Below are 57671 nucleotides of genomic sequence, written 5' to 3'. Positions count from 1 at the left end.
GATGAATGACCTGACCATCCACACGTCCGCTTTGAGCAGCCATTAAGAACACATTCTTCAACTTATCCGCCCTGCGAGCAATGTCTCGGAGCTGTCGTACCCAAGAATGTTCACTTGACACCAAGGTCTCTGCGAAGCAGGAGTAAGCATAACGGGAACCTGCTAGAAATTTGAACGCATGAGAATGACAGTCGTACAGCTTCGTCCATTCTGGGAAGAATTCCGGCTCCGGCTGATTCACCGTCCGGCAGATCATGTCATAGAACGTTGCATCGTCATGAAGCCCTCGCTGCCGCTCTAGGAAACGCTCCATGATCTGCCCCTTACCCGCTGGGTCATTCCGCTCGGGCCGACGTACAAGGAATACCTGTCTATCTTCTAGATGTACATACGGACTATCTACCATTCGACGGAAATCAGTCTCAGATACGAATCCTTCGAATTCGGGATAAGTATCACGCACCCAGTAACCTGCCCCGGCTGTGCAATCGGCCAGCTCAGAGTCTAGGCTAGACGTGCTGGATAGACCCTGAACCCACACCGAATGCACCGATTCTGGATGCCCGTAGAATCCTGGCTTCACATATGGCGACTCACCGCATACGATCCAGAGAAAGGCCGCTTGTTCTGAATAGTCGACGTCTTGCAAAATGGTATCAGCATCTTCATATGTCGCATACTGCACTTCATCATAGGCGACTCCGATTAGCCCCAGTTCAGACGGAACAAGGCACGGGGATTCATACAGCCATGGAAGCTTCTTATTTACATATAAGTGCTCATAAACCGAGCGCGTGCTCTCCCACGCATTGTAATACAGCAGCTCAACAGGAACTCCCCACTCCTGAAGCGCAATCGATACTTGAACATTCCGACAATCGAGAAAGCCTTGTTCATAGCGCTGTCTTTCTTTCACTTGCATCTGTGCCTGTGCCCGTTCTTGTTCTTGTTCAGACATTCGAATTCACCATCCTTCAGTACCTCCGTCCCTTATGTCCTCCCTACCCTCCATATAATTCCTTTCCTCATCTAGCTTCCAGCGCTGCTATATCCAACTACAGCTCGCTTCCAGCACCATCTCGTTATGAGAAGCAGCAGGACCGGTGCTGCAATAGCCCACACAATATCCCATGCGGCCAGCTCATGAAGCACAAACTTCGGAGCATAGTTACTAATTAGAAAAATCGGAATCACGTACACGCCGATACGCTGCAGCCACCGTGGGAAAATATCTAAAGGCATATTGTTCGCGTCCCAAATCGAATGGGCAATCTCGGTCACTGCACCAGTCTGAACGAAACGAAATGCAAGCAGCGCAGGCAGCAGCATGATGCCATACGTGACAAGCAGCGCAGATAACAGCAAGCCGAAGAAGCCGAAGATATTGCCATCCAGCGGCAGACCCGCGCGATGCCAGCCGATGCCGATCATAACCGCCCCAGCGATGACATTCGGGATAGGCAGACCAATATCGACATAGCGCAGCGATACAAGAAATTGCAGCGATATCGGCTTCGTCAACATCAGATCAAGCGTCCCGTCACGCACATATTGCTGCAGTCGAATGAAATTCACATAGAACAGTCCCATGTAGAGCCCTGTCATCATCGTATAAGTGCCAATGAACAGCAGAATATGATCTGGCGTCAAGCTTCCGATATGCAGATCGGTCTGATACACAATTAGGATATATAAGGCCTTGGCACAGAGGAAGGCGATCTCCACGGCAATGCCCATCCAGAAGTTGAACCGATATTCCATGCTTGCAGCGAGGCAATTTTTCACGAACACGCCGTATAAACGCAAGTAACTTCTCACACCGTCAGCCCAAGAACGACACCAAGATAACGAGTCCCACTTTGTTCTCATCCCATCTTCAACCTCCCAGCCCGATGTACCGCTTAAGCCCGGCTCGCCAAGCGAGATGTGCTGCTCCTGCAAGCAGAGCGATCCAGCCGCATTGGATAAGCAGTCCCGTTAACGCTTCTCCCTCGCTCAATCGACCGTTCAGCACATTGACCGGGAAGTAAATGGTGTACTTGAACGGGAGCAAATTGAACCATCCATTAAGCGTATCGCCGAATACCTCAAGCGGTACGATGCCGCCGCTTAGAATTTGTACAAGAAGACCTGTGATCACGAAGAAGTACGAGATCTCTGCAAGACGAAACGCTAAGGCGCATATGGCGTAGGAGAGTAGAAACTGTACGGCTGCCGCAAGCAAAAGCGCAGCAGCAAATAAAGCGATGCGGCTTGAAGACAGCACAGCGTGGCCATAACGGGAAGCGGCGAACAGTACGGCTGCAACTAAGCCGAGCAGGATGCTGTCCGTCACAACGCGGCTCCCTGCATAAGCTGATACCCGATACCAGAAGTAACTAATGGGGCGAATTAAATAAGCGTTCAGACCGCCGCTCTTAATGTCTTCGGCGATTGTGTGTTCCAGCTGTGTCATGACGAACTTCGCAATAAGACCGGATAGAATCGTATACAGGATCATTTGTCCGTAGTCATATCCGTAAAGTGTATGCTGCTCCGAATTGCGGTACACCGCGCTCCATATCAGGGACTGAATGCCGATCGGAAAGAAGAGACTGATGAGTCCAATGATGAACTGGAACCTGTATTCGAGGGAAGATTGAAATCCGATCCCGAAGGCGGCAGCATACTTGCCGCCCTTCCGCCGATTGGATGTTGATTCCGCCCTATCGTCGCCCCGTTGATTAGGGCCATCCTCATTAGGTTTATCCTGACTATGTTCATCCTGATTACGGTTATCCTTCTGCTGCATGTCTTTCTGCTCCGGAAGCTTCCCCATCCGTCTCTTCCCCTTCTCGTTCTGCACATTTTGCTTCATATAGTTGTTCGATGACTTCCTCTATTGGAACGTCCTCGACCGTCCAGTCTTCAACGAGATCATGATCCAGCAGCAATCGTGCCAGCGGCTTCACCTCATCCGCTGCCACTTCCAATTCAGCCGACATTCCTTGATGCTCCCGCACCTCGGCAAGAAGACGAACAAGGTCTTGCAGCTGCTCAGGCGGAACGAATGCAGTAAATCGTACTTTCATTCGCTTGCGCCGTCCGAATGACCCGCTCATCCGCGCAAGCTCCCCATCATAGGCAATTTCTCCGCTATGGATCACGAGCGCCCTGCTGCATACATGCTCGATGTCACGCATGTAATGGCTTGTTAAGAGGATTGTCGCTTTCTTCTCCTCCTTGTAGGCCTTTAGGAACTGGCGAACATTTTGCTGCGCGGCAAAATCGAGGCCGAGCGTAGGTTCGTCAAGAAACAGCAATTGGGGGCGATGAATAAGCGCCGCAATCATCTCCATCTTCATCCGTTCACCTAGCGATAATCGCCGCACCTGCACTCCCAGCAAATGCGTAACGTCTAGCATTTCAGCAAGCTCATCCAGCGTTTTGCGGTACTCCAGATCGTCAACGCCATAGATGCATTTGTTCAAATAGATCGATTCATTCGCCGGCAAATCCCACCACAGCTGACTCTTCTGCCCCATGACAATCGCGAAGCGGCGTTTGAACGCTTGCTGGCGCTCCCACGGCACGTAGCCGAGTACACGTGCTTCCCCATCCGATGGGTGCAGAATACCGGACAACATCTTCAGCGTGGTGGTCTTGCCCGCCCCATTCGGACCAATGAATCCGACCGCTTCCCCCTGCTCAATCTCAAATGAAATAGAAGAAACGGCATGACGATACAACTGTTCCCGATGAAATAGATTCCGAATGGAATGTGTTAGGCCGCTCTGCTTGTGGTAATAGGCGAATGTCTTGCTTAACCCTCTAACCGTAATCGCACTCATGGGAGCCCTTCTCCTTTCCGTCAGCGTTTAAGCGCCATTATTGTACAGAAGCACGCACTTCGAACATACCGGCGTTAATCCGCAGGACAATACTTCGCGCTGCTTGTTGTAGCTCTCTCCGTGGAAGACTTCTTTCAAACTGGAATCACGCAAATCCGCAATTGTGAATTCCGGGAAGAACTTGCATGGATTCACTTTGCCGTTAGGCAATACATCCATGCGCGTAGATAAGGCCAGACATTCCTTCCGGCGCATGCCCGGACGCTCAGTGCCGATAATGAACTCTCGTACCTCGTCAGCTTCTAATGCAGGTTGAAAACGAATGCGATTATTCCAGACGCGAGAACGCAATTTCTCCATCTCCGCAAGCAGCGGCTCTAAGTTCTCTGGTGACAAATGATATGTGAACGAATGCCAGCTCTTCTTCATCGGATCGTGGGCCGCTTCCAGCCACCCGAAATGCTCAGCAAAGTACGTATCCATTCGCTCAGCGACAGCCTCTGGAATATACCATGGGAAGACGAAATAGACAGAATTGACTCCCACTTCTTCGAAATATTCCATGAACTCGTACAGGCGAGTTACCATCGCGTCATTGATCGTCAGGCTGATCGATATATCCCCCTTGAACTCACCCGAACGCTTCTTATCCAGCAACAGCTGTATGGCCGCCATTACCTTCTGGAAGATCCCTCGTCCGCGAATCGCATCATTCTCCTCCTCGAACCCTTCCAGACTAGCCAGCAGCGTGACACCCTCCGGCAGTTTGAGCAGCGAATCCAGCTTCTGCTCGACCAGCACTGCATTCGTGCAGATTGTCGCAATGCGAGGATCTGCCGCCAGCAGCTCGCACAGTTCATCCAGTTTCGAGTACATGAGCGGCTCTCCGCCCCACAGGAACATGCGGGAGCGGTAAGGTTTCGTTTCTTCGAATATTTTCTCGATTAACGAGAATTCAATTTCTCTTCGGGCTTCCTGACGCTCGAATTCATGATGGTAACCGTCGGGATTCCACTCGAAGCAGTGCTTGCAGCGTAAATTGCAGCCATTGTTCAATTTAATGCCAATATCCCCTGGCAGATCAAAGGCGAAGGAAGGATCCTCCTTCAGGCCTCGGCTCCCCGTGCTCATATTATGAAGCGTCTGCTTCAAGGAACGGAACTCTGTCCGCGTTAACGTCGCACTTGTCTTCGGTTGCATCATGCATACATCCCTCCGAAATCAGATAGTGAAAGCGTTTTGCTTTTTAAATGAAGGTGCAGCTCATGCAGCATTTTCCAAGAACAATCCGCCTCTAGCCAGCGTTCATAAGAAATGCCGAAGCCGAGCTGTTCCCATAGCTCTGCATTTGCCCGTTCGTGTTCGCCGAATGGCTCAAGGTAAATCAGCGGGGTTGCCGATGACAGTGAATCGATGAGTGTTCCGCCACCGGGCTTGCTGACGATGGCCAAGCTGTTTCGAATCACCTCGTACAGCAGCGGCCCGTTCGTCCCCCGTTCATAGGCTAGCGGTTCATTCCGTTTCCATTCGGCCATTGGCGGATAAGCAGTATCAATTTGATTGGTTTGATTGGTTTGATTGGTTTGATTAGTCCGATCATACGACAGTGATTCCTCCAGCCACGGGTGCCAATTCGGATCGGTCATATAGATTTGGTCGCATGGCAGCGCATCTTGCACTTCCTCCGAATGATATGCCACGATGGCAAGTGAGTAATAGCGCTGGAGATTCGCAATCTTGCTCCGATAAGTACCGATCCCCCAGCCACCTCCGTGAACGACAATCCGTCTCTCGCGTTCTAGATAGGGAACGAATTCTGTATCCGACATGATCAACTTGGCATGAAGTTCGCTTGTACCCTCTCTCCCCAGTCGGTACAGCCAATGATGGCGATAGCGGGGATATACATCTTCATATGGACGATAGGATGGCGTATCGACTGCATCCAGCCGTAAGAACTCTACACGTATTGGCTCAGGATGCATCATCTTCTCATATCGCTGCAGAACAGGTATCCAGAACCCTGTCACAGCAAGGAAGGCTGACCTTCCCTCATCCCTCCATCGCTGAAGCAGATTGGCTACGGCCGTCTCATCCAGCGTCAGACCAATATCTCGCGCCATCCGGGTTCCCATCTTGGCTGCCTCGAAGCTATTATGAAATAGCTGCTTCGTGCGAATCATGTTGTGGCGTGTCTCCTCCGGGAATAGACGCTCCAGCACTTCGGCTTCTGCTGGAATCCCGCGCCGCCTAAGCTGTTCTACAAGCCGAATGCCCGGTACATAAGCGCCAAGCGAATTTCCCGAGGTCAGAATGGTAATGGCAGAGGTATTTAGCAGTGTGAACACCTACCTTACGATCGATGCTGTTCCATCTTATCTATGAATAAATCCGGTAACCGAATGACAAAAGCGCTTGATGAAGCTGACTGCCTAACGACTCACTCTCGGCAGCGTTATCCGCAACTAGTGACACATACCAGCGTCCTGAGCGGTTATGAACGGTTGGTGAGAAGAGAGTGTTTGCAGATAATGGCATCACGCCCGTACGACGTTCCGGCGTGTATAACAGTTCTAGTTCATCCAACTGCGTCAACAATTGCTCGAATTGAGCGCTGGAGCTAGACAAATCATGATTGGAAAAGGTTGCGGCTTCTTCTACCATGCTCGCAGGCCGCATTGTCGATTGCTGTTCCGGTTCTGGGAGCCCAAGCTGAAGACATGTCAAGAAGCTGCGCTGCCCCCATCGTTCCAAGTGGGCGTCTAAGCAATGGTTCAGCATCCCCATGGAATGTCGGGCGTTAATCTCCACTACTGGATACACTTCACCGTTGTCCAGCAGCATAGAGTCGATGCATACGGGCCCGAAATAGCCGTCAATATACATCTGAGCGGCCAACCGTTCCATTTGTTCGAAGTAACCCGCTTCTGCCAGTCGGTTCACTAGATATGCATCCGCTGCATATGAACCGCCATAATTCAGCTGTCTATTCACCATTCGCTGTACGCCCAGCAGCTCCGTCCATCCATTCGAAGCGATATACAATTGGCAGGAGAAGTCCACCTGCTTATTCAGCCAGGGCTCAGCGATCAATTGTACCTGCTTGCCTGCCCGCTCCTGTGCACGTAGATAATCAGTGAGGCGAGTAAGAAGTGCCGGAGCGTCGACGACTAGATTTCCGCTGCCTGATACCCCGTAGGGATCCTTCAAGATGAGCTTGCCGTGACGATTGAGCAATTCAGTGCCAATCTGCTGCACGGCATCCGTTCCCTCCGCAAGCCTGCCTGGAGGGTTCATATCTAATTGCTGCGCGAGACGAAGCGAATACGCCTTCGAATTCACCTGTTTAACGGCTTCCGCATCAGGAATTGCGCTGTCAAGGCCATACTTCTGGACAAGCTCCTCCACAGAAGGAATGACCGCATAAGCTGCAAGAGAGAGTTCCTGCATCAATCTCTTCCATTTCGGCTCTGTGCATTGATCCGATACGAGTTGGAATACATCCTTATTCCTCTGCTCGTTCCCGTTCGTCTGAGCGTTGCTGCATGTCAACGAACGGAAATGAAATCCTGAATCATGCAAATAGGCTGCTTGCGCCGCATTCCGTGGATGACGGGTCACGGCGATGCCATTTTCCCCGCACAATGGGAACAGAAGCTCGTCCATATAATCGACAGCAGCGTGTTCTTGTACTGGCCGAAGCGATGGCAGCTTCGCCAGCTCGGAAGGGCGCCAATAGGCTTCCGCATCGAACATACCCATGACAAGGCGCGGCCCTTCGTAGAGTGGCATCGTTCTGAGCAGCAGTTCCTCCGGCAGAGGACTACGCATGCAGCTGCACCTCGGCGCCGAGTGATTCGAGAAACCCTAAGAACGCTCGAGTCGTCTGCAAATGCTCGTAATCGAATCGTTCAAAATCCATTTGAACGTTGAACTGCTCCTCCACCTTCAACATGAGCTGAATCAGTTGAAGCGAATCGAGGCCCACCTCATCAATCAGGTTCGTCTCGAGAGTAAGCTTCAGCTCCCAAGAAGCATCTTCCTTCACTTCGCCCACCATGCGTGCCAACTTGTTGATCGCCTGCACATAACCACTCCTATTCTATATAACTAGATATCTAAAATCATAATCATTATAAGAGGAAGCATTGTAAAAATATAACTCTTTTTCTCTTAATTTTTTGTAAATTTTTAGATTCGCACGCATTTATATCAATTCTCATCTGTACGCTATGTTCAGAATTTATAAGCATGTTGAAATGTATTTTTCTAATTGATAAGCTCAACTGCACCTTGACTTAGAGCCCCATATATATTCGCGATTGCTCGAGCCTGTTGGGTTACTTACATAATTCAATTGAAATAGCAGCCCGATATTTACTACAACCGTTTAATAGTACGATTCATCAATAAAAAAGCACCTTCTTAGTTTCTTATAGTAAAAGTTTTATAAGCGTTTACTAGGCCCACTAAAAAGATGCTCATTTCTTCTATTTACTTGTTGTTAACTTCTTATCTATAACGCTTAATAAATTCCACGGCCTTGCGGATGTCTACTTCAGGTGTTTCGCCTGCTTCACGCTCAATCGTCAAATAGCCTTTGTAGCCGATATCAACGAGCGCTTGGAAGTAAGCGTCGAAGTCTACCTTGCCTTCGCCAAGCGGAAGCTCTTCAAATGGACCGCTCGTTGCCATTTCCGCAATCTTCTCATGCGACATTGGCTCGAAGCCCAGCATGCCGTATACGGTACGCGGGTCAACCTCACGCAATCTCACGCCATCCTTCACGTGTGTGTGGACGATGTAATCCTTCAGCGTATGTACGCCTTGAACCGGATCATCCCCTGTAACCATGACCATATTCGCAGGGTCGAAGTTGACAGCTACTCCTTTGCCGGACAATGTATCGAGGAAAGACTTCAAATGTGCCGCAGGCTCTGGCCCCGTCTCAATAGCGAAGTGCGCGCCAAGGCTGTTCGCGTATTGGCTCAACTCCTCGCAAGACTGCTGCATCGCTTCGAAAATATAATTCTGCTCATGCGGCACGATACCGATATGCGTCGTTACCACATTCGTCCCCAGATCAAGTGCCAAGTCCAGAATGCGCTTGGATCTCTCCACCTTAGCCGCATTCGCTTCTTTATCTTGGAATCCGTGTCCACCCAAGTCACCACACAGTGCAGATACGTGCAGACCGAGTGATTCGATATAGCTGCGCATTTCTTTGCGCGCTTGAGGCGATAGGTTTGCCGGATCCATTTCTCCGCTAACCGCATAGATTTGGACACCGTCTGCGCCCACTTCCTTAGCTTTCACCAACGCTTCCCGCACAGGAATGCGGAAGCTGTCTGTAATGACTCCGATAGGGTTCGTAATTATCGTCATGAAATTTCACTCCTTCAATTATAGTGGTAGTGCATATTGTCTTTCCGTGACATCTATGATTCAGGTTCATACTTGAACTTGGTTCAGACATAAATCATGCATTGCCTAACACGGATAGCCTCAACTGAGAACTAACGCAACACCAAGCTCTGGATCCATTCATGCATCGATAGAAGCTTCAATTAGGAATAAACAACTTCTGTCCCTTTGGTGCTAGACTCGTAAATGCCGCACAAAATCTTCATCATTTCAACGCCATCTTCTGCAGGGCAGATCGTCTCTGTGCGACCTTGCACACAGTCGATGAAGTGATCGACTTCGCCTTGGAATCCATTGTTGAAATCAAAAGTCAGATGATCAATTTGCGGCGTCATGTTCAAGATCGTGTTATGCTTTTCGCCAATGATCTTCAGCTCAGGCTCTACTTCAGCGCCACCCTTGTCGCCAAATAATTTCACATACATATCATCCTTCTGCACATGAAGCGAGAAGCTGCAATCAACCGCGAGCGATGCGCCGTTCTCGAAGCGGATAAGCGCATTCGCCATATCCTCAACCGTATTCACTTTGCCACCATCATAATCCGCTGCCTTATAGAAGTCCAGGTGCTCGATATGGTTGCGATTTCCAAGCTTATAATACGCATTGCCGCTTACCGATTTCACCTTCGGCTTGCCCATCAAGTACCAGCACAGGTCGATTACGTGAACGCCGATATCGATCAATGGGCCGCCGCCGGAACGTTCCTTATCGCTGAACCAGCCGCCTGGGTTGCCAAGACGGCGAATGCAGGATGCCTTCGCATAATAAATCTCGCCAAGTTCGCCTTCGTCAATGAATTTTTTCAATACACGTGTATTCGTGCCATAACGACGCACATAACCGATTTGCAGCTTCTTGCCGCTCTTCTTCTGTGCTTCTTGTACCGCAAGCGCTTCCTCAACTGTCATGCAAAGCGGCTTCTCTACAAGTACATGCTTGCCTGCTTCGAGCGCTGCAATCGCAATTGGTGCGTGGGAATTATTCCATGTACAGATGCTTACTGCATCAATATCTGGATTTTGAAGCAATTCATGATAATCCGTATATACGATCGCATCTGGAGCTTCGTACTTGACTGCCTTCTCCTTCGCGCGTTCCGCATTCAAATCGCACACAGCAATAATTTCCGCTTCACTATTGTTCTTATAGCCATTAAAGTGCATTTCCGAGATCGAACCTGTACCAATAACCGCAACTTTTACTTTACTCATCGATTAGTCCTCCTAATTTTGATCTGTATGTTTCATCCAGAATGATCTGTCGAATTTATACTTCTTCCCAAATGCGGCGGGCATTGTCCATCGCAATCTTCGTGCCTTTAAGGCAGTCTTCCATCCCTTCGAATTCGATGCTGACATAGCCGTCAAATCCAGATGCCTTCACCGCGCGAACGATATCGTAGATTGGCAAGTCTCCTTGACCCACGATTGCACCGCGCAAATAATTGCCATGCAGAGAGCGGAACCAGCCTTGACCAGGATTGCGATCCGCTGGACGGATATAGAAGTCCTTGAAGTGCACCATCGACGCCAATTCAAGGTTGTTCTTCACCGCAATGAGTGGATTCTCGTCTACACATACGAAGTTGCCTACATCAATGGTCGTTCTGTAGTTGTCGCGATCTACGGCAAGCACGAGACGCTTCACACGCTCGCTAGCTTGCGTATAGAATCCGTGATTCTCCACGCTTGTGACAATGTCATACTGGGCGGCATAATCTGCAATTTCCCGGCATGCTTCGACAAGCTGAGGAAAATCCTGCTCGAAATAAGCAGCACCTGTCTGTTCAAGCGGACGCGATGCCACATCATGACGCATGAACTTCACACCAAGGCGATTCGCAACATCAACATGCGACTTCACACGCTCGATTTCACGCTTCAATCCCTCTTCGTCATGACCTGCAAAGTTCGCGCCAATGCAATAATTGGACAATTCAAGCCCAACCCGTTCTGCTGTTGTACGAATCTCTTCTACACGCTCTGGATGGTTGACCAGATCCAAATCCAAATCCACGATTTCTGCGTGATCTGCGCCATTCTCCTTCATCCATTCCAATGCTCCGGATATACTTAGACGTTTGTCCTGCAATGCAGCATACAAACTATAAATGCTAACTCCTAATTTCACAGCAGCCCACTCCATTTCATCGTTGTCTTCGGTTAAATTTTCAATTCTCTGCTTATTTGCAAGCGGTTACAACGAATACTAACTGTCTCCACTACATTATAAAAAAGTTTGTACGCCGCACATTGCACTATAGTCCACAAATATTGGACTTTCTTTCACAGATGCAGCTAAGCATGTGCGCCACTCCCCACTTGGCACTATTTTACAGGAATATGCAAGGGAAAGGAGACAGAGATCCGTCATCCGCTCTGATATCAATGGGGCATTTGTTATGTTCAATCTTCTCGTTCGCGAATTCGAGCGGAAAATGATCGAAAGCATATATCCCCGCATTCTTGGCAAGCAATTGCTTCTGCCCAGGATGTTTGTCACATTTTCACAGAATATTTTGTTTATGTCGGATCCACCACGAACAGAGGCCCTCTAATAAAATAGAAGTCCTCTTCACATGGCGTTATCTCATTATTCAGATGGATACTCAATCGAGATGCCCTCGACATGCTTGCGGGACATGATCTTCTTTTTCTTGCGATTCTCCTTCGACTCGAACACAATGTCCATGTCATAGTCCTCCGGGTACAAATCCTGCTTCTCAATGTACAGCGTGAGACGTTTCTTGTTGATTTTCACCTTCTGGCGCTGAATAAGTACCCCTACATTGCCGCGTAAGTCTTCTTCTTCATACACGATGCCCGTACGCTTCAAATATGCAATGTGGACGCAGTCCCCTTTTTGCAGCTTAGCGGGAGGGTTCTTGCTGTTATCGGAATCCTTAGAGTCCTTAGAGCTCATAGACTCCTTAGCACCCTTTGCAGGTGTACCATGTCTTTCCTCTTCCCTGCTCACAGGAAGAATTGCGCTACCACTCTTCTCGACGAGGTTTACTGTCTCAACAGCCTTTGCTTCAGCCTCAACTTCAGCATGATCCTGCTCTGAACCCTGCTCTCCTCTGGAAATGAAGATTTCTCCGTTGGGGGTTTCAGCCCCAGAAATTGCAGACTTCCCATCTGATGCAGCAGCAGCATTCTCAGCTCGGAAGGTTCCTGCACTAAGTGATCCTGTAACATGCTGTGACCGACTAATAATATCGGCTGACAGACCCAGCTTTGAAGCAATGAGGAAGGCATAGCTGCTTCCAGCTTCCCCAATGCGCAGCTGATATCGCGGCTGCAGGGTGTCTGCATCGAATTCCATCCTTGCATTTTCAAAGCCCGCCGTAGCAGTTGCGAAATGCTTGATTTCATTGAAGTGCGTTGTGGCAAGTACAATTGATCCTCTTCTCCGCAGCTCCTCCAATATGGCGATCGACAGACCAACCCCTTCACCAGGATCGGTACCGGACGCCATTTCGTCAAATAATACAAGCGTGGACGCATCGGCTTCCTCAAGAATATGAATCACATTCGTAACATGGGCCGAGAATGTACTTAGCGACTGTTCCATGCTCTGACCGTCTCCGATATCTACACATACGTTGCGAAATACGGAGAACAGACTGTTCTCTTGGGCCGGCACCAGCAATCCAGATTGCGCCATAAGCGTAAGCAGTCCCACTGTTTTCAAGGCAACCGTCTTGCCACCCGTATTCGGCCCCGTAATAATCAGGCAAGAGTAGCCACGACCGATTCGAAATGTAAGAGGCACCGTATGCGCGCCTAGCAGTGGATGCTTCGCATTTCGGATGTCAATGATGCCGCAATCATTCAACTGTACCGGTCGACCATCTATCGCACGGCTGTATTTCGCGCGCGCGAATAGGTAATCATATACCCCGACGGTATCCACATTTATCTCAATCTCAGGTGTCGATCTTTCCAGCAATTCGGTTAAATGACTCAACACCTTCATTTCCTCTTGCGACTCTGCAATCCGCCACTGGGCGAGATCATGCTGAAGATGGGCAATTTCTGTCGGCTCCATATACACGGTTTGACCACTTGCTGATTCATCCAACACGGTGCCGTGGAACTGCTTGCGCAGCTCCTTCTTAATGGGCAGCACATATCTGCCCCCGCGCATCCCTACCAGATGCTCCTGCATCAGTGTTCTATGTTTATTCATGAGACTATCAAGTCTTTGCTTGATGCGGCTCTCCACCTGCATAACCTTCCGTCGGACTCTGCTTAGCTCCCTGCTCGCTTCATCTGTAATTCGACCATGTCGAATGCAGCGCTCAATCTCATCCCTTACGCTCTCCAGTTCATACATCGATGCAGCATACTGACTTACTGTAGGCGCAATTGCATACTTCGCGCGCATATACTTCTTCAATTGAGTGCAGCTGCGTAGAAAGACAGCCACATTCGTGAAATCATCTTCCGAGAATACGTAACCTGTATTCACGAGCGAGATAATATGCTCAATCCCTTGTAAGGTCGGCAGCGGTACACTCGCCCCCTGCTTCAGCATATCACTTGCCTCTGTCACTTCTGCCATCGCTCTTCGTACCTCATCAATATTCGTGAGCGGACACATCTTCTCGACGTGGCTTTTTCCCGCATAAGATACCGCATATTCCGATACTTTTTCTTTAACCTTATGATAATCCAGTCTTTGCAGCATTGTTTCGTTCATGCCTCTTGATTCTCCCTTATTTGTTGTAGGAGAGCAGCCGCATATTATGACCTCACGGAAAGAGGGATTCTATTCACGGAAAACAGCACATGTATCGTTCATGCCGGGTATCGTCTGTATAACGCAAAAAAGGCAGAGCATGCGTATGTGCATACTCTGCCTATATATTCCTTGTTCTCATCATTAACTGTCCCAGGCCATGTTTGAGTGCCCCCTATGGTGAAGTGCACACAATTCACGATATTACAAAAAAAAACGTGCTGCATACAGCACGGATCCGGGCAGCAAGAGAATGGAATGCTGGCGTAGATTTGCTTATCCGCTGTTCTTAACTCGTTTCCGGAGGACTAATAACAGCATGCTCAAATAAACGTCACGCTGGACGTTTGTTCTCAGGGATGTTCCTATGACTAAATTCGAACATACACCTGCAGCAAAACCGTTGCCTCACTATGGAATTGACTAGTTAAGAACGCTCACCAACATTAAAATCTCCCCTTGCTTCGTAATATTTCTTAGTATACAAAATCTTCAAATGCATCGTCAAGCAGCAGGCTTACGACAATGGATTCGCAAGCGCCTGCTTTTTATATTTCGAGGGCGACATGCCTGTATGTCGCTTGAACATGCGTGAGAAATAGGCCAAATCATTGAATCCAGTGCCGAAGCAGATTTCAGTGACAGACTTATCAGTCGCGACGAGCCAATGCGCTGCCTTGCTCACACGCAAGTCGATCAGATAGTCGTTGAATGTTTTGCCTGTAAATCGTTTGAACAAGTAACAGAAATATGTTTTGGAAATGTTGAATTGCCTGCATAGACGCTCAAGCCTAAGCTCCTCGGCAAAATGCTCATGAATATAGTCCATAACTGCCTTCATCAACTCTCGGTACTTCTCAACACGCTCGTCCTCTTCACTCGGCTTATCTGCCAGCTTGGAATATTCACGAATGATGACAGAGAGAAGCTTCAATAAATTTGCTTTGAGCACCAACTCGTAAAATCGCTTTGCCCCCCGGTACTCTTCCAACATTTCCGTAAGCAATCGACCGACTTCCATATCGGTTTCTCCGGTCAAGGCCACTTTTGGCGTCACGTGCTTCTCATCGATCAGAAACTGCTCCAAATAGGAAAAATCGAAGCACTCTCCGCTCCATTCCAACTGCTCAAATCGTTCATTGATAAAATGAGGCAGGAACTCACATCCGATCACTTCCATTCCTTGATCAGGAATCATCTCGACCCGATGTACAGCATAGGGCGGAATGACGAATATATTCCCCTTCACCATGTTATAGGTCCGATGATTAATGGAATGCTTGAACTCCCCTCGAACAACATACCAAATCTGTATATAGTCGTGGGTATGATCCCAGATACTCCCCGACGTATGATCCAGCTTATACATTTTGCAAGGCAAATGAGCTTTCATCTGCTGCTCGGAATGAAAGACAATGACATCACTTGGCAAGTCAGCGCCGACACCCACCAGCTTCTTGTTCTTATCCACCATGTGCATCACCTATCACATCATAAAATGTACTGACTTACACCAATAAAGCATACAACATAATGCGACTTCTATTTGATTCGTCAGGTTGATATCACAGAATAAGAAAATACAACGCTTCTTTTTCCATTGTACACTGAACTTGTAAATTTGCCCATAAAAACAACCCGCTCCATGTATCCCTACATAGAACGGGTCGATATCACACAGCCTCATTACGAGGCATGATATTCTTCGTTAATCGGCTGCTGTTTTGGCTGCTGCCGCATGACTCGGCGTCTTCCCAAGCCAATAGACGAATGGCAAGCCGATCAAGGTCATGACCATGCTGATCATGTTCACCTCATTGATACTCATCGTGAATGCAGTATTTTTCAGCAATGTCGCGTCAGCGATCACGCCATGAAGATCCCCTGCATGATGAAGCGCGCGTACAGCCAACAATGACGTGAATAAGCCGATGGACAAACTCGCCATCCCTTGACGCAGCCAGCTGTTGATCGAAGATCCGTACCCAGACAGTTCCCGCGGAATTGCCGACATGCCTGCATTCAAAATCGGGGTATTGGCAAGAGCAATCCCTACGTTGCGAACGGCCATCCACAGCGTAATGTAGCTGTGAGGCGTATCTACCTGCAATCGTCCCAACTCGTACGTACCAATCACCATCAACAGCAGACCGGTAGTGATCAGTTTCACTGGGCCGAACCGTTCATACCAGCGTCCTGTGAACGGCATCACGAAAGCCATAAGCGCTGATGCAGGAAGGAGGACTAGCCCTGATACAAGCGTCGAGGAGCCCTGTACCCGCTGCAGAAATAACGGCGTTAATAACGCGCCCGCATACAAGCTAATGGTAATGATCGTAACGAGGATCATGCTGAAGGCAAATCGTTTATACCGGAACACTCGGAAATTCAGCAACGGATGCTCAATGCGGAGTGAGCGGCGAACGAATGCAATTAAGATAACTGTGCCGACAATGATGCAGCCAATTGTCTTCCAGGAGCCCCATCCCCAATTGGACAAATTGCCGAAGGCAAGCAGCAGCAGCAGACTGCCCATTGCGACGGAGAAGAAACCAAGTTTATCGAACGTTTCTCCACTCGAAATACGATACATCGGAATGTAGCGCAGCACTGACACAATCGCAATCAATCCAATCGGCACATTCATCCAGAACAGCCAATGCCAATCCCCAACATGGACAATCAATCCGGCGAGTGTCGGCCCCACTGCGGGTGCGAGCATAGCAGACAAGCCCCACAGGCTTATCGCCATCGCTTGCCGTTCACGGGGAATCACTTGATAGACGACCGACATCGTCGTTGGCATAATAATGCCGCTGAACATCCCTTGCAGGACTCGGAAGACGATTAAGCTCCACTCGCTCCACGAAATTGCACACAATATCGAGCAAATCACAAACCCACTAAGGGCAAATACATACAACCGCTTCGTACTGAATCGGTTGCCCAAATATCCAACAGCAGGAGCAATAATCCCTGTTGCCAGCATAAATCCCGTCAATACCCATTGGATGGTAGTCAGATCGGTATTGAAATGATTCATCATGACAGGCAGCGCAATATTGACTGTATTCGTACTTAATACGGCCAAGAAGTTGCCGAAAAATATAGCGAAAATAATACTCCAGAACATACGGTTGGTCATCATAGGTTGACCTTGTTCTTCCATAGACATACATCACAGCTTTCTATATTCGATTTCTAATGCGTCCGTTCATCCATGTCACAGCTTTTAGACGACATGGCTCTCTTTCTAGTGTAATCCTTCACCCTCTATTGTGTCAATATTGACATATGAAATTGAAAAAAATGTGTATTTTTTTCGGTATATATATAAAAAGAGCCGCGGCTTATATTCCCCTAAAAGCGCGACTCTGCATCAACAATTCAATTTTTTGATGCCACCGTATGTCCAATTACATGTGCAAAATAGGCGTTGTTCCGATCCATTGTTTCACGATCGATTCTCGGCAATTGCTGAAGCATCTGTTGAACATCCTTGCTAAATGTTTGCATATCCATCAAGTTCGCTTTATCAAAACGGCTATCTAGTTTCACAGGTAAGGCCTCTTTCTTAGCAGCATCCATTTCCTCTCGATGCTTCTTCATCCAGTCCTTATTTTGCGGGATTTGCTGTGCAAACTTCATTAGAACACCAAACCAGTCACCACCATTGATGATAGCTTCCTCCATCTGTTGGTGGCTTTCAGGCGCAAAACGTTTCATCAAATCCGTAATATTGACATAGTCGTCAGGAGCTCCAACTGGTTTTGGCGTGGGTTCCCTGTATGGATTTGCCCCAACTGCCGTTCTATCTGACGGATTTCGGGATAGAACAGCTATGTTATTGAGCGTGCTCAGCAATTCGGAACCCTCTTCTTTGTCAAAATAATGCCGAGCAACATACTTGGCTTGGGTTAGCCCAAGTTCCTGCGAGGCGTAACGATCAACTTCATCAGGCACAGATCCGCCAGGAGCAAGATTGGATTCAATGATCGTATAGACGGCTTTCCTAACTTCTGGGGATTTCCCTTCCAAGACGCGCTGCAAGGATTCATGGATATCCGCATTGCCATAGTAAGAACCAACGTGATGTTCGATAGCTCCGACAGCTAGCTGCCGTCCGGTCGGGCTGATTTCAACAGAGTCGTGCTTGACGTCATTCATTATGCCGGTAACTGTTCTCGTCTGCTTGCTCATTTGTCCGTTGCTGTCATACAGCTTCGGCGAAATTTGTACACTGTTTATTTTCATGATTGCCTCCTGCGTGATGGGGATCATCGTTTGACTTATCGTGAATCAGAGATGGATATTTCAGGATTCTACAACCTATATCGACCTATGTCAGGCAACAATTTACATCTGCTTCCAAAGTCAGTAAGAAACCATAAGCCCAAACGATACAGCAAAGCCCCCAATACGCTTGCAGGCGATATTGGAGGCTATTTGCTGCTTACTTATAATAATGAAAAGTACGAACTGATTAACCGTCAATCATCATATTTCTTCCGTGAACAATTAACCTCTTCCTCCGTACAAGCTATAAGCGAAGTGATAGATAATATCCGTTGCACTTACGCTCGGACGTTCAGACACTTGTACGTTAATGCCACTCAAGTCATAATAATGTGTAAAATTAATAGCTCCCGGTAAAAATTCCCTTATACTGCCTGTTGAAGCCGGCAGACTTAATGTTGCCGTAAAATTTCCGTTGGCATCCGTATACACGGAAGCAGCACGAGTTCGATTGCCGCTGCCCTCCGTCCAATTCTGGTTCAGCCACAGGACATCCACTTTCGCATTAGCAACCGCATAATTATCCGATGTTGTCACCTTGCCGTATACCGTGAGCGTATCCTTGGCGCGGAAATGTCTTCCGTATTGGTAAGTCGGATAAGAATTCGGGCCTTCATTGGAATTAAAGCCGGTAATGGCAATCTTATCTGCACGCAGTACCGGTCTAACAGTCAAGGTGTAATTTGTATTATCATATTGGCCTGTCGTATAGACACGAGCATAGAATGTACCCGTTCCTATTCGAACGTTGTTGTCTGCCGGAGATGACAGCAGCCTCATTTGATTGCCTTCATAAGCCCCGTATACTTCAACCTTATATCCTTTGCTCATGGAGACGTTATCCAATGTTAAGTTCAATGCGTCATAATTGCGATTTTCCGGTACGTTTATTGCAAACCAATCATTATCGATCGAGGAACTGATTGAACGCGTGTTCAACGATGACCCAGATGTGTTTACCGTAAATCCGTAGGCGTGAAATGCATTTTCATCCGTCTCATAGGCGTCGTATTCTGAGCTGATGGCAAGTGTGACGTTAAACGGATCATTAATGCTTCCACCCTGCTTGGCATGAACCTCGATGAGATACGCTTTATCTCCAGACGTCGTGTTTTTGGTGCCGACGTTTTCTGATAACGTGCGCGTTCCGTTGGCGTAATTATTCATATATGTTCCGTAAATCGAGTAATCGATTGGTGTCGTATTGAGATTGCCTGTCGCCATATCGAATTCGTACAAATACAAATCGTAGTTCAACTGAGGAGACAATGGTGGATCCAGCTGTACCTGAAGTACGTCGCCAGGCTTCACGTATATCGGATATAAATGAACCGCCTCTCCTTCCTTCGGGATAACCCCGCTATATGTGGCGGTCGTTACCGTGTTGGATGGCTCTTCCAATGTGCGCAGGGCGCTTGATTGAGGCAGTATTGCCTCGGCGTCATTCAAATTTATGGGAGTTGCAATCGTATGTTCCAAAGTACCGTCTAAGCCTTCCGCAGGAGCGGCTTTCATGAGTTGTGTAACAGGCTCCGCATGATCCATTGTGGCTTGCAGGGATAATTCATTCTCTTGCATAGCTGCCGTCAGTGTTTCTGAGAAGTTGCCTTCGGCTGCAGACACCACGCTCATTTGAAAGACAAGCAGCAGGACGAGGCTTAGCACCATTACAATCGAAAATTTTTTCTTCATCGTGGACTTACCCCTTTCTCGTCATTGTATGAGACCCTGTAATTAGGAGGAACGGAAGGTCTTATTACTAAAGACGCATCCACGATGACTTTTCTAACGAAAATAATAATAAATTCTGAAATGCAGCCTTACGACCATTTCTTTGAAAATTGCTGTCGCAGCTTATTCCGCGCTCTGGCAAGACGTTGGCTGATCACTTGCTCGGATAAGTGCAACTCCTTGGACATCTCCTTATACGATTTATTTTCAAAATAGTGCATTTGAAGCAGCCCCCGATAGTGGGACTTCAATTCCCATATTGCTTGATGAAGCAAGGAATCTCGCATTTTATTCTCTACTTTAATCGATATATCAGGTTCCGTAGAAAGTAAGGTTGTGTTCGCCATGTGAATTATGGACTCAGTTGGTTGGATATAGTGGCTTTTATTTTTGCGAAGAACATCTAACGCAGCATGGCGCGCGACTTGTTTGACCCATGATCGTATAGCGGCAGGATGCTGCACACGATGGACATTAGCCAGCACCTTCATCGAGGCTTCTTGAATGACATCCTCCGTTAAAGAGCGATCTTGAACAATGGCATAAATGTCCGCATATACAAGCTTGCGAAATTGATAATAAACGTCTTCCTGCATTTCTGCATTCGCATTCTGGACATTGGAGTACAATTGAAGCAATGCTCGTCCCATTTTTGCTTTCCCCCGATCAAGTCATTGATATGGGGCGTTCTTGCTTCCGGTTGATCTGACTCGCTGCTGCTTACAAGCTCGCCCGTAAAAGCAACCATGTTCATTTTGAGTATAACGTAAATATTCCAAAATGTAACAATAATATAAAGATATTCATGTTTTGTTCACATCCTAACTCTTCGTACCACATCGTCCTGTCAGTTGGATCAGTCCATAAAAAGAAGCACCGATTCCCGGTGCTTCCTTCTCGATTATGCCTCGCAGCATGTAGCGTATAAATTTACTTTTCGTGCGTGTGCCTTACTTCGAAGACGCGGCACCTTGCTTGGATCCTGAATTCGAAGTACGATGAGCGAAATTAAGCTTGCGCTGCAGCACACCGAATATGATATCAGCAACAATAGCGAGCAACGCCGCGGGGAACGCACCTGCGTACAGTCGGAGCGGGTTCTGTCCGTTCAATCCCGAATAGATCTCTCTTCCTAGTCCGTCGCCGCCAACGAGAGGAGCAATGGTTGCAACCCCGATTGCAATGACAGCCGCGATGCGAAGCCCAGAAATAACATAGGGCAGCGCAAGTGGAAACCGTACCTTGAACAGCAGCTGTAAGGAACTCATCCCAAGCCCTCGTCCCGCTTCCACGTAGCTGCCGTTCACCTGCTTCAAGCCGACATACGTATTGCGCACGATCGGGTTCAAGGAATATAACAACAAGCCAACGACCACGGTCGTCGTCCCAAGTCCGAATACGAGCATTAACAGCACAAGCAGTGCCAGACTCGGCACGACCTGCAGCATGCTTGTCACGGCCAGAATGAACTTGGCCAGCTTCTCATTCTTGGAGCAGAGCACACCGAGAGGGATACCAATCGCGAGCGCCAGAACAATGCCGCCTATCACCATCATCACGTGCGTCACAAAATACTCCCACAGCATGCCGCTATTCCTTCCCATGTAAGACAGTAAATCTGCAATTGACCATTCGTAGTTACTCATCCATATCCCCCTCTCATTCGCCCTGCAATAGGCCGACTTGTTTCAAATAATCAACCGCAACTTCCCGTTCGCTCTTCTTCTCAATATCCACCTGATAATTGAGGTCAATCATCGTCTTCTCATCGAGCGTTCCCAGAAGCAGTCCGATCACGTCATTCAGCTCCGGATGCTTCTCCAGCACATCCTTGCGAATCACTGGCGATGCATCATAAGGCGGGAAGAACTGTTTGTCATCCTGAATCGTGGTTAAGTTGTATGCTTTCAACCGCGAATCCGTCGAATACGCAAGCACGATATCCACCTGATTGTTCGCTACCGCCTCATAGACAAGGCTCATTTCCATTGGGAACTCCTTGCCGAAGGCGAAGCCGTAGGTTCGTTGAAATCCTTTGTATCCATCCGCATCGCGTTCCAGCCATGTCGTATCGACACCAAGCCGCAGCTTGTCAGCATCCTTCGCTACATCCGAAATCGCCTTATACCCCTTCTCATCCGCAAGCTTCTTCTGGATCGTGAAGGCATACGTATTTTCAAAGCCAAGCGGTTCATACCATTTGAAATCAAAATATTTATCGAAGCCCTCTTGGGCCTGCTTCAACACTTCCCCGCGATCTTTCGTTTCCTTTACAGGGAAGTGGTTGTTGAAAATCTCTCCCGAATACAAGGTCGCCATCTGCACCTCGTTCTTCTTCATCGCATTAATGACAACGGGACTCGCCGCTAGATCCGGCAGCACTTTAACTTTAATATTTGTACGATCCTCAATAAGCGCCTTATACATTTCTGCAATAATCTTTGTTTCTGAAAATGTCTGGGTGCCGATGACTATCCGGTTATCGGCTCCGCACGCGGACAACAATAATGTCATCACCAGCATAAGTGCAGTACCGCCAGCAGCCCATTTGTGTCGCATCTTCATATGCGTGTCCTCCTTCATTCAGACGTTCAGCACAGCTATCCATGTTATATCTGACATCCATCTCTCGGAAGGTTTTGTCAGTCTACCATTTACAGCTAATTCCAAACTATCGGTAACTCTCATCTGTCTGACCGCGATTAGCAGCAGACAAACAATTAAACCAATTGCCCTAGTACATTTATCCGACTGTCCACCCCGTTCACGTACGGCAATTTATGCGGCCATGCTGCTCGTCCGTCCGAAACGGCGTGTCAGTGCTCGTTCAAGCCAGCCCAGCAATGCGTCAATGACGAATGCAAGTACAATGGCCCCAACAGCTCCCGCAGCGATCAATTCCGGCTTATTTACGCCAAGACCGGATACGATAAGCTGTCCAAGACCACCTGCACCGATCAGTGCTGCAAGCGTGGCCCAACTGATAATATATACCGTCGTAATTCGTATCCCCGACATGATATAAGGAAGTGCCAGAGGGAGCTGTATGCGAAGAATGCGCTGCATTGTGTCGTACCCCATACCTCGAGCAGATTCCAGCACACCGCGGTCGACCGACTCGAAGCCATCGTACGTATTGCGCAGAATCGGCATAATGGAGTACAAGAACAAGGCGATAATCGCAGGCTTCATCCCAATTCCCATCAGCGGGATCAGAATAGCAAGCAATGCCAAGCTCGGAATCGTCTGCAACAAGTTCGCGCCGAAGAACACGATGCTGTTCACCCACTTCACGCGATTGTAGACGAGCAGGATTCCTAATGGAATTGCAACCAAGCAGCCAAGCAGCACGGAGGCTGCTGTAATCGTCAAATGTTCACGGAGTGCCGTAACGATGTCGGCACCGCGCTCCTGAAAGAATGCCCACCATTCATTCATCATCCGTTACGCCTCCTCCGCATATGCTTTGGCCAGCTTATCGACGACAGCTGGATATACCTCGGACAAGTGCTTGACGACGCTCCCCCGCGTAATGAGTCCTACAAGGGTTCCCGCATTGTCGATCACCGCTAAATTCGTCAAGCGATGATCATTCATGATGTTCAAGGCATCTGGCAGCGGCGTTCCCGCTGGTACCGAATAGCCAATTGGTTTCATGACATCCTTGACCGTCTTGCCTTCCTCGCCGTATTGATCGAGTACGTTGTAGATCGACACGATGCCTTGAAGCTTTTTGGCACGATCTACGATGAACAAGGAGTCTACCTTGCGATGCTCCATCATTTTAATCGCTTCAGCAAGACCGCGGTTCGGGAATGCCGTCGCTGGTGTTGTCACCATTACCTCATCTACAGTAGGAATCTCAATTGGGGACTCGCTCTCGAGACGCTTCTGTCCAATGAAGGTACGAACGAAATCATTCGCCGGATGCCGGAGAATCGCTTCCGGAGAGCCTGTTTGCACGACCACTCCATCTTTCATGAGTACGATGGTATCCGCGATTTTGATCGCTTCATCCATATCATGTGTAACGAAAATAATGGTCTTGTTGAAATCCTGCTGCAACCGAATCAATTCATCCTGCAATTGCTCACGACTGATCGGGTCAAGCGCACTGAACGGTTCATCCATCAGGATAACATCCGGATCTGCTGCAAAAGCGCGCGCCACACCTATACGCTGCTGCTGGCCGCCGCTCAACTCAGAAGGATACCGGTTGCGGTAAATTTCCGGATCTAGATTAACAAGACGCATCAGTTCGTCGACTCTAGGGTCGATCTTCTCTTTCTCCCACTTATTCAACCGTGGGACAACTGCAATGTTGTTCCCAATCGTCATATGGGGAAATAAACCGATATTTTGAATAACATAGCCAATGTTGCGGCGGAGTTCTACGGGGTTCTGCGACGACACGTCTTTGCCGTCAATGAGAATGGTGCCGCTGGAAGGAGTCATGAGACGATTGATCATCTTCATTGTGGTCGACTTCCCGCAGCCACTCGGTCCAATAAGAACGGTTAGCTCTCCCTTCTTGAACTCAAGATTGATGTCCTTCAACGCCTGAAAGCCATCCTCATACACCTTATTCACATGCTGGAATTGAATCATGCATCGCTCACCTCTTTTATAAGATTAGATAATATATTTCATAGCTATGAAAACGATGAAAACAATTATGTTTATTATTACATATATATTTTTTCATGTAAACTTTCATGCATTTTCCTGTTATGTAGACCTATGAAAAATCTATATATAAGTTAGACTTATAAGTATACATTAACCACTGCCACATAAGTAAAAACAACAAAAAAAACCGCCCTCGCAAAAAGGACGGTTTTATTATCTTCATTAGTGTTAAGCGATATACCCAATATAGCCAATAAACAGCACTGTTAATACGTACCCAAGAAAAAAAGACAAAGGCACACTGCGACTTAACGCCGTGTCACCTTTGTCCAGAAGCCGCCATGCAGCTGTGATGGTTCAGATGTAATAATAAAAGCCTTCGGCTCCATATCGAGGATTGAAGCCTGGAGCTTATTCCGATTTTTGCGCCGTGACAGCACTTCGAGCATTAAGCGTTCGCCGTCTCGGCCGCTGCCGATCCATGTCGTTACTCCATAGCCGTGATCGCGCAAATGATTCGGAAGCTCACTGTGCGGGTTGTTGACAATTACTTTCAGCACGACATATCCAAGTGCAATTTTATCCTCGATCCATGACCCGACGAGGACACCAATACCGTAACCAGCCGCATACACAATCAAACTAATAGGCTCGTTCAAGTACTTCAGCACCATATTTAAGCCGAGCACGTAAATAATAATTTCTACCGTACTGATCGTTGCAGCCAAGTAGCGCTGCCCCTTCAACGTCAGAATCATCCGCAGCGTAAAAAAGGAGACATATACGATTTGGATCGTGAAAATGGCAATCAGTATCGTAAGCATACACGCAAATCCTCTCTCGCCTGCTAAGCAGTTGTACAGCAGCAATGGATCATGCTTCCGATGTCCATCAGCAGTGCATCAAGCAATGCAGCACCTGTACAGTACTTATAAAGCGCATCGTAATAAATTCAGTACCCTATCAAGGAAGCTTCGAAACGCCCTTCCCATGAATTGCTCCGTACAATGTCTCGAATCATTGTATGAACAAATCAACAGTCATCGCAGCCTTATGCAAAAAAAGAAGGACCTCGGTAACCATGTCCCGAACTCCCTTGATTGTAATGTCTTTAGTACGTCGAGGCAAGAGCAGAAGGCGATAGGGAAATCATTTCAAATTCGTGCTTTCCCATCCTTCTCCTGCTGCTGTGTCCGATTGCTCCTTCGAATCCCTCAGCTATACACTATCCTCTGGATTATCTACTTGAAGAATACGATACAGCACATCCATCTGCAAGTTGCTCCGCACCAAGTCAGCCAGCCGATCAAATGCATCCTCACGCTTCGCATTATAATTCAGTACCGTCGGGATAGGGTTGAGCCCTTGCTTGAGACGCAGCCCGTTCAACCAGCCCCTGCGAAAGGCATCATTATGAAAAACACCGTGCATATACGTTCCAAATAGACGTCCTGATTCCGTTACACAGCCATCTGTTCCCCCATCGCCATCAAGCCTGAATAGGGGCTCAGCTTCAATGCCGGTACCGGTATGTGTCGTGATCGTAGAACGCCCCATATGAATCTCATACCCTTCAACGGGAACTTGGTGCATGGGTGTTCCAACGAGCTGCGATGCGCTCACGACACCCGATACCCGCTCAGTTCGCTTCTCGGCGGCAAATTCCGTAGCCAGTGGGAGTAAGCCTAATCCCTCCATGGTCGCTCCTGCCTCCGCCTCAGCTCCTGCTGGATCAGATAAATGCTGGCCAAGCATCTGATAACCGCCGCAGATACCTGCGACTGCCCCTAGATGTTGTGCTGCGTAGTGCTGAACAGCTTCCGCCAATCCCGTGCTGCGCAGCCACTCTAGATCAGCCATTGTACTTTTGGTCCCCGGAATGACGATTGCATCAGGATTGCCCAGCTCCTCCGGCTTTCTCACATATCGAACGCGAACATCAGGCTCAGCTATTAATGGATCAATATCGGTAAAGTTTGAGATATGGGGCAACGCCATTATGGCAATATCCAGATCATTTTCCGGTTCTGCCTTGCCTTTCCACTGTTCGAGAGCAACTGAGTCCTCTGCCTCAATATCGAGATCATTGGCGTAAGGAAGCACACCAAGTACCGGGATGCCTGTCCGTTCCTCCAGCCATTCGATTCCCGGCTGTAGCAGCGACACATCGCCGCGGAATTTGTTAATGATGATGCCGCGAACCCGTTCTCGCTCATGCGGCTCCAGCAGTTCCAATGTCCCGACGATGAACGCGAATACGCCGCCGCGGTCAATATCCGCGACGAGTATAACTGGAGCATCTGCCCAGGCAGCCATGTTCATGTTCACGATATCATTATGCTTGAGATTAATTTCTGCCGGGCTTCCTGCCCCCTCCATGACGACAATATCATACTCATCACGAAGTCTATTGACCGCGTCAACGACGATACGCTTCGCCTCAGGCAGGAAGCTTGAGCGATAATCGCGAGCGCTCAAATTTTGATAAGGTTTGCCGTGTACGACGACTTGGGAGCTCATTTCCTGCATGGGCTTCAGCAGCACTGGATTCATATCCGTCGTCGCCATAACCCCACATGCTTCGGCTTGCACACCTTGTGCACGCCCTATCTCCTTGCCGTCAGGCGTAACGTAAGAGTTCAACGCCATATTTTGCGACTTGAACGGCGCCACCTTATATCCGTCCTGCTTCAAGATACGGCACAGCGCCGTGGTCACAACACTTTTACCCACATCAGAAGCCGTGCCCTGCAGCATGATCGTCCGTCCGCGTCCGGGCTTGCTTCGTTCGTTCTCTGCCTTCGAGATTTCCTTCTGATCAGCTTCTTCTTGAGCCGAAACAGAGGCCAGCGCTGTCAAGGACACCTTATCTCCTTGAGCAGGAACGTTGTTATTTAACTGTTCATCCATATCACGTTCACCCTTTCATTCCACACAAGAGCACCAGCAGCAGCATGAACACCATTTCTGTACACTCATTCAACGCGCCGTAAGTATCACCTGTCAGGCCACCGAGCTTCTTAGACAAGTATCGAGATACCGCCCATGCCGCTGTAACTCCTAATAGCAACGAAGCAATGAGCAGCCACCAAGGCCAACCCGAGATGATCCCCGCTGGCATCGTCATCAGATAGCTGATTCGAATCGGAAGCGCCATAGCTCCAACAGCCACTGCGGTCAGCAGCCAAGCACAGCCATATGCTGCAGCCACATGATTACGGTTGAGCCCTTGAAAATAACTGCCCAACCCAGACTCGGCCCGTGCATACGGTTCATTGGTCATCGCCCATACCATAGCGGCACGCGACCAGATGAACGGAATGACGATCCAGACATTCCAGGCATTCGCATCAAATAAGGCGGTAAGCAACGACCATTTCAGCAGCAGCATCAGGACGCATGCAATAACCCCCATCGCCCCAACACGGCTGTCCTTCATAATCTCCAGCATACGCTCACGGGATCGACTGCTGAATATGCCGTCTGCTGTATCCATCAGTCCGTCCATATGCAGTCCACCTGTAAGCATAAGCATAAGCGCCAACGTTACTGCCGCTGCTGGCCCTGTCGGGAGCAGCAATGCCAACCCAGCCCCTGCTCCCCACACAATCAATCCAATTATTCCGCCCGCGACGGGAAAGAACAAGGTACTGCGCTTCAGCACCTCATTCGTGAATGGTACTTCCTTCGGGATTGGAATGCGGGTCAGGAACTGCATGGCAGCAATACACGCATGTACATATTGCTTCATAGCTCAACCATCCTGCTCTTGAGCTCTATCGGAATCCCAGCCGTAACCAAATACACTTCATCTGCAAGTGCAGCTATTCGCTGATTTAGCCGGCCCGCTGCATCACGGAATACTCGTCCAAGCTTGTAGGCTGGTACAACGCCGCTGCCAACCTCATTCGTTACCATGACGACGACACCATCGCGCTGCTGAATACCTTGAAGTGCATCCAAGATATCGCGAATACGGCACTCCAACTGTGCCTCCATCCGTCCCTCATCCTCCTGCTCTGCACGCAGAAGCTCATTGGACAGCCAGATTGTTAAGCAATCAACGAGCACTGTCGGCTGTTCTTCTTCACTCAGCCAACTCGGGAGTTCCAGCGATTGGTTCACTGTGCTCCACGCGTATCCAGATGCCTCACGACTCGCCTGATGCAGCCGGATGCGCTCCTTCATCTCCTCGTCATGAGCCTCAGCGGTCGCAACATAGATACCGCCCTGCGGGGACAACTTCATAAATAGTCGCTCAGCGAACGTACTTTTCCCGCTTCTCGCTCCGCCTGTTACGAGTACAATTTTCCCCATGCTCACTCATCCTTGCTTCAAGATACTTGCATTGATTATCCTTGTGTTAACATCATACCTAAGCTGATCACACTCGTGTGACACCATACATACATGCAATCGTCATGCTTGTTTACGTTTCTTATTCATTTGGAACCATAATCTTGGCATTCCAATCTGCGATTACTCCTTATTGGTTACACCCGCCTCTGCGAATGTTGCCATCTCTCGCATAATTCGCACTGCAGCATCAATGAGCTGGAACATCAGCACACCGCCAGTCCCTTCGCCAAGACGCATCTGCACATGCAAGCAAGGATTCAGCTTGAGCTCAGACAACAGCGCTGTATGCCCCCGCTCCTCTGACAAGTGCGAGCCAATAAGATAAGGCTGTACCGCCGGAGCTAATCGTACAGCGGCAAGAGCAGCCGCACTGGAGATAAACCCGTCTATCACAACCGGAACCTGATTCGCCGCCGCTGCTAGAATAACACCCGTAAGACCGGCAATTTCCAGCCCTCCTACCTTCGCCAATACATCCAATGCATCCTCACGATTCGGTGCATTGATTTCAAGCGCTTGCCGTACCACATTGCATTTATGCTTCCACTGCGCGTCGCCGATGCCTGTCCCATGGCCTACTGCCTCTTCAGGCTCCATTCCAGTAAATGCACACAGCATCGCAGCGCTCGCCGTTGTATTTCCAATGCCCATCTCCCCTGTCGAGAACAGGCGATATCCTTCGCGAACGTACTGCTCCACAATATCAACACCTACTAGAATCGCAGAGATTGCTTCCTCTCGCGACATAGCAGACCCCTTCGCCATATTCGCCGTTCCTTTGCGCACCTTGCGCGATACAAGCTTCGGATCATCCAAGTCCGCATTGACACCGATGTCGACACATACCACGTCTGCACCAGCTTCGCGCGACAGAACATTGACCGCAGCTCCGCCACGGAGGAAGTTATACACCATCTGCGGCGTCACTTCGGATGGGAATGCGCTAACACCTTCCTCACATACCCCATGATCGCCAGCCATGACAATAACGGCCTTCTTCTCGAATTGTGGTTTAACTTCTCCTGTAATACCTGCAACTTGAATCGCAACCTGCTCGAGTACTCCCAAGCTTCCCGGAGGCTTCGTCAATAGATTTTGATGTTCGATAGCAGATTGGATTGCCTGCTCATCCAAGGGCTTAATTTGTGCGATCAGTTGATTCAATCGTTCATTCATGCTGCTCATCTCCGTTGTCAAATTGATGTTCATGTGCACTAACTTGTTTTTATTGATGTGCACATAGCTGTATTCAGTACTTCATTGTGTTCTGTGTACATGGCCGTTTTCAGTTCTTAGTTGTGATCTTAGATCCGTGCACAGATTGTGGTTCTTTCTGACTATGACTCATATCCACTCTTGTTCCATGCAACATTCACTATATTCATCGTTATCGATTTTCAAGCGGAATGCTATAAATTGCGTTATTGCAAAATGACAGCAATTTATGCTGTCCAGGGCCGTCTATAACCCTAGCTTCGGTCGAATAAGAATCTGAGGGCGGCCCGTATCGGGATGCGGCACAACCGTCGTCTCTGTGGCAAAAATACGCGACAGCAGCTCCGTAGTCATGATCTGCTCAGGTGTGCCTTGAGCAGCAATGCCGCCGCCATGAATGACAACAAGCCTATCGCAATATAAAGAAGCTAAATTCAAATCATGGAGCACGGATACGACCGTCAACCCGCAATCCTGCTGCCACTCCCGAACAATATCCATAAATTGCACCTGATAATGAATGTCCAAATACGTCGTCGGCTCATCCAGCAGTACAACAGAAGGGGATTGCACCATTAGCTTGGCCAATGCCGTCCGTTGGCGCTGCCCGCCGCTAATCCGATCAAGTGGATGGTCAGCCAGCTCCGTCAGTTGCAGCTTCTCCATAATCCGGTCTACAATCTCTCCACTATCCTCAGATTCTGATCCAAGCCAGGATTGAAATGGGAAACGTCCCATCTCAACCACTTCGCGCACCGTAAATCCAAGTGGTGGAAGCGCTTCCTGTTGCAGCACTGCCATCATCTGAGACAGTGCTCTGCGCTTATAGGTACCCAGCATTTGACCAGCAAGCTGTATAGAGCCAGAAGTAGGTCGATCCACTCCTGACAACAAAGACAGAAGCGTGGACTTGCCACTACCGTTCGGACCAATGATGCCAACCCACTCTCCAGACTTCACAGCGAAATCCACATCTTGCAGTACATGCTTCTCCCCATAATGCTTGCTCAGTCCTTGAACCTCAATGATGCTGCCCTTCTCCATGTGAAAGGCACGATTGCTGCTCTCTGCATGATCCAGATATGCTTTCGGTAGATGTTCTCTTCGCTGTGTCATGACCATTTCCCCCGTTTCGCTCGCTTATTGCGCATAAGCAAGTAGGCGAAGAATGGCGCACCTAGAAACGCGGTTACAACTCCAAGTGGGATTTCTGTCGGTGCGAATGCCGTACGGGCAATCGTATCTGCCCACATCACATATATCGCTCCCCCAATTGCTGAGAGCGGTATCAAATATCGATAATCGGGGCCTACAATTAAGCGCAGCAGATGCGGAACGACTAATCCGACAAAGCCGATGACGCCGGAGACAGATACGGCAGCTGCCGTAATCATCGTTGCCGTCAGCAGCACTACCCATTTCGTCCGCTCTACATGAAGTCCGAGATGTGAGGCCTGCCGCTCACCTAATGCAAGCAAATTAAGCGGTCTTGCATATGCAATAAGAATAACAATGCCAATTGACAAATAAGGAGCGAGCACCACTGTATAAGACCAGCCTCGCATCGCCAAACTGCCCATCACCCAAAACAAAATTTCATTGATCGTCTGATTTGTCATGGCTACAAGAAAGGAGACGATGGAGCCGAGAAAGGCTTGCATCACGACTCCAGATAAGATCAGTGTCTCGATTGGAATCTTCCCCTGCTCACTGGCCAACTTAATGACGAACATTAGGGTCGCTACCCCTGTAGCGAATGCAACGACAGGAATCGTCCATTCGCCAAACAGCGAATACTGCAAACCGAAGTAAATAAGGAATGCGGCTCCAACAGAAGCCCCTGAAGATACCCCTAATGTATACGGATCTGCCAACGGGTTGCGCAGCACTCCTTGAAATGCAGTACCTGCGACCCCAAGCGCCGCCCCTACGAGCATTGCCAATAGAACTCGTGGGAAGCGTACCTTCATCATAATTTGCGCGGAAGCGTCATCCCATGTCACCGGTATGAACTGATCCAGCCCTGGAATATGATGAAGCAGAATTTGAGCAATTTCCCCCATCGGCATTTGTACAGAGCCTACAGCGAGGCATCCTACAACGGACAAAAGGAGAAGCGCAATACCCGCTCCTCCATACCAACCCATTTTATTCATCGATTTCTCCACGACGATTATTTTACCAAGTCCGGATGAATCGCCTTCGCGACTGCCTTCAATCCTTCAGCTACACGAGGTCCCGGACGGCTGATCAGGTTCTGATCCACACCGATTACTTGATTGTTCTTAATTGCATTAATGTTGTTCCAACCGCTGCGTCCACGAATAATTTCTTCCAAGGATTTGTTCGTCTCTTTGTCCACTACACCTTGCGTGAACATGATTACATCTGGATTGGATTTAATAATATTCTCTTCGTTAATTTGAATCCAGCCAGCTGAATCAGCCGCAACGTTCGTGCCGCCTGCCACTTCAATCAGTTCGTTCATGAACTCGCCGCTGCCTACTGTCCAGCCTGGGGAGAATTCAATATACACCTTTTTCTTCTCCGCACTTTGAACGGCCGACTTCACATCTTCACGCACTTGTTTCATGTTGTCAACAATCGTCTTCGCCTTAGCTTGCTGATCCGTAATTTGACCATACAATTCAATGTTCTTAATCACATCATCGTACGTTTTTGGCTCAACCTTGAATATTTTAATGCCCAGTTCACGGAACTTCTTCACGACGGGCTCCTTCATGGAGATACCTGTGAATACGATGTCCGGCTTAGCTTTAATGATTGCCTCTTCATTCGGCTTCGTAATGCCGCCCATTTTCTCTTTGGACTTCGCTGCCTCTGGATAGTCGTCAAAATCAGACACCCCAACGATTTGTGCATCCAATCCAAGCGCGAACAAGGACTCTGTCTCAGCTGGGGACACGGATATAATACGTTCTGGCGCTTTATCGAATGTGAACTCCTCACCCGTCGCATCCTTAACAGTCAGTGGATACGTCGTTTTTAGATCATCCTGCTTCGGTTGTTCTGTAGCCCCATTGCCATTGGACTCTTGCTGTGCAGTATTATTCTCAGCAGGCTTAGCCGCATCTTTATTGCCGCAAGCCGCCAGTCCTACTGTAAGCATAAGCGCCAATAGCGCCGCTACCGATTTGTTCAGCCATTTGTTCATGTCAGAATCTCTCCCTCGCGTCATTCTTCCTAGTCTCTAACCATGTACTACCCGTGCAGGTGTAAAGCGGTTCCATCCTTCGCCATGCGAACGATAATGCACTGCAAGCTGCATTTGCCGTAAGAATGTATGTACATCCCCATTCGGTATCAGTTGTCAATGAGCACTTGCATATACCTGAGCTGTAAATCCTACTGTGACTGAATTTGTGATATACATTCGTGCTGTGCAATTGCATTGAACTGCAGTTTACCTTGTACAAACGAAGTGCTTGATGGGATGTGAAATCATTTCCAAAACAGCAAAAACCCCCGATCCTTCGATCCGGGGGAACACAAAGTCATCTATCGCAATATTCAACAGACACCTAGAAGCAGGAAGCAAGCAGCTGCGCTGCCATGTTGCCTGATGCATTACGCCAATGACGTGATCCTCTCCGCGAAGGATACAGCTCGTCCATCTTCAGGCAGGTTTCCTGACTTAGGAGAATACGTTGCAGCTCGCCTTCCCATCCATAGCGGTACATACAGCACACACTAATGAATCCGACAGTGGCATCATGAGCGCAACACTCCATTCACAGTGGCGGGACCGCGCCGGGTTCACACCGGCTTCCCTATTAACCTCGAATATGCATCGGCCATACAATACAACGGTGTCTCTTACCGAACAACGCGTATGGATCCGTACCGCATACATACCCAAGGACCTGAAGTATCACGATTATTCAATATGGAATACATTTCGTCATCCAAGTGCTAAACTCGATAATTGATTATAGGGGAAAAGCCGCTGCGTTGCAATAGATTACATCATTGCGCGTATCCAATGAACCTGCTTTGACACACAAACGTCATCATCTGCTGGGAAGCCGTTCTGCTCGCAAGAATTTCCATTTGCGGGCACATCGCTTCGCCGTAATCATAACACCGCCACCGATTGGCGCAGCGGCTTCCCAGAATGACTTCCTTGGGAAAGCCAGCGTGTATAAGCGACGAACGACACCACCGTGTGTGACGATGACAACATCTGGCCGCGGACTAAGCCCGCTTCCATATGACTGTCTCTGCATCCGGCTTGTCTTGCTGCGCAGCACACGTCCACGTGGTAGCGGCGAAGAATGGTACGGTCGACGACGGATAGCACCCTCTTGCCGTTCCATGTGATTACCGCTGCTGATGAAGGAATCTCGCGCATTGCGCAGCACTTCCCACCATACATGCGCCGTTCGCGTACAGAAGGTCTGCCACGGTTCCCCGCGCGGCGGCTGGATGGCTGATGAATCGTCAAGCCATCTTCGATACTGTGGATCTTCCTTCAAGTCATTGTAGGTTAACCCTTCCCACATACCAAAGTCATATTCTCGCAGCCTTGTGTCCTCCACAGCTTGGATGCTGTCACGCGGACGCAAATAGGCGAGCGTGTCGCGACAGCGGCGCATATCGCTCGTGTATAGCAGCGGTGATGGATGCGCCAATGTTCGGCGAAGAGCTCGGAGCTCTTCTGTTGAATCAGGCAATAGCGGTACATCCGAATAGCTAATATATCGCCGCTCCGTATTCTCTTGCGTCAAGCCATGACGAACAAGTGCGAAGCGCACAATTTTGCCGCTTGCTTGACTCTTTTTTCGTAACATATGTCTTGTCATTACCAATCGTTTCCTGTTGTTTTTCAATGCTCCTGAACGACGCCGGTTCCGATGAATAACGGGAGCATTCCATTTAGTTGTCCGTGTCATCCCATTTGTACTCCTTCATCCGCCATTCGTCTACAGAAGCCATCCTCCGCGCACATATAGGAGCAGGCCTGCCAGAATAACAAAGACTGTCGAGCTGCTTACGAGCAGCCTGCATACCGCAGGCACATGCTCTGCTTGCAGAGGCTGCTTCATATCCCCCATATAAGCGCGGAACGAACGTATTCCTTTATACACATTATAACCACCAAGCCTGATGCCAAGCGCACCTGCTGCTGCTGCCTCAGCCCACCCGCTATTCGGGCTTGGATGCTTGCTTGCATCTCGAAGCGCCATTGACCAAGCCCTGCGTGCATCATACCGATGAATCCAAGCGCTCAGCGTGATGAGCACAGCAGTGATCCGTGCTGGTATCCAGTTGGCGATATCATCGAGGCGGGCAGATGCCCAGCCCAAATTCTGATATTTCTCATTTTTATAGCCGACCATAGAATCGAGCGTATTCACCGCACGATATGCCATAGCCAGCGGAGCGCCTCCGATAAGTGCGAAGAATAGCGGCGAAATGACCGCATCAACTATGTTCTCCGCTACCGTCTCGACGGTAGCGCGCACGACTTCCGGTTCATCCAATTGCTCTGTATCGCGGCCGACAATCATGCCGACTTCTCGCCTTGCACCCTCTAAGTCCTGCTCCTTCAGCCTCCGATACACAGCCATCCCTGCATCCTTCAGTCCTTTTGCCGCAATTGTCGTTCCAATGAGCAATGCCTCGGCAATCCATCCTACATATTCATGAACATGATATAGTCCTGTTAATATAAGCCAAGTCGACGCATACGCCCCTCCTACCACGATAATCGGCAGCAGGATGCCTAGCGGCTTGAGCGCCTGCTCGGAAGGACTTATCCTGCGTATAACACGTTCTACTCTGCTTATTCCTTTGCCAATCCCAACGACTGGATGCGGGATAGCCCGAGGATCGCCTACAATCCGATCCCATATGTATGCTGCTATTATGATGAGCGCTGCTGTCATATGTCTACCACCCTAGTAGGTTGTTCTTCTCTGTTAGCGGTCATGCTTCATGCTGAGTCTTGACGGACTCATATACGGTAGTGTACACGAGTTGTCCGACCGCATGACCCAATGTGGTCGCTGTCCCTGCATAGCAATGCACAGGTTCATATCGACCAGTATCTATCACGGCAAATACAATTGCATCTGTCGTCGTCCCCGTGGCAATGCGCCCCGTCTCTGAATCTAAGATGCCCAGATCAGACAGAGCCGCACATTTGGCCTCCGTTGCCGTCATGAACACATTCCATACCGCGGCATCAGACAATTTGCCATCCATAATAAGAATGGAATTAATCGTCCCTGGCTTCAATGGTTCATAAGCTGAGAATACGCGCCGCGGCATCCCAGCACGAGCCGCATTAGACGTTCCGGCAGTCGTTACGCACAGAAGCGAACATTCATCCGCATCCTGCTCAGCAACAGATGCATGGCTCACCTTAGCAGCGGTCATAAGCCCAACTGTCTGCTCCGGAGCGTACCCCTTCTCTACACACGTCAGACGAAGATACTCTATCGGATCTGCACAATTGAACTGATAATGAACCATCTGATTCAAGATGCGATTGCCCGTCCATTGCCCCCCATGATATACAGCACTGCTCCATATCGGCGCTGCCTGTGGCAGCTCAACAGCGATAAGAGCATTCTCCCAGCGAATATCTACTCCTGCAATATGTCCAGATGTAAAGGTACAGTTGCCCTCTCGATATGGCTGCATCCCACTTCTCCTTCATTCTGTGTTTGTCTACTGTAACACAGCTGCAAGGGCTGACGCTACAATTGCATTCGCAGCGCGATCCTTGACTGCCAATCGGAAGTCTCTTTCCGTCAGTCCAACATACATATCGCAATTGCGAATGAGAATGCCAGATCGGCATAATTCGGCCTGAAGCGACTTCGCCGTCCACCCTTCTGGAGCTCTGCATAATAGGAAATTCGCTACGCTTGGCCATGTTCGAATGCCTAACATATGCAGCTGCTGACGCAGAGCAGCCCGTTCTTCATCGATGAGAGCTCGTGTTGAAGCCGCGTATTGATCCGCCTGCTCGTCCGTCAGAAGGGCTTCTCCTGCCGCTAGTGCCAAGCCATTGACACTCCATGCCACCTGCATAGCCGACATCGCCGCAATATGCTGCGGCTGAGCAATTGCGTACCCGAGACGTAATCCAGGAATCGCATAGAACTTCGTAAGTGAACGAAGTACAATAAGATTCGGGCATCGATGAACAAATGGAATCAAGGAATGCTCCTCTTCATTCGCAAAGTCAATAAAAGCTTCATCGATTACGAGAATCGTAGAAGCAGCTTCTGCTAAGGCTGCAAGTCTTCCTAGCAGCATATGATCATATAATGCACCATTCGGGTTGTTCGGGTGGCCGATAAATACGACATCCGCCTGCTCAATAAGCTCTGTCAGCTGAGACTCGGTAGCACGGAAGTCGTTATCCTCACTGCCAACCCTATGCATCACTTCTGCTCCGAACTTGCGCGACAGCGTCTCATATTCAGAGAAACAAGGGGCAATAACGCCAACCCGTTTAGGCCGAATCGCCAGCAACAACAGCGCCATGCATTCTGCAGCCCCGTTGCCAATGCTAATCAGTGCCTCGTCGACCCCTAACTTCGCAGCTAAGAGCTTCTTCATCTGCCGATGTCCAGGATCCGGATAATGAACGATTGACGGCATCATCTCGCGCCTCAGACAATCTATAACAGCCGAAGGCGGACCAAGCGGATTAATATTCGCACTGAAGTCCAGCAGTGCCTTACGATCGACGCCGAACGCGTCCGCAGCCGTCCACACATCCCCACCATGCCCGAATCGTTCAATTGTGCCCATTGCTGTCTGCCTCCCAATGATGTCAATTGGATTTGTCCAAAGGTTGAAAATATCTATGTACTGCTAGCTCCACGAACGGAGCTCTCCAATATGGAATCGTTTCTACTCGTCCATTATGCGTAACAGAGCAATGTTCGTCAAACGAATTTTCCTGTAAATATGTGCAGTTCCTCCGTTCACTACGGGCGTTGCGGTGCGATTCGCAAGCAATTATAGTGGAATTGCAAAGGTTTTATTACGAAATGCCAAAAAACATTGGTCAATCGCACACTGTAACACTTCTGTTAATTGCTGTATAATCTTGTTGCACCACACATCTTAACAGGTGTGATATGTCATGGATGAGGAGGGATGATTATGTCGGTGCATCACAAGACATCATGGGCTACTCTCGGCGCCGCCATCATTGTCACCATCTATTACGCTGCAATTCTATTTCGACTCAAGGGAGACATTGGATTATACAGCACGGAAATGATGGCCCTTGCCCGGAACGTGTTCGGAATTGCCGTCGTCGTTCAAGTCGTTATGCACTTTATCAATTTTATGTCCAAGGATGAGGCCGAGGACAAGGAGCTTGCTCGTTCGGTATCCATGCAGGCCAATCAGTTCAGCCTACTCTTTCTCGTCCTTGCTGTAGCTTGCTGTGCGGCCTATTTAATATATGTATCGGATACACGCACCCTATTGCTGTCTCCGCTCGTATGCGCTCATTTGCTTGTCTGTGTGCTGCTGGCTGCGTGGGTGATCAAGCACTCCTTGGAATTAATGCTGTACCATCGTTTTATCAAGGCGGATCCATTAGATCATCCTTGATCATGTAACCGTTTACTTCGTGAATATTACTATCCGTGATACAAAAGATAAGGAGTGCCCGATCAGCATACGCTGCGAGGCACTCCTTATTGTTAGGACAGAGCCAGTTGCACTGGCCATCCTCCTTTATTGATCGATTACAGTGAAGAGTTGCTCCGCACTCGTACGCGGGCGAGCCTTCGGCGCATCGTCAAAGTAGCCGATGCGGATTACCCCGACAAGCTTCTCGCCTGGTTGTACGCCAACCATCTCACGATATTGCTTGTTGTAGATATAGTCGCCTGTATGCCACAGCATGCCAAGACCATGTTCCCATCCAAGCAGCTGGAAGTTCTGAATCAGAGCGCTCACCGCTTCCAAATCCTCTTGCCAAATATTCGGACGAGGGTCTTCAGGCATAACCACATGCAAATAAGCAGGGACATGCATCAAATGCTCCTCGAACTTCTGGCGTTGCTCTGGCGTTGCATCTCTTAGCTTAGTCTTATCTAGAATGGTAAGAAGTCCGTTCATAATACGCGCCTTTCCTTCTCCTTCCGCATATATGAAGCGCCAAGGCTCACGCAGTCCGTGGTTCGGTGCCCATACTGCGTCATTCAACAGCTGCAGCACCAGGCTGCGATCAACAGGCTTGTCGTTGAATTCATGTATACTTCTACGTTCCCGAATAATTGAAGCAATTGACATTCTGAAGTCCCCCTCAATAGGTTGCATTGTAACCGTCTTTGTTACTTCACATCATATCATCTATGATAACGATTATCAATATCAAATCTGTTTTGTATTCTCTTGCAAATCGTATACAATAGAACTATATGCACCAACAGCTTCTACATGAAGGAGACGGACGAGCTATGAAGTTTATTGATAATCAAGGCATAACAGACCCGCGGATCAATCTTGCAATCGAGGAATTCGTATTGAAGCATTTGCCGCTTGAGGAAGACAGCTATCTTCTATTCTATATCAACGAGCCATCGATCATTATAGGTAGAAACCAAAATACAATCGAAGAAATCAATGCCGAGTACGTGAAAGATAACAACATTCATGTTGTGCGTCGCCTCTCTGGCGGTGGAGCTGTATATCATGATACAGGCAACCTGAACTTCAGCTTCATTACTAAGGATGACGGTGAGTCCTTCCATAACTTCCGCAAATTCACCCAGCCTGTTATCGACACCTTGCACGCTCTCGGCGTAAATGCCGAGCTAACTGGACGCAATGATATCCAAGTTGGGGAACGCAAAATTTCAGGAAATGCCCAGTTCGCTACCCGTGGCCGCATGTTCAGCCATGGAACGCTGCTGTTCAATTCGGAAATGGAACATGTCGCATCTGCACTTAAAGTGCGCCAAATCAAAATCGAATCCAAGGGCACGAAATCTGTGCGCTCCCGTGTTGCCAATATAGCGGAGTACTTGAAGGAGCCAATGACCATTGAAGAATTCAAGGCTTCGATTCTGCACCACATCTTCGGTATCGAAGCGAATCAAGTTCCGCAGTATGTGTTGACTGAGCAGGATTGGGAGATTATTCATCGAATCTCCGAGGAACGCTACCAGAACTGGGATTGGAACTATGGCCACTCTCCGAAGTTCAATGTGGAGCATACGAAGAAATTTCCTGCCGGAATCGTCGATGTACGATTGGATGTAGCGGATGGTGTGATTCAATCAATGAAGATATACGGGGACTTCTTCGGAATCGGCGAGGTAAGTGATATTGAGGAACGGCTCCAAGGAGTTCGCTATGAGGAACAAGCCGTCTCCGAGGCAATTGGAGATATGGACATTAATCATTACCTCGGCAACATTAGCAAGGATGACTTTGTCGGGCTGCTTATGCTGCAGGAATAGTCCGTGAAGCAGATAGAGGCGTCCTCTCTTGATGAGAACGCCTCTTCGTTATGTAACGCGAAATATACCGGGCGTCGCCCGATCCCATTCAGACTACTTGTCTGTCTTATCATAGTCATTAAGCACTGAAGCTCATAAGCTTAGTATAGCTTGTCCAATACGGACTTGGCCGTTTGTTGAATTGCCTTGTATGCCTTCTCCTTATCTTGTAAGGCAACAGCCGTCGACAGAATATCGAGGACATGGATTTGTGCAATTTTCGATGAAAAGGCCCCACCCTCAAGAGGTGTCTCCTTGGATTTGATCAGCAGAATGGAGTCTGCATATTTCGTAATAGGGGACTTCGCATGACTCGTCAAGCAAATGAAAAATACGCCATTCTCCTTCGCCAATCGAATCGTGTCCACCAAATCCTTCGTACTGCCTGATGTTGATATGCCGAATACGACATCTTGTTCAGTCATAAGTACCGCATTCATCGCCATCACGTGCGGATCTGTTATCGCTTCCCCAGTGTAGCCAAGCCGCATAAAGCGATACTGTGCATCCATCGCTGTCATAGCGGACGAGCCTACCCCCATGAAGAACAGTCGCTTCGCCTTCACGATGGCTTCGACCGCCTTATTCAGTTCCTCCATATTCAGCAAGGACAGCGTATGCTCAAGCGAGGCAACATTCTCCAGTGTCATTTTCTTCGCTACAACCGCCAAGTCATCACTCTCAACAATCTCACTATCTTCATGTTTCAGTGGCGATACCAGATCTTTAGCCAAGGATAGCTTGAAATCTTGGTAGCTCTTAAAGCCCAGATTACGACAAAAACGCAGAACAGAAGTCTCGCCCGCACTTGCTCGCTCCGCTAAATCCGTAACTGTCGCATATAGCACCGATTCGGCATTTTTCAATACATAGTCTGCTATTTTCTTCTCCGTCTTCGTCAGTGACGGATAGAGACTTCTAATCAGCAGCAGTGTATTGGTATGTTCACCTGCGACCATCTCATGATTCCCCCTAACTTCTTTATGTATTTCAATCCGTATGATGCGGCACTCTATAGCGTATCTTGTGCCGGATTTGTTTATTTCCATGCCAGCTCACAACTACTGACACAATCCTAGTGTTCGGACTTCCCTCACTCATAGTTCATCGGTTTAATCGATGTATTGATCGTACTAGGCAAGATTCAACATGCCTCATTCACCATCCGATTAACAGCCATCCACGACGTCAGTGGTCGGTGCTTACACCAAAGTCTTCATGCACAACCCATTCACAAGGAAATTCGAACTAGCCTTATCATCTAATGGAACGATTAAAAAATCAACATGTTGATAACAAAATAATGAAAGCGCTCTTACTTAGAGATAGCTCAAACAGGGGCACTATACCATACAGTCCCCGACGTGAACTGCTTCGATTCATCGAAAAGAACACGATAAAAAAGCGGCAAACAGACAGTTCACGTCCTGCTATTGCCGCTTATTACGATCGATTTATTATGCAAATTATAAGTAGACTAGATTACAGATAAATGGTCGGAAGGTTGGGTCGAATGAAGCTCCGTCCAAATACAGTTGGCAGCTCCGACTACCCCAGCATGCTCTCCCATTTCAGCAGCATGGAGTTCCACACCATCTCCCCAATATGCAGGCATGCACATCTTGCGCATCTCTTCCTTAATTGCCTCAAGCAGCCATGCCCCTTGTCCGATAACAGCTCCACCTAATACAAATCGACGACTATTGAGCACATGCTGCAGCGTCACAAGCCCAACTGCGATGTTTCGAATATATTGGGTAATGACCTCATTTGCTGCCAGATTGCCACTACGTGCCGCTGCGAACCAAGCCTCTGGCTTCTCCTCACATTGAGGCAATATTGATGACGCAGAAGAACTGCCTTCAAGAGAAGTAATCTTCTCTCTCATCATCCGCTTCAAGGCATTTACAGAAGCATACTGCTCCCAACAACCGATCAATCCACAAGTACAAGGCTCGCCATCCATCTGCACGATGAAGTGCCCGAATCCACCCGCATGGCCATCAGCCCCGCCATAGAGTGCACCCTCTTCAATAATCGCACCTCCAATTCCTGTACCGAGCGCGACGCAGACGAATTGATCCATGCCTCTGCCTGCGCCCTTCCAGCTCTCCCCGAGGGCGATTGCATGCACATCGTTAATGACGCGAACCGGCACACCCGTCGCTTCATGAAGCAATTCTTGAACAGGAGTCCCGCTCCAACCCGGCAAATTATCCGTCGCATAAGCCACATGCCCATCGCGATGAATATAGCCTGCGGAACCTATACCAATGCCTTCTACTGCCCACTGGTTCTGTGCCGCCTCACTCCGATAATAATGAATAAGCTGCTTCAGCTTGTTCAGCAGTTCGTCTCGTCCAAGCATAGCCTCTGTAGGAATGGTACGGGAATGAAGTACATTTCCCTGTTTATCTACAATGCCGCTCTTTATATTCGTTCCACCAATATCAATAGCGATGACGACAGATTCATGACTGTTCACTGCGTCTGTCATGATAACGCCTCTCCCTTGCTGGCAGGTTCATTCCCATCCTGGTTCTGAGCAATCACAGGAATGACCGAGCCCGACATCGCCGCTTGGACGGGGACTTGCCCCCCTTTTATCTTGGAAACAAATGAACTGGTAAGCGTATGCGGACGTGTAATGGCCGTGCCCACTACAACGGAGAATGCGCCATTTCTCAAGGCTTCCTCCGCCTGCTCCGGTGTATGGATGCGTCCTTCCGCGATGATCGGCGTTGACACTGCTGCGGCCAGCCGCTTGATCAGCTCCATATCCGGCTCCTTCTGCTGCACGCTATAGGGCGTATAACCTGATAATGTCGTAGAAATAAAATCAAAACCCAACTCCGCCGCGCGAATCCCTTCCTCATAAGTTGAAATATCCGCCATCAAGGGGATGTCATATTTTGTTTTGATAACGTTTACAATGTATTCAAGCGTTTCACCCGATGGACGCGGCTGCATCGTGGCATCAAGCGCGACCATGTCAGCGCCGGCAGCAATCATCACTTCAACATCCGCAAGAGTCGGAGTTATATATACGTTAGAACCCGGATATTCCTTCTTCCATATTCCGATAACCGGAATGCGAATCGCTTCCTTAATCGCTGCAACATCTTGCGGCGAATTGCTGCGAATTCCGGCAGCACCGCCATTCACGGCTGCTAAGGCCATGCGCACCATCATATCGCTTCCATACAACGCTTCCCCTGGATACGCCTGACACGATACAATCAAATTTCCTTGTAGTTGTTCAGCAAGCTTCTCTGCTCTTTTGTTCGTTTCCTCTACCTTCATCGTTTCCAACTCCCATAGGTTAGAAATAATCATCCAATATTTCGACCGCTTTTCGGATTCTTACTCCAATTTAGCATGGAAAATGAAGGATGTAAAGGATAGATCATCGAAAACTGTGCTTTACAGCATGCGCTCTTTCTTACATGATAAGAGTAAAATATTTGAAAGTGGGAAGGGAGTCTATTTTACTCATCATGAAACGCACATGGTTGGCCGATGTATGTCTCTTGCTCGTTGCATTGATTTGGGGCAGTACGTTTCTTGTTGTTCAGCATGCTGTCCATACTTTGCCCCCTCTTGCCTTTAATGCAATTCGCTTTGCATGCGCTGGACTGCTGTTTGCAGTCGTTCTGCTTCTTACAAGACGAACCTTGACTATCTTCCTGAACAAGCGACTGCTTCTTCACGGCGGGATACTTGGCTTATGGTTATTTTCCGCATATGCGTTTCAGACCATTGGACTGTTATACACAACGACAACCAACACCGGATTTCTAACGGGTCTATCGGTTGTGCTGGTTCCTTTCATTACCTTATGGCTGTCGAAGCAGCGGCTGACGCTCCCAACTTGGATCTCCGCACTGCTTGCTCTCTGCGGGCTGTATTTGCTCGCCTTCAACGGTGGAACGGCTGAGTGGAATAAGGGAGACGGACTCGTGCTGCTCTGCGCTGTCGGCTTCGCCATGCATATCGCCCTGACAGGCCGTTTCGCATCGCAGCACGATACACTGCCGCTTGTTACCGTACAGCTTATGACTGTCGGCATTCTATCTGGTATTAGTTCGGCCATCTTCGAACCGCAGCTAACAATGAGATTGCTCGGGCAAGCCTTATCGGAACCGAAGGTGCTGTTCGCACTTGCTATATCCATTGGGCTCTCGACCGCGTTTGCCTTCTGGGCGCAGACTTGGTGTCAGAAATATACCTCCGCGACACGCGTTGCGATTTTATTTGCGATGGAACCGGTATTTGCCGCCATTACGGGCGTAACCTTTGCCGGAGAAGCGCTGGGAGGATGGGCGCTAGCGGGATGTGGGCTTATTTTTATTGGAATGATCGTTGCTGAATTGAAATGGAGCGGACATGCTGTACAATAGAAGTAGAGAGAAATACGGGTGTTCGTGGATAAAAATGTGACGAGCCCCTATTACCAGTACATGAATATGTGCTGCATAGATAGGAGAGAAACTCATAACCCATGTATAAACTTATCGCAATTGATGTAGACGACACGTTAATTAATGATGACAAGCAGGTAACTCCCGGCACGAAGCGTGCATTGGAGCTCGCCGTTCAACAAGGCGTTACCGTTACACTTGCAACAGGACGCATGTATGCTTCTGCTCATAACATTGCCTTGCAGACAGGTCTAAATGTGCCTCTCATTACGTATCAAGGCTCTCTGGTGAAGAACGTAATGGACGGTGAAGTACTCTACGAGCGTGCAGTGCCGCGCGATGCTGCGCTTAAGCTGCTTCGCTACTGTGACGAGCACAATATCCATCTGCAGTTGTACATTGATGACAAGCTGTACGCTCGCGAAGAAAATCAAAAGCTGATTGACTACGCGAACTTGAGCCGCATTCCTTATTTCATAGAACCTGACTTTGATCGTCTGCTCGCTTCCCCTTCCACGAAGATGCTCATGATCGACGAACCGGATCGACTGGATCGTGTCGCAGAAGAACTGAAGGAATTGCTGGGATCAGAGGTTCATATTACAAAGTCGAAGCCTCATTTCTTAGAGGTTACTCATTATGAGGGCACGAAGGGAAGCGCATTGCGCCATTTGGCGGAACACTTCGGCTGCAGCTTGGAAGAGACGATCGGTATCGGAGATTCATGGAATGACCATGATCTGATCGAGACGGCTGGACTCGGTGTTGCGATGGGCAATGCCGTTGATTCACTTAAGACGATTGCCGATTATGTAACAGAGAGCAACAATGATGAAGGAGTACGTCATGTCATAGAGAAGTTCATCCTGAATCGTGACAGCGCGAACTAATCACACCTAAACGAAGCACCGCTTTCGACCAGACAAAACCGTCTGGGAAAGCGGTGCTTTTTTAATCAACCGCACAGGTATTACTCCACTGGGTTCTCCTCTAGTCGTTTATAGTGCTCAATTTTGGATTCAATCTTCAGTAGATGCTCATGCAACCCCTTAACTTGTGCCATAACCTGCTCTTGATGTTCCTCCAATAACGCACGTCGTGCACGTATCGTGGAATCCCCTCTGCTTCGCAAATGAGAAAACTGCTGCATCTCCCTGATTGGCATGCCTGTCGCACGCAATCGGAGCAGGAAATGAATCCACGCTATGTCCGTTTCCGTATACTGCCGGTAGCCATTTGCATCGCGCTGCACTTCTGTCAGCAACTCAATCTTTTCGTAGTAGCGCAACGTATGTACGGACAGTCCTGTCTTATCCGCAATTTGTTGGATCGTAAAATAGGTTTTCATAATGGAACATTATATCACGCCACCCAACACCGAAAAAAAGGCTTGCTATAGAGCGCACTCTAATGTGTAGCATGTCATTCATGTCGTACATTCCAACACGCTTGAATCATCCTAAAGGAGGACTTCCCTTGAAAAATGTAGAGAAAGTGGTAACTGAGCGTTATCAACGAGGCTGGGACAGGTTGAAGGAAGTAGATGGCGAGGCAGGCGAGCATGTGATTGAATCCTTGAGCGGGATTGCCCCTGAGCTTGGTCAATATATTATTGAATTTGCATTTGGAGACATTTATTCTCGTGGGGGGCTAGATTTGAAGCAGCGTCAGCTCATCACACTTGCATCCCTTACTACTCAAGGCGGATGCGAGCCGCAGTTACATGTCCATATTCGAGCAGCACTTCATGTCGGTCTAACCCCTAACGAAATCATTGAAGCGATGATTCATTGTGTTCCATATACCGGATTCCCCCGCGTCCTCAATGCCATATTTACAGCCAAGCGGATATTTGAAGATCAGCAGATGAGCGTCGTACCTCTCTAGCACAAAAGGGTAACCTCGGTTACCCTTCCACTCGCATTCCTGTCCGAGCCAACGCCACATTCGCAGGCAGCTCATAGCTTGTACGGAAATCAATGTCGTGGGACATATGCGTAAATATGGTCCGCTTCGGGCAGATATCCTGAAGCAATTCCACAGCCTCGACCATGTCGTATACAGAACGGGTCTCATAGGCTGCCTGTTCGTGATAAAAATTCGTTCCCAATATAAGAAGATCGAGATCGCGGAAAAATTGACGTTCCTGAGCGCCTAGCCCAATTGCATCCGAAGCATATAACCAACTATTCAACGCAGCTGATTCCGCATTCGCGGAGTCTTCATTCCCTTCTAATTCCTGCCTCCTCGCTTCCGAATACGGTTCCTCCGTTCCCGAGACGGCTTGAAGCCGATCAAATCGATACGCGTAGGAATAGCCATTCTTGCCATGATTGACCCGGATCGGTTGAATGGACCAGTCCCGCCACTGCCATGTCTGCTCGATATCTTCGAATTGGATGAACCGCTCAAGCCATGGATACATCGTTCGAATCAATTGATTCACCTCTGCGGGGGCAATGACATGCCCTTGTCGATCCAGCCAGCGGCATGCATCCGCATATGCGGGGAGCCCTGCGATATGATCCTGATGCGCATGGGTGATGAGGATATCATCTATCCAGAACAAGCCTGCACGTTCCATCTGACCTGTCCAATCCGGCCCGCAGTCGATGAGAAGCCGTTCGTCAGCTCGTTCAATCACAACAGAGGAACGATAACGGCGGTTCTGTCCTTCCTCACGCGCCTCTCTGCACACCTCACAGTCACAATATACTCGTGGAACCCCCATGGAGTCTCCTGTCCCCCAAAAAGAAATTGACCAACTCTTTTCCTCACAATTCATGTCCATTTTTCTCCTTCAGCTGCGTATATATTTACAAGAACAACACGTAACCGTTATAAAATCTCCATTGTTCTTCCATCATGTATCAAGTATAATCGGAGTCAATTCCGCATGCACACATACTTACATACGGATCCTATGATACATGATAACGCAGTTATCATCACATTCGCTATCATGTTCGCTATAATGAGGAGGATTATCATGAGTTCCAACGCACTGTTCAATGATGTTGAAATTGTCGCTCACCGTGGCTATGCAGCGGTGCATCCCGAGAATACGATGGCAGCATTCCGCCGTTCCATTCAAATGGGCGCTGATACGTTAGAAATCGATGTACATCATTCGAAAGACGGCATTCCCGTCGTTATCCACGACGATACACTGGATCGAACAACAACGGGCACAGGACGCATCCGGGAGAAGACGGTTGCTGAGCTTCAGCAGGTAGATGCCGGCAAGAAGTTCAGCCCAGAGTTCGCTGGATGTGGTGTTCCACTGCTGGAAGAAGTGCTTGAATTATGCGGGGGTAAAGTTGGACTTCAGCTGGAGTTGAAAGAACATAATACGGAAGAGGAACTTCGCGCCATCCTTCATCTGTTGAATCAATATGATATGACAGAACGCACGATGTTTATCTCTTTTTACCCAGACAATCTGCGTATATTACGCAGCCTTAACAACGATATTGAGCTCGCGCTCCTATCAAGCGAGCTTGTCGATTTGAAGGCAGTAGCCGAGCTTGGCAACGCCACACTTCTTATTCAGTTGGCGACAGTCCTAGAGCATCCGCAACTCGTTGCTGAGACGCAAGCAGCCGGTATAGGCCTTGGTGTCTGGACCGTTCGCAGCCTAGAAGATGCGTATAAGCTCGTTGAGATTGGTGTTCGCAGACTGACAACGGACATTCCATTGTATCGCGAAGCTTAGTTACACTTGATCTAAGTTACACTTGCTCTGCAAGAAACCAAATGACTCTTACTTACTACGAAACCATACATAAGCGCAGACCTCTCGAATAATCGGGCAGTCTGCGCTTCATTTATTATTTCATTCCATTCCTGCTAACACCTGATACCAAACTCCCCGATTGCTGTACAATTTCTCCCTAACCTCATCCCATCCGCCCATATCATCGATATGAAACAAGCCATCTGGGACGGGATAGGCCTTGATGGTCTCTTTAGCAACCTGCTCATTCACAGGACGGAAGCCTGCTTCCGCGAACATTCGCTGCGCCTTCGGCTCACGCAAATAAGCGACGAGCGCTTCCGCAGCTTCCTCAACTTGGTGCTTCCTCGCATATTTCCTCACAACAACAACTGGATTCTCGATTAGAATCGTATGCTTAGGAAGAACCAATTCATAAGGTACGCCTTCACGTTTGCGGGACAGGATCTCATTTTCGTAGGTCACGATTGCATCCCCAACACCATACTCAAATGCCGCCATCGACGCTCTGCCGCTCTTATCCATGGACAGTACATTATGATGGACGCGCATCAGCAGCTGCTTGGCAAAAGGTGGCCCATCCTTCCCTTGCTCAGCTGCCATCTTCAACCCTGCTCCGTATATGGCATTAATATCCCACTGTGCTCCACCTGATGTCTTCGGGTTCGGGTATAAGACATTAACCCCTTCACGGGTCAAATCCGTCCAATCCCGAATGCCGAGAGGATTGCCTTTCCGTGTACCTATGACAGCAACAGAACGAGTAACCATTCCCTGATAAGCATCCTGTTGCTTCCAATCTGAGTTAATCAGCTTCGCACGTTCGAGCTTATCTACATCCCCTTCCATGGCGAGAAGGGCTACATCCGCTTCCATCCCGCCGGCTATCGCTCTGGCCTGAGTACCGGAGGCTTCATAAGACTCCTGAAAGACAACCTTCTTGCCCGTCTTCGCCTCCCAATCGGCAGCGAATTGTGGGAGTATGCGCCCTAGCGCGTCCTTCACAACTGAGTAGGCACCGATTACGATGGTCACGGTATCCTTGTTAGAGGCAGAGATCTGCTTCATTGCTATGGCTCTCTCTGTCCCATTTCCGTCTTGACCGGCTGACTCACTGCTACAGCCCGGCAGTACCACAAGGAGTGAGAGTATGATCACCGCCATCATTGCTGTAAGCCTATCTCTGGTCTTAATTCGGCTCAAGGGAGTCCTCACCCCTCGACCACGATCCGTGTTCAAATATGAACCGGCATCGGGTCTTCTTTTAACGCATTTTCCACTACCCAACTCCGACCCCCCTCGAACACATAGATGCGATGGACAAGCACCTGCACCCAATCCCCCGCCTGCAGCATTGGCTTCTCCAATGAACGATATGTTTTCAATATCATGTCGCCAACTTCAATAGCCACCATCCATTCACTCCCACGAAATTGGAGCGACCTCACGGTGCCGTGTATGCAGGCAGATGCCATTTTCAATTCACCAGGCAAGCCCACCTCAATATATTCAGGGCGAATCAATGCCTTGAATGCATCTCCGAGTTCTTGAATCGTCTCCCGAACAGCCTGCGTCTCTAGTACAGCTTCTACAGGATCAACTGAATAAGGAATAGCCGTCTGAAGTGACGACGAGAGAGTCTCGAATCCCCGCAGGGAGTCCAGATCCGAAATAATCGTCGATTCTCCAATAAATTCAGCCACGAATGGAGTGTTCGGTGATTGGTAAATATCCCACGGTGTCCCTTTTTGCTCCACACTTCCCTGATTAATAATCATGATCTCATCTGCAACTTCAATCGCTTCATCCTGATCATGGGTAACAAAGATGGAGGTAATGCCAACCCGTTCAATCAGTTCCCTCAGCCAGCTTCGCAGCTCCTTGCGAATCTTGGCATCAATTGCAGCGAATGGCTCATCCAACAGCAGCAGCTGTGGCTCAGGGGCCAATGCACGCGCGAAAGCTACACGCTGGCGCTGGCCTCCGGACAGCTGGTGCGGATATCTTCGCTCTATCCCAGACAACCCGGTTAGCTCGAGCAGTTCTGTAACTCGCTCACGGATGCGATCCTTGGGCCATTTCTGAATCGTCAGCCCAAAGGCAATGTTGTCATAGACGGTCATATGCTTGAACAACGCATATTGCTGGAATACGAAGCCGATGCCGCGCTGCTGGGGCGGGATTTCATTGACCCGATTCCCTTGGAATCGAATTTCACCGCTGTCTGGCTGCTCTAGGCCAGCTAGCATGCGCAGTACAGAAGTCTTCCCGCCACCGCTCGGCCCGAGCAAGCCGATAAGCTGACCTGCTTCAATGGAGAAGCTGACGTCGCGCACTGCATGATAGGAACCGAACCATTTGTTGAGCTGATTTACCTCAATATGCATCGTCAATGCACTCCTTTGCGTCCTGCGTGACGCTTCGCCCATTCCATGACGAGCAGCAGGATGATCGAACTGAATACAAGTACTAGGGCCAAGCTGCTGGCCGCCGTAATGTTGAAGTTCTCCACGTCTTGGTATACAAGTGTCGTTGCGGTCTGCGTCTTGTTCATAATATTGCCGGATACGACAAGAATGGCGCCAAATTCACCAAGGGAACGAGCTATGGTTAGAACGACTCCATAGAGCACTCCCCATCGTATAGATGGCCATGTTACCTTCCAGAAGGTAGTCCAATCATAAGCGCCAAGCATCGACGCAGCTTCTTCCTGCTGTGTCCCAATTTCCTGCAGGACGGGCACGACTTCTCGGATAAGCAGCGGGAATGTCACAAATAAGGTGGCAAGCACCATACCCGGGAACGCATATACGATTTGGACGCCCATGTTCGCAAATAACGTCCCCATAATCGTCTGCGGGCCTAACAAGAGTACAATCATAAATCCGCCTATAATCGGGGATACCGCAAAAGGGAGATCGATAATCGCATTGAGTAATCGTCGAACAAAACCATTTAACCAGCCCCCTCTTACGAGGACGATCGATAACCATACACCAAACACAACATTAAGCAGCGTCACAACGCCTACGACTGCTGCTGTTACTCCAAGCGCATGAAGCGACTCAGGCCGAAGCAGGGAGGCGAGGGCTGAACCCCAACCACCTTGGAAAGCTCCCAACAGCATTTGCAGTAATGGAGCAATAAGTAATGTAATAAATACAGCGTAAGTCAGAATGATAAGCAGCAACTGCAGCTTAGAGCGTGAGTGTGGGTGTGGATCATGGACAGCTGCAGAGGATTGCGAGGCAGTTAGCACTTGATGCGGTTCTTCTGAAGAATTGGGCTGATGATAAGGAGTATGCTTCATGACGATTTCCTCCGGTTCTGTATCCAATGAATCGCCCATAAGACTATGAATGATAAGGTCAACAATAAGACAGAAACGACTGCTGCCGATTGAGGATGGTCACTTTCAATTTCACCGAAAATGTATACAGATGCAACGAGCGTCTTCCCCGGTATGTTCCCAGCGACGAGCACTACTGCTCCGAATTCAGCCATTGCCCGGGAGAAGGCAAGCATTGCACCACTCACAATGCCTGGCCTCATACGCGGCAGCGTAACACGAGTGAACGTGTACATACGGGACGCGCCAAGCGTATAAGAGGCTTCTTCTTCAGACAAGTCGGCCTCTTCCAAGAGCGGCTGAACTGCCCGAATGACGAAGGGAAAAGTGACGAAGACCATGGCAGCTACAATAGCGGGCTCTGCGAAAACGATTCTCCACCCCATAGATTCTGCCAATCTCCCAACGAAGCTTCCTGGCCCGAGCAGCAGCAGGATCATCAACCCGCCTACCGCGGTGGGCAGAGCGAATGGCAAGTCTACCAAGCTATTCAGCCAAGTTCGCCCGACGAAACGATAGCGGTGGAGCACCCAAGCCGACAATGTTCCGATGACAACGTTGATCGCCGTTGCAATGATCGCCAGACGGAACGTCAGCGCCACTGATTGCCATGCAAGAGGTTCCATGAGACTGTCTACAAATGTGCTCCAACCGCCATAGAACGATTGAGCATATATGCCGCCAAGTGGTACCACAACCAGCAAAAATACGTATAGAAGCAGCGTGGTTCGAAACCCCCACAACGCTCCACGATAGCGCAGTACTGCGTTCACCTTCGTCCCTCCATCTACGTAAACTCAACTCTTTATGTCCATTATTCCAACTTCTTTACTTGGTAATTGTTTTCACCACTTTACCAAAAAATAGATGACACCGTCAATACAAAGATTGATTGATAACGCCCAATCTGTAAGTGAACCTTATGCAACTTATTCGAAACCCTTATGATAGGTGATAACCCAATTTCATGTGATATGGACGATGAAGCCGCCGTTTCGATTCGCCAGATGGAAGCACAAAAAAATCCGCCGATTGCATTTCCTGCATCAGACGGACTTTGCTTACATGTATTTCCACTTTTTGAATAAGGTGACTTTCTGTTGTTCGACATGCATCTGAATCCAATACCGCATCCCGCTATCTGAATCTTGAAATAGAAAGACTCCACGATCCTGGCCCTTCTCCGAAAGGATTCGAAGTGTTCGTTCATTCGCTTGCAATCGGTCTACAATAAAAGCTCGCGCCTTCACCTGAAGCTCTCCTGTATCGTCACCCCGTACATCCCCTTCTGCAGACGGCCTCAGAATGCCGAGCTTGTATAGCTCTCCCGTCTTCAGGTTCACTTCCCCATAGAAACCGCTTATGCCGCCCCGCCGCTGCTCCATTCCATTGATCGTACCAATAAAGGCAACATGTCCTTCATCCGACTTGGTATCCTCTTGGTTCGGAAAATATTTTGAAAACCCACATATCAGGTTCCATTCCTGATCATTGATCTGAACATCATACAGCTTGTACAGTTCTTCTTTCACAATAAGAAGAACCTTCTCTTTATTAATCGATTTCTCTTTGCCATAATCGGTTACGACTTGATTCACCTTGTCGTATGTATGCTGAACGGCTTGTCCGCATCCTGCCAACAGCCAGCTGATCGCCACGACCGCCAGCAGCACTGCCTTCTTCATCCTTCATCTACCCCGCTTCATCCCATCGGTATGGTTGGATTCTACCTCTCTATTCCCCATACCTACTACTTTACATGAAGTTTGTAGAATGAGCATCTGAATCTGGTCACAATTCAACTTACAATATTGTCATCTTCACCGTCTATTGGCAAGAGGAAGGGCGCCCAACACATTGGACACCCTGTCATCGAGCAGGCCATTCAACTGCTCGTCACTTCTCTGCCTTGCAATTGCGCGACTTCCCGCTGAAGGCGGCGAACTTGTTGTTCAAGAATCGCAACACGCTGTTCCAAATTGTTCCCTCCTGGAAAAGGAGGAAATGGTTGCGTTGGCGGGAGAGGCGGTGGCGGCGGAAATGGAAATGTCCCCCCTCCACCCACAGGGAATCGAAGCACTTGCCCCACATATACAACATCCGTATTCGTTAATTGATTCGCTTGAATGAGGGAAGACACCGGAACCCCATTCCGATTTGCAATCGTGAACAAGGAATCTCCAGGCTGTACTATATACTCAATCATGAAGACACACTCCTATCGAAGTATTGGCATGAGTGCTACACCATAAGATGGAGGTGTTTTATCCTGATGACCTGTGCATGTAAGTACAAGTCACTGTATTGCTTTAACATAAAAAAGCCCCCTTACGTCTAATCGCCTTTCACACACATGCCGATAACCCGAAGCTGGGCTATCGTCACTATATGTGCAGGAGAACAGAAACGTGAGAAGAGCTTTTTTATATCGATTTATCATTGAAATAAGAATGCAAGTGATTATGCCGTCTGTGCTGACTCCAGCGTTCTGCGGCATAAGAAGCGAACGTGAGCTAGCGCCGCCGGCTTCACCTCATCAAAGGTGACTTGATCTTGAATGTAAAAGGAGATGAATCCATGCATGGCAAGAAAAATGCTTCGTGGGATATTATGTCGTTCCTGCTCGGTATGAATGCTGCTCACGAGCGTCTGTCTCACAATCGTCGAGAACAATTCCAAGCAACGACCTTGTTCTGAGCGGGCATACGCGAGCAATTCTTCATCCCGCGTCATAAACATAATTTCATAGTGGTGCGGCTGCTCGAGACCGAAGCGGATGAATTCAAGCATCACCTGCTCCATCTTGGACAACCCATCGGAAGGAGCCTGAACCATAACGCGTTCGAACAGACGTCCCAAACGCTTGAAATCTTCCTGTACGAGCGCGTAGAACAGTTCCGCTTTGTCTTTGAAATGATAATAAAGCGATCCGTGGCTATACCCTAATTGTTGGCCGATACTTCGCATGGAGATAGCGCGGTATCCTTTCGTGACAAACAAGTGGCGCGCCACTTCCAAGATTCGCTCTCGCGATAGCTCTTGATCCACTGCTTTTCTTGGCATAGAGGTTGTTCTCCTTATTCCCCTTCGATATAGTAAATAGGATCTCCCTTCCGAATAACGGCTTGACCTTGCGTCAAATCCGTAATCCACGCCATAAACCGCTCTGTTTCCGACACAACGGGCAAACACGTCAATGTCACTCTGTCGGTAAATTGCGTTTCTCCCATCCTCGTCTCTCTATTTCGCAATTCATTCTCAAGCTTGCCAAGCCAAGTATAATCGATTTCTACAAAAACCTCTTGATGCAGCACCTTCACAATCGCATCTGCCGCTTCAATCGCTGCAACAGCTCCATCTGTATAGGCCCGAATCAAGCCGCCTGCCCCAAGCAGAATACCCCCGAAATAGCGTGTAACGACAATGGCGGTATTTTTCAGCCCTTGATTCTTCATCACTTCCAGAATGGGTTTGCCTGCCGTGCCGCTTGGCTCTCCGTCGTCGGATGCCTTCTGAATCTCATCCCGCTCGCCAATGACGTAGGCGGAACAATTGTGTGTGGCGTTCCAGTGCTGTTTCTTGATTTCTTCTATAAAAGCAATCGCTTCTTCCTCGTTGGCAACTGGCTTGCCATAACCGATAAAGCGCGACTTCTTGATGACGATCTCCTTGCTGCCAAATTGGCGCAACGTCTTATATTGTTCTAGCATGAAGATTCACCTTCCGAGATTGCCAAGAAAGCAGCCCCCCATGTTGGAGAACTGCTTTCACGGCTTGTTGCCTATCTAAGCTGTTAACTCTTGCCGCCCGCTTATTCGGACAATCTTGCTTCCAATTCCGCTTTTTGGACTTCGAATCCTGGTTTGCCGAGCAAGGCGAACATATTTTTCTTGTATGCTTCCACACCAGGCTGATCGAACGGATTCACTCCGAGCAGATAGCCGCTGATGCCGCATGCTTTTTCAAAGAAGTATACCAAATATCCGAACGAATATGGCGTCATGTCTGGAATCGTCACGACCAAGTTCGGTACATTACCGTCTGTATGTGCCAGCAAAGTGCCTTGGAATGCCTTCTTATTCACGAAGTCGACTGTCTTGCCTGCGAGGAAATTCAAGCCGTCCAAATCATCAGCATCTTCTTCAATCGTGATGTGATGCTTCACTTCTTCTACTTGAATAACCGTCTCGAACAGGTTGCGAGTTCCTTCTTGAATGAACTGCCCCATCGAGTGAAGGTCAGTCGAGAAGTCAACGGAGGATGGATAGATCCCTTTGTTGTCTTTCCCTTCGCTCTCGCCGAACAACTGCTTCCACCATTCCGACATATAGTGAAGGGATGGCTCGTAGTTCACGAGAATTTCTGTTGTCTTGCCCTTACGATACAGCGCATTGCGTGCTGCTGCGTATTGATAGCTGAGGTTCTCTTCGACATTCGGATTGCTGAACTCTTCCGAAGCATCACGAGCACCTTGCATCATCTCGTCAATATCAATGCCAGCGACTGCGATTGGCAATAGACCAACCGGCGTCAATACGGAGTAGCGGCCGCCTACATCATCTGGAATGATGAATGTCTCGTAGCCTTCTGCCGTTGCCAGCGTCTTCAGTGCGCCCTTCTCACGATCCGTAGTAGCGAAGATACGATTCTTCGCTTCTTCCTTGCCGTACTTCTTCTCGAGCAGGTCTTTGAAGATACGGAATGCGATTGCTGGCTCCGTTGTTGTACCCGACTTGGAGATAACATTGATTGAGAAGTCCTTGCCTTCAATCAATTGCATCAGATGCGTCATATAAGTCGAGCTGATGTTGTTGCCTGCGAAGTAAATCTCAGGCGTGTTGCGCTTGTCCTTCGGAAGCATGTTGTAGAAAGAATGGCTCAACATTTCAATCGCTGCACGAGCGCCCAAATAGGAGCCGCCAATCCCGATAACAATAAGCACTTCAGAATTCGATTGAATGCGCTTAGCTGCTGCTTGAATGCGCGCAAATTCTTCTTTATCGTAAGCGGAAGGTAGATCAATCCAGCCTAGGTAATCGGAACCTGCTCCTGACTTATTATGTAATTGCTCATGCGCTAAGCGAATGGGCTCTTTAAAATAATCAATTTCATGCTGACTTACGAACGTCAACGCCTTGCTGTAATCAAAGTGCACTTTTTTTGCCATCGTACACCCTCCTCGAGTATTGGTTGACTTTGCCACTTTAACCCACGAAAATCAATATAGTCATAGGATACTGGATTTTGGACGGAAACACAAGGGAACGCGTTTCATTGAACCGGATTCCACGATAAAATAAATTTATAACATTGCATAAATTTGCATATGAATACGCTCTCACCATCTTTCTCTGCTGCTTTGTTTGCTTGATTCCTTGTCTCCGCCACTGACAAATATGGTACACTAACATCATCGAAATCATGCGAATC

At 48.7% G+C, this 57671-nt stretch carries 54 protein-coding genes and 1 riboswitch (1 of these 55 cut by a window edge); of the genes, 6 read left to right on the top strand and 48 right to left on the bottom strand.

Annotation, left to right across the window (positions count from 1 at the left end):
- The 33 genes from ABN764_RS11600 to cobD all read right to left on the bottom strand — a co-directional run.
- Window positions 1-958, bottom strand: the 5' portion of a protein-coding gene (locus ABN764_RS11600; RefSeq protein WP_446671950.1) for a hypothetical protein. The gene continues 89 nt to the left of window position 1, outside the view; only the first 958 of its 1047 coding nucleotides appear in the window; it begins with the start codon at window positions 956-958; its stop codon lies off the left edge, out of view.
- A 71-nt stretch (window positions 959-1029) separates the two neighbouring features.
- Complete coding sequence (locus ABN764_RS11595) at window positions 1030-1869, bottom strand: ABC transporter permease (RefSeq protein WP_446671949.1); 840 nt, start codon at window positions 1867-1869, stop codon at window positions 1030-1032.
- A gap of 7 nt (window positions 1870-1876) precedes the next feature.
- The gene (locus tag ABN764_RS11590) at window positions 1877-2818 is read right to left on the bottom strand and encodes an ABC transporter permease (protein WP_446671948.1); all 942 of its coding nucleotides are present in this window, start codon (window positions 2816-2818) and stop codon (window positions 1877-1879) included.
- Window positions 2775-3830, bottom strand: a complete 1056-nt coding sequence (locus ABN764_RS11585; RefSeq protein WP_446671947.1) for an ABC transporter ATP-binding protein — start codon at window positions 3828-3830, stop codon at window positions 2775-2777. Before ABN764_RS11585 ends, ABN764_RS11590 begins: the two co-directional genes overlap by 44 nt.
- 27 nt (window positions 3831-3857) lie before the next feature.
- Entirely contained in the window at window positions 3858-5033 is a 1176-nt protein-coding gene (locus ABN764_RS11580) for a radical SAM protein (RefSeq protein WP_446671946.1), read from the bottom strand.
- Window positions 5030-6178: a hypothetical protein gene (locus ABN764_RS11575; protein ID WP_446671945.1), complete on the bottom strand. Its 1149-nt coding sequence runs from the start codon at window positions 6176-6178 to the stop codon at window positions 5030-5032. The genes ABN764_RS11580 and ABN764_RS11575 overlap by 4 nt, the downstream gene beginning before the upstream one ends.
- A gap of 31 nt (window positions 6179-6209) precedes the next feature.
- Window positions 6210-7661 carry a hypothetical protein gene (locus ABN764_RS11570; RefSeq protein ID WP_446671944.1) on the bottom strand — a complete coding sequence of 484 codons (1452 nt, stop codon included), beginning with the start codon at window positions 7659-7661 and terminating at the stop codon, window positions 6210-6212.
- Window positions 7654-7917 (bottom strand): acyl carrier protein, encoded by a 264-nt coding sequence (locus ABN764_RS11565; protein WP_446671943.1) that lies wholly within the window; start codon window positions 7915-7917, stop codon window positions 7654-7656. Before ABN764_RS11565 ends, ABN764_RS11570 begins: the two co-directional genes overlap by 8 nt.
- A gap of 425 nt (window positions 7918-8342) precedes the next feature.
- Window positions 8343-9215 carry a sugar phosphate isomerase/epimerase family protein gene (locus tag ABN764_RS11560; RefSeq protein ID WP_446671942.1) on the bottom strand — a complete coding sequence of 291 codons (873 nt, stop codon included), beginning with the start codon at window positions 9213-9215 and terminating at the stop codon, window positions 8343-8345.
- 182 nt (window positions 9216-9397) lie between these two features.
- Window positions 9398-10468, bottom strand: coding sequence for a Gfo/Idh/MocA family protein (locus ABN764_RS11555; RefSeq protein WP_446671941.1), 1071 nt, complete (start codon window positions 10466-10468; stop codon window positions 9398-9400).
- 55 nt (window positions 10469-10523) lie between these two features.
- Window positions 10524-11387, bottom strand: coding sequence for a sugar phosphate isomerase/epimerase family protein (locus ABN764_RS11550; RefSeq protein ID WP_446671940.1), 864 nt, complete (start codon window positions 11385-11387; stop codon window positions 10524-10526).
- Between the two features lie 462 nt (window positions 11388-11849).
- The gene (locus tag ABN764_RS11545; RefSeq protein ID WP_268623700.1) at window positions 11850-13961 is read right to left on the bottom strand and encodes an endonuclease MutS2; all 2112 of its coding nucleotides are present in this window, start codon (window positions 13959-13961) and stop codon (window positions 11850-11852) included.
- Window positions 13962-14517: 556 nt separating this feature from the next.
- Window positions 14518-15474, bottom strand: coding sequence for a helix-turn-helix domain-containing protein (locus ABN764_RS11540; RefSeq protein ID WP_268623699.1), 957 nt, complete (start codon window positions 15472-15474; stop codon window positions 14518-14520).
- A gap of 234 nt (window positions 15475-15708) precedes the next feature.
- Window positions 15709-17175, bottom strand: coding sequence for an MDR family MFS transporter (locus ABN764_RS11535; RefSeq protein ID WP_260612246.1), 1467 nt, complete (start codon window positions 17173-17175; stop codon window positions 15709-15711).
- A gap of 212 nt (window positions 17176-17387) precedes the next feature.
- Window positions 17388-18254, bottom strand: coding sequence for a hypothetical protein (locus ABN764_RS11530; protein WP_268623697.1), 867 nt, complete (start codon window positions 18252-18254; stop codon window positions 17388-17390).
- 264 nt (window positions 18255-18518) lie between these two features.
- Window positions 18519-19988, bottom strand: a complete 1470-nt coding sequence (locus ABN764_RS11525; RefSeq protein WP_446671939.1) for a hypothetical protein — start codon at window positions 19986-19988, stop codon at window positions 18519-18521.
- A gap of 128 nt (window positions 19989-20116) precedes the next feature.
- Entirely contained in the window at window positions 20117-20677 is a 561-nt protein-coding gene (locus tag ABN764_RS11520; RefSeq protein ID WP_446671938.1) for an RNA polymerase sigma factor, read from the bottom strand.
- A 300-nt stretch (window positions 20678-20977) separates the two neighbouring features.
- Window positions 20978-21673 carry an ABC transporter permease gene (locus ABN764_RS11515; RefSeq protein WP_446671937.1) on the bottom strand — a complete coding sequence of 232 codons (696 nt, stop codon included), beginning with the start codon at window positions 21671-21673 and terminating at the stop codon, window positions 20978-20980.
- Between the two features lie 13 nt (window positions 21674-21686).
- On the bottom strand, window positions 21687-22586 hold the full coding sequence (locus ABN764_RS11510) for a glycine betaine ABC transporter substrate-binding protein (RefSeq protein ID WP_268623986.1): 900 nt from the start codon (window positions 22584-22586) through the stop codon (window positions 21687-21689).
- 219 nt (window positions 22587-22805) lie between these two features.
- Window positions 22806-23465, bottom strand: a complete 660-nt coding sequence (locus tag ABN764_RS11505; RefSeq protein ID WP_446671984.1) for an ABC transporter permease — start codon at window positions 23463-23465, stop codon at window positions 22806-22808.
- Between the two features lie 6 nt (window positions 23466-23471).
- Window positions 23472-24635: an ABC transporter ATP-binding protein gene (locus tag ABN764_RS11500; protein ID WP_021256340.1), complete on the bottom strand. Its 1164-nt coding sequence runs from the start codon at window positions 24633-24635 to the stop codon at window positions 23472-23474.
- A 329-nt stretch (window positions 24636-24964) separates the two neighbouring features.
- Window positions 24965-25480, bottom strand: a complete 516-nt coding sequence (locus tag ABN764_RS11495; protein WP_021256341.1) for a DUF2179 domain-containing protein — start codon at window positions 25478-25480, stop codon at window positions 24965-24967.
- A 394-nt stretch (window positions 25481-25874) separates the two neighbouring features.
- Window positions 25875-27566, bottom strand: coding sequence for a cobyric acid synthase (locus ABN764_RS11490; protein ID WP_446671936.1), 1692 nt, complete (start codon window positions 27564-27566; stop codon window positions 25875-25877).
- 7 nt (window positions 27567-27573) lie between these two features.
- Window positions 27574-28407, bottom strand: coding sequence for an adenosylcobinamide-GDP ribazoletransferase (cobS, locus tag ABN764_RS11485; protein WP_446671935.1), 834 nt, complete (start codon window positions 28405-28407; stop codon window positions 27574-27576).
- Window positions 28404-28973: a bifunctional adenosylcobinamide kinase/adenosylcobinamide-phosphate guanylyltransferase gene (cobU, locus tag ABN764_RS11480; protein WP_174808931.1), complete on the bottom strand. Its 570-nt coding sequence runs from the start codon at window positions 28971-28973 to the stop codon at window positions 28404-28406. Before cobU ends, cobS begins: the two co-directional genes overlap by 4 nt.
- 162 nt (window positions 28974-29135) lie before the next feature.
- Entirely contained in the window at window positions 29136-30191 is a 1056-nt protein-coding gene (cobT, locus tag ABN764_RS11475; protein WP_268623692.1) for a nicotinate-nucleotide--dimethylbenzimidazole phosphoribosyltransferase, read from the bottom strand.
- Between the two features lie 285 nt (window positions 30192-30476).
- Window positions 30477-31346 (bottom strand): ABC transporter ATP-binding protein, encoded by an 870-nt coding sequence (locus tag ABN764_RS11470; RefSeq protein ID WP_446671934.1) that lies wholly within the window; start codon window positions 31344-31346, stop codon window positions 30477-30479.
- The gene (locus ABN764_RS11465; RefSeq protein WP_174808928.1) at window positions 31343-32386 is read right to left on the bottom strand and encodes a FecCD family ABC transporter permease; all 1044 of its coding nucleotides are present in this window, start codon (window positions 32384-32386) and stop codon (window positions 31343-31345) included. The genes ABN764_RS11470 and ABN764_RS11465 overlap by 4 nt, the downstream gene beginning before the upstream one ends.
- A gap of 17 nt (window positions 32387-32403) precedes the next feature.
- Window positions 32404-33405 (bottom strand): ABC transporter substrate-binding protein, encoded by a 1002-nt coding sequence (locus tag ABN764_RS11460; protein ID WP_021256348.1) that lies wholly within the window; start codon window positions 33403-33405, stop codon window positions 32404-32406.
- A 448-nt stretch (window positions 33406-33853) separates the two neighbouring features.
- A riboswitch (cobalamin riboswitch) is annotated at window positions 33854-34065 on the bottom strand.
- Between the two features lie 196 nt (window positions 34066-34261).
- Entirely contained in the window at window positions 34262-35143 is an 882-nt protein-coding gene (locus ABN764_RS11455) for a histidine phosphatase family protein (protein ID WP_446671933.1), read from the bottom strand.
- A 30-nt stretch (window positions 35144-35173) separates the two neighbouring features.
- Window positions 35174-36139, bottom strand: a complete 966-nt coding sequence (gene cbiB, locus ABN764_RS11450) for an adenosylcobinamide-phosphate synthase CbiB (protein WP_021256350.1) — start codon at window positions 36137-36139, stop codon at window positions 35174-35176.
- 40 nt (window positions 36140-36179) lie between these two features.
- Complete coding sequence (locus ABN764_RS11445) at window positions 36180-36899, bottom strand: adenosylcobinamide amidohydrolase (RefSeq protein WP_446671932.1); 720 nt, start codon at window positions 36897-36899, stop codon at window positions 36180-36182.
- A 27-nt stretch (window positions 36900-36926) separates the two neighbouring features.
- On the bottom strand, window positions 36927-38021 hold the full coding sequence (gene cobD / locus ABN764_RS11440; protein ID WP_446671931.1) for a threonine-phosphate decarboxylase CobD: 1095 nt from the start codon (window positions 38019-38021) through the stop codon (window positions 36927-36929).
- A gap of 357 nt (window positions 38022-38378) precedes the next feature.
- Between cobD and ABN764_RS11435 the strand changes: the two genes are divergently transcribed.
- On the top strand, window positions 38379-38837 hold the full coding sequence (locus ABN764_RS11435) for a phosphatase (protein WP_065292367.1): 459 nt from the start codon (window positions 38379-38381) through the stop codon (window positions 38835-38837).
- Window positions 38838-38963: 126 nt separating this feature from the next.
- Here ABN764_RS11435 and ABN764_RS11430 read toward each other — a convergent pair whose 3' ends face one another.
- Window positions 38964-39524 (bottom strand): nitroreductase family protein, encoded by a 561-nt coding sequence (locus tag ABN764_RS11430; protein WP_065292366.1) that lies wholly within the window; start codon window positions 39522-39524, stop codon window positions 38964-38966.
- Between the two features lie 167 nt (window positions 39525-39691).
- Here ABN764_RS11430 and lplA point away from each other — a divergent pair, with 167 nt between their 5' ends.
- The gene (gene lplA, locus ABN764_RS11425; protein WP_072727346.1) at window positions 39692-40696 is read left to right on the top strand and encodes a lipoate--protein ligase; all 1005 of its coding nucleotides are present in this window, start codon (window positions 39692-39694) and stop codon (window positions 40694-40696) included.
- Between the two features lie 140 nt (window positions 40697-40836).
- Here lplA and ABN764_RS11420 read toward each other — a convergent pair whose 3' ends face one another.
- From ABN764_RS11420 to ABN764_RS11410, 3 genes are all read right to left on the bottom strand, one after another.
- Window positions 40837-41694 (bottom strand): MurR/RpiR family transcriptional regulator, encoded by an 858-nt coding sequence (locus tag ABN764_RS11420; RefSeq protein WP_446671930.1) that lies wholly within the window; start codon window positions 41692-41694, stop codon window positions 40837-40839.
- Window positions 41695-42212: 518 nt separating this feature from the next.
- Window positions 42213-43232 (bottom strand): ROK family protein, encoded by a 1020-nt coding sequence (locus tag ABN764_RS11415; RefSeq protein WP_446671929.1) that lies wholly within the window; start codon window positions 43230-43232, stop codon window positions 42213-42215.
- Window positions 43229-44038 carry an N-acetylmannosamine-6-phosphate 2-epimerase gene (locus ABN764_RS11410; protein WP_174808069.1) on the bottom strand — a complete coding sequence of 270 codons (810 nt, stop codon included), beginning with the start codon at window positions 44036-44038 and terminating at the stop codon, window positions 43229-43231. The genes ABN764_RS11415 and ABN764_RS11410 overlap by 4 nt, the downstream gene beginning before the upstream one ends.
- 194 nt (window positions 44039-44232) lie before the next feature.
- Here ABN764_RS11410 and ABN764_RS11405 point away from each other — a divergent pair, with 194 nt between their 5' ends.
- Both ABN764_RS11405 and ABN764_RS11400 read left to right on the top strand, forming a co-directional pair.
- Window positions 44233-45135 carry a DMT family transporter gene (locus tag ABN764_RS11405; RefSeq protein WP_174808068.1) on the top strand — a complete coding sequence of 301 codons (903 nt, stop codon included), beginning with the start codon at window positions 44233-44235 and terminating at the stop codon, window positions 45133-45135.
- A gap of 101 nt (window positions 45136-45236) precedes the next feature.
- Complete coding sequence (locus ABN764_RS11400; RefSeq protein WP_028531705.1) at window positions 45237-46046, top strand: Cof-type HAD-IIB family hydrolase; 810 nt, start codon at window positions 45237-45239, stop codon at window positions 46044-46046.
- A gap of 80 nt (window positions 46047-46126) precedes the next feature.
- On the opposite strand, the gene ABN764_RS11395 is transcribed toward ABN764_RS11400, so the two are convergent.
- Window positions 46127-46504, bottom strand: coding sequence for a MerR family transcriptional regulator (locus ABN764_RS11395; protein WP_446671928.1), 378 nt, complete (start codon window positions 46502-46504; stop codon window positions 46127-46129).
- A 146-nt stretch (window positions 46505-46650) separates the two neighbouring features.
- Here ABN764_RS11395 and ABN764_RS11390 point away from each other — a divergent pair, with 146 nt between their 5' ends.
- Window positions 46651-47043, top strand: a complete 393-nt coding sequence (locus ABN764_RS11390) for a carboxymuconolactone decarboxylase family protein (protein WP_446671983.1) — start codon at window positions 46651-46653, stop codon at window positions 47041-47043.
- A 19-nt stretch (window positions 47044-47062) separates the two neighbouring features.
- Here the strand turns inward: ABN764_RS11390 and ABN764_RS11385 are convergent, their stop codons facing one another.
- Window positions 47063-47941 carry an MBL fold metallo-hydrolase gene (locus ABN764_RS11385; RefSeq protein WP_021256362.1) on the bottom strand — a complete coding sequence of 293 codons (879 nt, stop codon included), beginning with the start codon at window positions 47939-47941 and terminating at the stop codon, window positions 47063-47065.
- Between the two features lie 204 nt (window positions 47942-48145).
- On the opposite strand from ABN764_RS11385, the gene ABN764_RS11380 reads away from it, so the two are divergent.
- A complete protein-coding gene (locus ABN764_RS11380; protein WP_174808065.1) occupies window positions 48146-48871 on the top strand; it encodes a glycerophosphodiester phosphodiesterase in 726 nt (241 codons plus the stop codon).
- A gap of 120 nt (window positions 48872-48991) precedes the next feature.
- Here the strand turns inward: ABN764_RS11380 and ABN764_RS11375 are convergent, their stop codons facing one another.
- The 9 genes from ABN764_RS11375 to ABN764_RS11335 form a co-directional block, all read right to left on the bottom strand.
- Complete coding sequence (locus ABN764_RS11375; protein WP_446671982.1) at window positions 48992-50059, bottom strand: sulfate ABC transporter substrate-binding protein; 1068 nt, start codon at window positions 50057-50059, stop codon at window positions 48992-48994.
- A 68-nt stretch (window positions 50060-50127) separates the two neighbouring features.
- Window positions 50128-51279 (bottom strand): sulfate/molybdate ABC transporter ATP-binding protein, encoded by a 1152-nt coding sequence (locus tag ABN764_RS11370; RefSeq protein ID WP_446671927.1) that lies wholly within the window; start codon window positions 51277-51279, stop codon window positions 50128-50130.
- Between the two features lie 2 nt (window positions 51280-51281).
- A complete protein-coding gene (locus ABN764_RS11365; protein ID WP_142544286.1) occupies window positions 51282-52088 on the bottom strand; it encodes a sulfate ABC transporter permease subunit in 807 nt (268 codons plus the stop codon).
- A 110-nt stretch (window positions 52089-52198) separates the two neighbouring features.
- Complete coding sequence (gene cysT, locus ABN764_RS11360; RefSeq protein WP_021256367.1) at window positions 52199-53014, bottom strand: sulfate ABC transporter permease subunit CysT; 816 nt, start codon at window positions 53012-53014, stop codon at window positions 52199-52201.
- 288 nt (window positions 53015-53302) lie between these two features.
- Window positions 53303-53926 (bottom strand): hypothetical protein, encoded by a 624-nt coding sequence (locus ABN764_RS11355; protein WP_446671926.1) that lies wholly within the window; start codon window positions 53924-53926, stop codon window positions 53303-53305.
- Window positions 53927-54126: 200 nt separating this feature from the next.
- The gene (locus tag ABN764_RS11350) at window positions 54127-54447 is read right to left on the bottom strand and encodes a LysM peptidoglycan-binding domain-containing protein (RefSeq protein ID WP_446671925.1); all 321 of its coding nucleotides are present in this window, start codon (window positions 54445-54447) and stop codon (window positions 54127-54129) included.
- A gap of 254 nt (window positions 54448-54701) precedes the next feature.
- The gene (locus tag ABN764_RS11345) at window positions 54702-55304 is read right to left on the bottom strand and encodes a TetR/AcrR family transcriptional regulator (RefSeq protein WP_021256370.1); all 603 of its coding nucleotides are present in this window, start codon (window positions 55302-55304) and stop codon (window positions 54702-54704) included.
- A gap of 14 nt (window positions 55305-55318) precedes the next feature.
- Window positions 55319-55951, bottom strand: coding sequence for a YigZ family protein (locus tag ABN764_RS11340; protein WP_174808061.1), 633 nt, complete (start codon window positions 55949-55951; stop codon window positions 55319-55321).
- A gap of 101 nt (window positions 55952-56052) precedes the next feature.
- Window positions 56053-57408 (bottom strand): glucose-6-phosphate isomerase, encoded by a 1356-nt coding sequence (locus ABN764_RS11335; protein ID WP_446671924.1) that lies wholly within the window; start codon window positions 57406-57408, stop codon window positions 56053-56055.
- Between the last annotated feature and the right edge of the window lie 263 nt (window positions 57409-57671).

The organism is Paenibacillus wuxiensis, assembly GCF_040195695.1.
Taxonomy (GTDB): domain Bacteria; phylum Bacillota; class Bacilli; order Paenibacillales; family Paenibacillaceae; genus Paenibacillus_B; species Paenibacillus_B suaedae.
This window is presented reverse-complemented; position numbering and strand designations above follow the sequence as displayed.

Bases quoted from the DNA above. Each gene is read 5' to 3' on its own strand.
- ABN764_RS11595 (WP_446671949.1), bottom strand. From the start codon at position 1,869: ATGAGAACAAAGTGGGACTCGTTATCTTGGTGTCGTTCTTGGGCTGAC.
- ABN764_RS11590 (WP_446671948.1), bottom strand. From the start codon at position 2,818: ATGGGGAAGCTTCCGGAGCAGAAAGACATGCAGCAGAAGGATAACCGT.
- ABN764_RS11585 (WP_446671947.1), bottom strand. From the start codon at position 3,830: ATGAGTGCGATTACGGTTAGAGGGTTAAGCAAGACATTCGCCTATTAC.
- ABN764_RS11580 (WP_446671946.1), bottom strand. From the start codon at position 5,033: ATGATGCAACCGAAGACAAGTGCGACGTTAACGCGGACAGAGTTCCGT.
- ABN764_RS11570 (WP_446671944.1), bottom strand. From the start codon at position 7,661: ATGCGTAGTCCTCTGCCGGAGGAACTGCTGCTCAGAACGATGCCACTC.
- ABN764_RS11560 (WP_446671942.1), bottom strand. From the start codon at position 9,215: ATGACGATAATTACGAACCCTATCGGAGTCATTACAGACAGCTTCCGC.
- ABN764_RS11555 (WP_446671941.1), bottom strand. From the start codon at position 10,468: ATGAGTAAAGTAAAAGTTGCGGTTATTGGTACAGGTTCGATCTCGGAA.
- ABN764_RS11545 (WP_268623700.1), bottom strand. From the start codon at position 13,961: ATGAACGAAACAATGCTGCAAAGACTGGATTATCATAAGGTTAAAGAA.
- ABN764_RS11540 (WP_268623699.1), bottom strand. From the start codon at position 15,474: ATGGTGGATAAGAACAAGAAGCTGGTGGGTGTCGGCGCTGACTTGCCA.
- ABN764_RS11535 (WP_260612246.1), bottom strand. From the start codon at position 17,175: ATGTCTATGGAAGAACAAGGTCAACCTATGATGACCAACCGTATGTTC.
- ABN764_RS11530 (WP_268623697.1), bottom strand. From the start codon at position 18,254: ATGAAAATAAACAGTGTACAAATTTCGCCGAAGCTGTATGACAGCAAC.
- ABN764_RS11525 (WP_446671939.1), bottom strand. From the start codon at position 19,988: ATGAAGAAAAAATTTTCGATTGTAATGGTGCTAAGCCTCGTCCTGCTG.
- ABN764_RS11520 (WP_446671938.1), bottom strand. From the start codon at position 20,677: ATGGGACGAGCATTGCTTCAATTGTACTCCAATGTCCAGAATGCGAAT.
- ABN764_RS11515 (WP_446671937.1), bottom strand. From the start codon at position 21,673: ATGAGTAACTACGAATGGTCAATTGCAGATTTACTGTCTTACATGGGA.
- ABN764_RS11510 (WP_268623986.1), bottom strand. From the start codon at position 22,586: ATGCGACACAAATGGGCTGCTGGCGGTACTGCACTTATGCTGGTGATG.
- ABN764_RS11505 (WP_446671984.1), bottom strand. From the start codon at position 23,465: ATGAATGAATGGTGGGCATTCTTTCAGGAGCGCGGTGCCGACATCGTT.
- ABN764_RS11500 (WP_021256340.1), bottom strand. From the start codon at position 24,635: ATGATTCAATTCCAGCATGTGAATAAGGTGTATGAGGATGGCTTTCAG.
- ABN764_RS11495 (WP_021256341.1), bottom strand. From the start codon at position 25,480: ATGCTTACGATACTGATTGCCATTTTCACGATCCAAATCGTATATGTC.
- ABN764_RS11490 (WP_446671936.1), bottom strand. From the start codon at position 27,566: ATGGATGAACAGTTAAATAACAACGTTCCTGCTCAAGGAGATAAGGTG.
- cobS (WP_446671935.1), bottom strand. From the start codon at position 28,407: ATGAAGCAATATGTACATGCGTGTATTGCTGCCATGCAGTTCCTGACC.
- cobU (WP_174808931.1), bottom strand. From the start codon at position 28,973: ATGGGGAAAATTGTACTCGTAACAGGCGGAGCGAGAAGCGGGAAAAGT.
- cobT (WP_268623692.1), bottom strand. From the start codon at position 30,191: ATGAATGAACGATTGAATCAACTGATCGCACAAATTAAGCCCTTGGAT.
- ABN764_RS11470 (WP_446671934.1), bottom strand. From the start codon at position 31,346: ATGACACAGCGAAGAGAACATCTACCGAAAGCATATCTGGATCATGCA.
- ABN764_RS11465 (WP_174808928.1), bottom strand. From the start codon at position 32,386: ATGAATAAAATGGGTTGGTATGGAGGAGCGGGTATTGCGCTTCTCCTT.
- ABN764_RS11460 (WP_021256348.1), bottom strand. From the start codon at position 33,405: ATGAACAAATGGCTGAACAAATCGGTAGCGGCGCTATTGGCGCTTATG.
- ABN764_RS11455 (WP_446671933.1), bottom strand. From the start codon at position 35,143: ATGACACGGACAACTAAATGGAATGCTCCCGTTATTCATCGGAACCGG.
- cbiB (WP_021256350.1), bottom strand. From the start codon at position 36,139: ATGACAGCAGCGCTCATCATAATAGCAGCATACATATGGGATCGGATT.
- ABN764_RS11445 (WP_446671932.1), bottom strand. From the start codon at position 36,899: ATGCAGCCATATCGAGAGGGCAACTGTACCTTTACATCTGGACATATT.
- cobD (WP_446671931.1), bottom strand. From the start codon at position 38,021: ATGGGCACAATTGAACGATTCGGGCATGGTGGGGATGTGTGGACGGCT.
- ABN764_RS11435 (WP_065292367.1), top strand. From the start codon at position 38,379: ATGTCGGTGCATCACAAGACATCATGGGCTACTCTCGGCGCCGCCATC.
- ABN764_RS11430 (WP_065292366.1), bottom strand. From the start codon at position 39,524: ATGTCAATTGCTTCAATTATTCGGGAACGTAGAAGTATACATGAATTC.
- lplA (WP_072727346.1), top strand. From the start codon at position 39,692: ATGAAGTTTATTGATAATCAAGGCATAACAGACCCGCGGATCAATCTT.
- ABN764_RS11420 (WP_446671930.1), bottom strand. From the start codon at position 41,694: ATGGTCGCAGGTGAACATACCAATACACTGCTGCTGATTAGAAGTCTC.
- ABN764_RS11415 (WP_446671929.1), bottom strand. From the start codon at position 43,232: ATGACAGACGCAGTGAACAGTCATGAATCTGTCGTCATCGCTATTGAT.
- ABN764_RS11410 (WP_174808069.1), bottom strand. From the start codon at position 44,038: ATGAAGGTAGAGGAAACGAACAAAAGAGCAGAGAAGCTTGCTGAACAA.
- ABN764_RS11405 (WP_174808068.1), top strand. From the start codon at position 44,233: ATGAAACGCACATGGTTGGCCGATGTATGTCTCTTGCTCGTTGCATTG.
- ABN764_RS11400 (WP_028531705.1), top strand. From the start codon at position 45,237: ATGTATAAACTTATCGCAATTGATGTAGACGACACGTTAATTAATGAT.
- ABN764_RS11395 (WP_446671928.1), bottom strand. From the start codon at position 46,504: ATGAAAACCTATTTTACGATCCAACAAATTGCGGATAAGACAGGACTG.
- ABN764_RS11385 (WP_021256362.1), bottom strand. From the start codon at position 47,941: ATGAATTGTGAGGAAAAGAGTTGGTCAATTTCTTTTTGGGGGACAGGA.
- ABN764_RS11380 (WP_174808065.1), top strand. From the start codon at position 48,146: ATGAGTTCCAACGCACTGTTCAATGATGTTGAAATTGTCGCTCACCGT.
- ABN764_RS11375 (WP_446671982.1), bottom strand. From the start codon at position 50,059: ATGATGGCGGTGATCATACTCTCACTCCTTGTGGTACTGCCGGGCTGT.
- ABN764_RS11370 (WP_446671927.1), bottom strand. From the start codon at position 51,279: ATGCATATTGAGGTAAATCAGCTCAACAAATGGTTCGGTTCCTATCAT.
- ABN764_RS11355 (WP_446671926.1), bottom strand. From the start codon at position 53,926: ATGAAGAAGGCAGTGCTGCTGGCGGTCGTGGCGATCAGCTGGCTGTTG.
- ABN764_RS11350 (WP_446671925.1), bottom strand. From the start codon at position 54,447: ATGATTGAGTATATAGTACAGCCTGGAGATTCCTTGTTCACGATTGCA.
- ABN764_RS11345 (WP_021256370.1), bottom strand. From the start codon at position 55,304: ATGCCAAGAAAAGCAGTGGATCAAGAGCTATCGCGAGAGCGAATCTTG.
- ABN764_RS11340 (WP_174808061.1), bottom strand. From the start codon at position 55,951: ATGCTAGAACAATATAAGACGTTGCGCCAATTTGGCAGCAAGGAGATC.
- ABN764_RS11335 (WP_446671924.1), bottom strand. From the start codon at position 57,408: ATGGCAAAAAAAGTGCACTTTGATTACAGCAAGGCGTTGACGTTCGTA.